This window comes from Listeria cossartiae subsp. cayugensis (genome assembly GCF_014229095.1).
Taxonomy (GTDB): Bacteria; Bacillota; Bacilli; order Lactobacillales; family Listeriaceae; genus Listeria; species Listeria cayugensis.
This window is the reverse complement of sequence record NZ_JAARZC010000002.1, coordinates 461370-519040: the sequence shown is the minus strand read 5'-3', so window position 1 is coordinate 519040 and position 57671 is coordinate 461370. Positions and strand designations below refer to the sequence as shown.

General features: G+C 41.0%; 58 protein-coding genes, 1 pseudogene and 1 other annotated feature (2 of these 60 cut by a window edge). Of the genes and pseudogenes, 7 read left to right on the top strand and 52 right to left on the bottom strand.

All coding sequences use genetic code 11. From position 1 onward, the window contains the following. Together pepT and HCB49_RS09685 are read right to left on the bottom strand one after the other, a co-directional pair. A protein-coding gene (gene pepT, locus HCB49_RS09690; RefSeq protein ID WP_185481514.1) for a peptidase T crosses the window boundary here: on the bottom strand, positions 1-822 show its 5' portion. It extends 411 nt beyond the left edge of the window; only the first 822 of its 1233 coding nucleotides appear in the window; the start codon lies at positions 820-822; the stop codon falls past the left edge of the window. 57 nt (positions 823-879) lie between these two features. Continuing rightward, on the bottom strand, positions 880-1410 hold the full coding sequence (locus HCB49_RS09685) for a DUF1697 domain-containing protein (protein WP_185604805.1): 531 nt from the start codon (positions 1408-1410) through the stop codon (positions 880-882). Positions 1411-1493: 83 nt separating this feature from the next. Between HCB49_RS09685 and HCB49_RS09680 the strand changes: the two genes are divergently transcribed. Next, positions 1494-2249, top strand: a complete 756-nt coding sequence (locus HCB49_RS09680) for an exodeoxyribonuclease III (RefSeq protein ID WP_185604804.1) — start codon at positions 1494-1496, stop codon at positions 2247-2249. Between the two features lie 40 nt (positions 2250-2289). Here HCB49_RS09680 and rplT read toward each other — a convergent pair whose 3' ends face one another. The 4 genes from rplT to rplS form a co-directional block, all read right to left on the bottom strand. Further along, positions 2290-2649: a 50S ribosomal protein L20 gene (gene rplT, locus HCB49_RS09675; protein WP_003720097.1), complete on the bottom strand. Its 360-nt coding sequence runs from the start codon at positions 2647-2649 to the stop codon at positions 2290-2292. Between the two features lie 39 nt (positions 2650-2688). Next, entirely contained in the window at positions 2689-2889 is a 201-nt protein-coding gene (gene rpmI, locus HCB49_RS09670; RefSeq protein ID WP_003720098.1) for a 50S ribosomal protein L35, read from the bottom strand. A gap of 21 nt (positions 2890-2910) precedes the next feature. Then, positions 2911-3426: a translation initiation factor IF-3 gene (gene infC / locus HCB49_RS09665; protein WP_010958948.1), complete on the bottom strand. Its 516-nt coding sequence runs from the start codon at positions 3424-3426 to the stop codon at positions 2911-2913. Between the two features lie 82 nt (positions 3427-3508). Further along, positions 3509-3647 (bottom strand) — a sequence feature (ribosomal protein L20 leader region). Positions 3648-3806: 159 nt separating this feature from the next. Next, on the bottom strand, positions 3807-4151 hold the full coding sequence (gene rplS, locus HCB49_RS09660; protein ID WP_003728425.1) for a 50S ribosomal protein L19: 345 nt from the start codon (positions 4149-4151) through the stop codon (positions 3807-3809). 207 nt (positions 4152-4358) lie between these two features. Here rplS and HCB49_RS09655 point away from each other — a divergent pair, with 207 nt between their 5' ends. Genes HCB49_RS09655 through HCB49_RS09645 form a run of 3 tightly spaced genes read left to right on the top strand, consistent with a single transcriptional unit; the run spans position 4359 to position 6117 of the window. Continuing rightward, a complete protein-coding gene (locus HCB49_RS09655; RefSeq protein WP_185604803.1) occupies positions 4359-4793 on the top strand; it encodes a MerR family transcriptional regulator in 435 nt (144 codons plus the stop codon). After that, on the top strand, positions 4793-5380 hold the full coding sequence (locus tag HCB49_RS09650; RefSeq protein ID WP_185604802.1) for an NAD(P)H-dependent oxidoreductase: 588 nt from the start codon (positions 4793-4795) through the stop codon (positions 5378-5380). Before HCB49_RS09655 ends, HCB49_RS09650 begins: the two co-directional genes overlap by 1 nt. A 20-nt stretch (positions 5381-5400) precedes the next feature. After that, the gene (locus HCB49_RS09645; RefSeq protein WP_185481541.1) at positions 5401-6117 is read left to right on the top strand and encodes an MBL fold metallo-hydrolase; all 717 of its coding nucleotides are present in this window, start codon (positions 5401-5403) and stop codon (positions 6115-6117) included. 29 nt (positions 6118-6146) lie between these two features. Here HCB49_RS09645 and HCB49_RS09640 read toward each other — a convergent pair whose 3' ends face one another. From HCB49_RS09640 to HCB49_RS09520, 25 genes are all read right to left on the bottom strand, one after another. Then, positions 6147-6536 (bottom strand): hypothetical protein, encoded by a 390-nt coding sequence (locus tag HCB49_RS09640; RefSeq protein WP_185391985.1) that lies wholly within the window; start codon positions 6534-6536, stop codon positions 6147-6149. 19 nt (positions 6537-6555) lie between these two features. Then, positions 6556-7293 (bottom strand): tRNA (guanosine(37)-N1)-methyltransferase TrmD, encoded by a 738-nt coding sequence (gene trmD / locus HCB49_RS09635; protein ID WP_003724048.1) that lies wholly within the window; start codon positions 7291-7293, stop codon positions 6556-6558. Continuing rightward, complete coding sequence (rimM, locus tag HCB49_RS09630; protein ID WP_185481523.1) at positions 7293-7811, bottom strand: ribosome maturation factor RimM; 519 nt, start codon at positions 7809-7811, stop codon at positions 7293-7295. The genes trmD and rimM overlap by 1 nt, the downstream gene beginning before the upstream one ends. 9 nt (positions 7812-7820) lie before the next feature. Continuing rightward, the gene (locus HCB49_RS09625; RefSeq protein ID WP_185391988.1) at positions 7821-8207 is read right to left on the bottom strand and encodes a YlqD family protein; all 387 of its coding nucleotides are present in this window, start codon (positions 8205-8207) and stop codon (positions 7821-7823) included. Between the two features lie 27 nt (positions 8208-8234). Next, positions 8235-8969, bottom strand: a complete 735-nt coding sequence (locus HCB49_RS09620) for a gamma-glutamyl-gamma-aminobutyrate hydrolase family protein (RefSeq protein WP_185604801.1) — start codon at positions 8967-8969, stop codon at positions 8235-8237. A 110-nt stretch (positions 8970-9079) separates the two neighbouring features. Then, positions 9080-9310 (bottom strand): KH domain-containing protein, encoded by a 231-nt coding sequence (locus HCB49_RS09615; protein WP_003728421.1) that lies wholly within the window; start codon positions 9308-9310, stop codon positions 9080-9082. Between the two features lie 16 nt (positions 9311-9326). Further along, positions 9327-9599: a 30S ribosomal protein S16 gene (rpsP, locus tag HCB49_RS09610; RefSeq protein WP_003720111.1), complete on the bottom strand. Its 273-nt coding sequence runs from the start codon at positions 9597-9599 to the stop codon at positions 9327-9329. Between the two features lie 102 nt (positions 9600-9701). Beyond that, complete coding sequence (locus HCB49_RS09605; RefSeq protein WP_185604800.1) at positions 9702-11360, bottom strand: glycoside hydrolase family protein; 1659 nt, start codon at positions 11358-11360, stop codon at positions 9702-9704. A 73-nt stretch (positions 11361-11433) separates the two neighbouring features. Next, the gene (locus HCB49_RS09600; protein ID WP_185604822.1) at positions 11434-13344 is read right to left on the bottom strand and encodes an Lmo1799 family Asp-Ala repeat surface protein; all 1911 of its coding nucleotides are present in this window, start codon (positions 13342-13344) and stop codon (positions 11434-11436) included. Positions 13345-13823: 479 nt separating this feature from the next. Next, the gene (lipA, locus tag HCB49_RS09595) at positions 13824-14723 is read right to left on the bottom strand and encodes a tyrosine/lipid phosphatase LipA (protein WP_185604799.1); all 900 of its coding nucleotides are present in this window, start codon (positions 14721-14723) and stop codon (positions 13824-13826) included. A gap of 141 nt (positions 14724-14864) precedes the next feature. Then, positions 14865-16217 carry a signal recognition particle protein gene (gene ffh / locus HCB49_RS09590; RefSeq protein WP_185391991.1) on the bottom strand — a complete coding sequence of 451 codons (1353 nt, stop codon included), beginning with the start codon at positions 16215-16217 and terminating at the stop codon, positions 14865-14867. 12 nt (positions 16218-16229) lie between these two features. Continuing rightward, positions 16230-16562, bottom strand: coding sequence for a putative DNA-binding protein (locus HCB49_RS09585; protein WP_008948146.1), 333 nt, complete (start codon positions 16560-16562; stop codon positions 16230-16232). 112 nt (positions 16563-16674) lie between these two features. Next, positions 16675-17661: a signal recognition particle-docking protein FtsY gene (ftsY, locus tag HCB49_RS09580; RefSeq protein ID WP_185396883.1), complete on the bottom strand. Its 987-nt coding sequence runs from the start codon at positions 17659-17661 to the stop codon at positions 16675-16677. Between the two features lie 14 nt (positions 17662-17675). Then, complete coding sequence (gene smc / locus HCB49_RS09575; RefSeq protein WP_185604798.1) at positions 17676-21236, bottom strand: chromosome segregation protein SMC; 3561 nt, start codon at positions 21234-21236, stop codon at positions 17676-17678. A gap of 22 nt (positions 21237-21258) precedes the next feature. Beyond that, positions 21259-21948: a ribonuclease III gene (gene rnc / locus HCB49_RS09570; protein ID WP_008948149.1), complete on the bottom strand. Its 690-nt coding sequence runs from the start codon at positions 21946-21948 to the stop codon at positions 21259-21261. 195 nt (positions 21949-22143) lie between these two features. Then, positions 22144-22377 (bottom strand): acyl carrier protein, encoded by a 234-nt coding sequence (locus tag HCB49_RS09565; protein ID WP_003723866.1) that lies wholly within the window; start codon positions 22375-22377, stop codon positions 22144-22146. 106 nt (positions 22378-22483) lie between these two features. Further along, complete coding sequence (fabG, locus tag HCB49_RS09560) at positions 22484-23227, bottom strand: 3-oxoacyl-[acyl-carrier-protein] reductase (RefSeq protein WP_185604797.1); 744 nt, start codon at positions 23225-23227, stop codon at positions 22484-22486. Positions 23228-23230: 3 nt separating this feature from the next. After that, positions 23231-24172: an ACP S-malonyltransferase gene (fabD, locus tag HCB49_RS09555; protein ID WP_185604796.1), complete on the bottom strand. Its 942-nt coding sequence runs from the start codon at positions 24170-24172 to the stop codon at positions 23231-23233. Then, positions 24165-25178, bottom strand: coding sequence for a phosphate acyltransferase PlsX (gene plsX / locus HCB49_RS09550; RefSeq protein WP_185604795.1), 1014 nt, complete (start codon positions 25176-25178; stop codon positions 24165-24167). The genes fabD and plsX overlap by 8 nt, the downstream gene beginning before the upstream one ends. A 20-nt stretch (positions 25179-25198) precedes the next feature. Further along, positions 25199-25768 (bottom strand): transcription factor FapR, encoded by a 570-nt coding sequence (gene fapR / locus HCB49_RS09545; RefSeq protein WP_003736917.1) that lies wholly within the window; start codon positions 25766-25768, stop codon positions 25199-25201. 180 nt (positions 25769-25948) lie between these two features. Further along, on the bottom strand, positions 25949-27997 hold the full coding sequence (gene recG / locus HCB49_RS09540; RefSeq protein ID WP_185604794.1) for an ATP-dependent DNA helicase RecG: 2049 nt from the start codon (positions 27995-27997) through the stop codon (positions 25949-25951). Then, the gene (gene sdaAA / locus HCB49_RS09535) at positions 27990-28880 is read right to left on the bottom strand and encodes an L-serine ammonia-lyase, iron-sulfur-dependent, subunit alpha (protein ID WP_070759300.1); all 891 of its coding nucleotides are present in this window, start codon (positions 28878-28880) and stop codon (positions 27990-27992) included. Before sdaAA ends, recG begins: the two co-directional genes overlap by 8 nt. 132 nt (positions 28881-29012) lie before the next feature. Continuing rightward, complete coding sequence (gene sdaAB, locus HCB49_RS09530; RefSeq protein ID WP_008948156.1) at positions 29013-29675, bottom strand: L-serine ammonia-lyase, iron-sulfur-dependent subunit beta; 663 nt, start codon at positions 29673-29675, stop codon at positions 29013-29015. Between the two features lie 38 nt (positions 29676-29713). Next, positions 29714-31372: a fatty acid kinase ATP-binding subunit FakA gene (gene fakA / locus HCB49_RS09525; protein ID WP_185481532.1), complete on the bottom strand. Its 1659-nt coding sequence runs from the start codon at positions 31370-31372 to the stop codon at positions 29714-29716. Positions 31373-31386: 14 nt separating this feature from the next. Then, a complete protein-coding gene (locus HCB49_RS09520; protein WP_003720130.1) occupies positions 31387-31752 on the bottom strand; it encodes an Asp23/Gls24 family envelope stress response protein in 366 nt (121 codons plus the stop codon). A gap of 297 nt (positions 31753-32049) precedes the next feature. On the opposite strand from HCB49_RS09520, the gene rpmB reads away from it, so the two are divergent. Continuing rightward, positions 32050-32238, top strand: coding sequence for a 50S ribosomal protein L28 (rpmB, locus tag HCB49_RS09515; protein ID WP_003720131.1), 189 nt, complete (start codon positions 32050-32052; stop codon positions 32236-32238). Positions 32239-32333: 95 nt separating this feature from the next. On the opposite strand, the gene HCB49_RS09510 is transcribed toward rpmB, so the two are convergent. The 12 genes from HCB49_RS09510 to HCB49_RS09455 all read right to left on the bottom strand — a co-directional run bounded on the left by HCB49_RS09510 (position 32334) and on the right by HCB49_RS09455 (position 45093). After that, on the bottom strand, positions 32334-32978 hold the full coding sequence (locus HCB49_RS09510) for a thiamine diphosphokinase (RefSeq protein ID WP_185604793.1): 645 nt from the start codon (positions 32976-32978) through the stop codon (positions 32334-32336). A 65-nt stretch (positions 32979-33043) separates the two neighbouring features. Beyond that, the gene (gene rpe, locus HCB49_RS09505) at positions 33044-33700 is read right to left on the bottom strand and encodes a ribulose-phosphate 3-epimerase (protein ID WP_185392000.1); all 657 of its coding nucleotides are present in this window, start codon (positions 33698-33700) and stop codon (positions 33044-33046) included. 2 nt (positions 33701-33702) lie between these two features. After that, a complete protein-coding gene (gene rsgA, locus HCB49_RS09500; RefSeq protein ID WP_185392001.1) occupies positions 33703-34578 on the bottom strand; it encodes a ribosome small subunit-dependent GTPase A in 876 nt (291 codons plus the stop codon). Positions 34579-34596: 18 nt separating this feature from the next. Then, entirely contained in the window at positions 34597-36564 is a 1968-nt protein-coding gene (gene pknB, locus HCB49_RS09495; RefSeq protein WP_185604792.1) for a Stk1 family PASTA domain-containing Ser/Thr kinase, read from the bottom strand. Beyond that, positions 36561-37319 carry a Stp1/IreP family PP2C-type Ser/Thr phosphatase gene (locus HCB49_RS09490; protein ID WP_008948163.1) on the bottom strand — a complete coding sequence of 253 codons (759 nt, stop codon included), beginning with the start codon at positions 37317-37319 and terminating at the stop codon, positions 36561-36563. The genes pknB and HCB49_RS09490 overlap by 4 nt, the downstream gene beginning before the upstream one ends. A 22-nt stretch (positions 37320-37341) precedes the next feature. Continuing rightward, a complete protein-coding gene (rsmB, locus tag HCB49_RS09485; protein WP_185481534.1) occupies positions 37342-38676 on the bottom strand; it encodes a 16S rRNA (cytosine(967)-C(5))-methyltransferase RsmB in 1335 nt (444 codons plus the stop codon). Continuing rightward, the gene (fmt, locus tag HCB49_RS09480) at positions 38677-39615 is read right to left on the bottom strand and encodes a methionyl-tRNA formyltransferase (protein WP_185604791.1); all 939 of its coding nucleotides are present in this window, start codon (positions 39613-39615) and stop codon (positions 38677-38679) included. Positions 39616-39628: 13 nt separating this feature from the next. Beyond that, on the bottom strand, positions 39629-42022 hold the full coding sequence (gene priA, locus HCB49_RS09475) for a primosomal protein N' (protein ID WP_185604790.1): 2394 nt from the start codon (positions 42020-42022) through the stop codon (positions 39629-39631). A gap of 4 nt (positions 42023-42026) precedes the next feature. Continuing rightward, a complete protein-coding gene (gene coaBC, locus HCB49_RS09470; protein ID WP_185604789.1) occupies positions 42027-43226 on the bottom strand; it encodes a bifunctional phosphopantothenoylcysteine decarboxylase/phosphopantothenate--cysteine ligase CoaBC in 1200 nt (399 codons plus the stop codon). A gap of 152 nt (positions 43227-43378) precedes the next feature. After that, positions 43379-43582 (bottom strand): DNA-directed RNA polymerase subunit omega, encoded by a 204-nt coding sequence (gene rpoZ, locus HCB49_RS09465; protein ID WP_003728294.1) that lies wholly within the window; start codon positions 43580-43582, stop codon positions 43379-43381. Next, complete coding sequence (gmk, locus tag HCB49_RS09460) at positions 43582-44199, bottom strand: guanylate kinase (RefSeq protein ID WP_003725659.1); 618 nt, start codon at positions 44197-44199, stop codon at positions 43582-43584. The genes rpoZ and gmk overlap by 1 nt, the downstream gene beginning before the upstream one ends. A gap of 18 nt (positions 44200-44217) precedes the next feature. Next, on the bottom strand, positions 44218-45093 hold the full coding sequence (locus tag HCB49_RS09455; protein ID WP_185604788.1) for a YicC/YloC family endoribonuclease: 876 nt from the start codon (positions 45091-45093) through the stop codon (positions 44218-44220). Between the two features lie 156 nt (positions 45094-45249). Between HCB49_RS09455 and fbpA the strand changes: the two genes are divergently transcribed. Both fbpA and HCB49_RS09445 read left to right on the top strand, forming a co-directional pair. Beyond that, positions 45250-46962 carry an Rqc2 family fibronectin-binding protein FbpA gene (gene fbpA, locus HCB49_RS09450; RefSeq protein WP_185604787.1) on the top strand — a complete coding sequence of 571 codons (1713 nt, stop codon included), beginning with the start codon at positions 45250-45252 and terminating at the stop codon, positions 46960-46962. 87 nt (positions 46963-47049) lie between these two features. Continuing rightward, entirely contained in the window at positions 47050-47649 is a 600-nt protein-coding gene (locus HCB49_RS09445; RefSeq protein ID WP_185396897.1) for a short chain dehydrogenase, read from the top strand. A 40-nt stretch (positions 47650-47689) separates the two neighbouring features. Here the strand turns inward: HCB49_RS09445 and pyrE are convergent, their stop codons facing one another. The 9 genes and pseudogenes from pyrE to HCB49_RS09400 form a co-directional block, all read right to left on the bottom strand. Further along, a complete protein-coding gene (gene pyrE, locus HCB49_RS09440) occupies positions 47690-48319 on the bottom strand; it encodes an orotate phosphoribosyltransferase (RefSeq protein WP_185604786.1) in 630 nt (209 codons plus the stop codon). Further along, positions 48316-49017, bottom strand: a complete 702-nt coding sequence (pyrF, locus tag HCB49_RS09435; RefSeq protein ID WP_185604785.1) for an orotidine-5'-phosphate decarboxylase — start codon at positions 49015-49017, stop codon at positions 48316-48318. Before pyrF ends, pyrE begins: the two co-directional genes overlap by 4 nt. After that, a complete protein-coding gene (locus HCB49_RS09430; RefSeq protein ID WP_185604784.1) occupies positions 49014-49928 on the bottom strand; it encodes a dihydroorotate dehydrogenase in 915 nt (304 codons plus the stop codon). The genes pyrF and HCB49_RS09430 overlap by 4 nt, the downstream gene beginning before the upstream one ends. Further along, positions 49925-50692: pseudogene (locus tag HCB49_RS09425) on the bottom strand (dihydroorotate dehydrogenase electron transfer subunit); the annotation flags it as partial. The gene HCB49_RS09430 and the pseudogene HCB49_RS09425, both read right to left, overlap by 4 nt. A 19-nt stretch (positions 50693-50711) precedes the next feature. Next, the gene (carB, locus tag HCB49_RS09420) at positions 50712-53924 is read right to left on the bottom strand and encodes a carbamoyl-phosphate synthase large subunit (protein WP_185604782.1); all 3213 of its coding nucleotides are present in this window, start codon (positions 53922-53924) and stop codon (positions 50712-50714) included. After that, positions 53917-55008, bottom strand: a complete 1092-nt coding sequence (locus tag HCB49_RS09415) for a carbamoyl phosphate synthase small subunit (RefSeq protein WP_185480842.1) — start codon at positions 55006-55008, stop codon at positions 53917-53919. The genes carB and HCB49_RS09415 overlap by 8 nt, the downstream gene beginning before the upstream one ends. Further along, positions 55005-56285 (bottom strand): dihydroorotase, encoded by a 1281-nt coding sequence (pyrC, locus tag HCB49_RS09410; RefSeq protein WP_185604781.1) that lies wholly within the window; start codon positions 56283-56285, stop codon positions 55005-55007. The genes HCB49_RS09415 and pyrC overlap by 4 nt, the downstream gene beginning before the upstream one ends. Beyond that, the gene (locus HCB49_RS09405; protein WP_185480844.1) at positions 56273-57184 is read right to left on the bottom strand and encodes an aspartate carbamoyltransferase catalytic subunit; all 912 of its coding nucleotides are present in this window, start codon (positions 57182-57184) and stop codon (positions 56273-56275) included. The genes pyrC and HCB49_RS09405 overlap by 13 nt, the downstream gene beginning before the upstream one ends. 83 nt (positions 57185-57267) lie before the next feature. After that, positions 57268-57671: the 3' end of a solute carrier family 23 protein gene (locus HCB49_RS09400; RefSeq protein WP_185480845.1), read on the bottom strand. 883 nt of this gene lie beyond the right edge of the window; only the last 404 of its 1287 coding nucleotides appear in the window; its start codon lies beyond the right edge, outside the window; the stop codon is at positions 57268-57270.

Here is a 57671-nt window from a genome sequence, read left to right as displayed (position 1 = left end):
TTCGACGTCACCATTTAAGGAGATTAAATGATAAAAACCTTCGTATCCTTCTGTATATTCCGGTGCTTCTTCTTTTGGAATGCGCGCATCGAATTCCATCGCCATTTTGGTTGCGTTGACCATTTTATTTTTGGCTGTTCCTGGGTGAACACTATTACCATTAAAAGTGATTTTGGCTCCAGCAGCGTTGAAACTTTCGTATTCTAATTCGCCAAGTGGGCCGCCATCCATTGTGTAAGCATATTTTGCGCCAAATGCCTCTACGTCAAAACGTTCTGGTCCTCGGCCAATTTCTTCATCCGGTGTGAACGCAACACGAATTTTGCCGTGTTTGATTTCGGGATGGTTAATTAAATAGTTCATTGCCACCATGATTTCGGTGATGCCTGCTTTATCATCTGCGCCAAGTAATGTTGTTCCATCAGTTGTGATTAGCGTTTTTCCTTTGTAATCAGCTAGTTCTGGAAATTGTTTCGGTGAAAGCACGACATTTAAATCTTTGTTTAGAATGATATCTTTACCATCGTAGTTTTCGTGCACTTGTGGTTGGACGTTTTTTCCTGTTAAGTCTGTTGCTGTATCTAGGTGGGCTAAAAATCCGATTACTGGGACTTCTTTCGTTGTGTTCGAAGGAAGAGTTGCCATTACATAACCGAATTCGTCGACCGTTACTTCTTGCATGCCGATTTCTTTTAATTCTGTAACGAGAATGTTCGCCAGCTCCATTTGACCTGGAGTTGTTGGGCAAACTGTGCTTTCTTCATTTGACTGTGTATCTACTTTTACATATTTTGTAAATCGTTTTAATAGTTCTTCTTTCATTCCGACCACTCCCTTAAATTGATTCTTTTTCATTATAAACTTGATTTTCGAAAAATTCTATTCCTGACTGTCGAGTAGTGTTTGTAATTGAAGTGTTGTTCGCCAATTTCGTGTTGTTGTCAGGGTCTTTTTATATTTGCCAAGGAAAACTGGTAATTTTAAGGTATGGATTTGGTTGGAGAAAACGTGTATATAAAGGACGCGTCCGATGGCGATGACTTCCGCTTGGTCGTTTTTTTGTCTCGGGATATCGATATTTTCATTATAGAAAGCAGCCATCCAGCGTTCTTCTTCGCCAATTGTTTCTGGTGGAAAAGGATTGTTTGCGATGATTTGGTTATAATTTTGTTCTGAAAATACGAATACATCAATAGTTAATTCAAATGTTGCTTGGATTACTTCGGTTATCTTCGCCGCTACTTCGGTTTCTGTTTGTAAAATGGAACTTAGCACGAGGTTTCCACTTTGGATATAGGTTACTACGTTTTGGAATCCCTCTTCTGCTAAGGCCGCTTTTAAGTTTTTCATGTTCACTTTATTTTTCCCAGCAACGTTTACTGCTCTTAGTAAAGCGATGTATTTCTGCATCTATTTCCCTCCCAATCGTTTAACTACATTATAGCACGCGAATTACGTTATAATAGGACTATTAGTGATGGGAGGTTTTTTAGGTGAAATTAATTTCTTGGAATGTAAATGGACTTCGAGCGGCTGTTAAAAAAGGCTTTTTGGAGTATTTTGAAGAAGTAGATGCAGATATTTTCTGCTTGCAAGAAACGAAATTACAAGAAGGCCAAATTGAACTGGATTTACCCGCATATAAAGATTACTGGAATTACGCGGTGAAAAAAGGTTATTCAGGTACTGCGATTTTTACAAAAGTGGAGCCGTTATCGGTTCAATATGGTTTAGGCATTCCAGAGCATGATACGGAAGGCCGAGTTATCACACTTGAATTTGAGGAATTCTTTATGGTAACGGTTTATACGCCGAATTCACAAGCGGAGTTGAAACGATTAGATTATCGGATGACATTTGAAGATGCGATTTTGGAATATCTGAAAAACTTGGATAAAACAAAACCGGTTGTGCTTTGTGGCGACTTGAATGTTGCGCATGAGGAAATTGATTTAAAAAATCCGAAGACAAATCGTAAAAATGCGGGATTTTCAGATGAGGAACGCGCGAAATTTTCTGCGTTTTTAGATGCTGGATTTATTGATAGTTTCCGTTATTTTTATCCAGATTTGACTGATGCTTATTCTTGGTGGTCTTACCGAATGAATGCGCGAGCTAGAAATACTGGTTGGCGGATTGACTATTTTGTTGTTTCCGAACGTTTGAAAGATAAGTTAGTGGATGCCAAAATTCATGCGGATGTGCTTGGTTCGGATCATTGTCCTGTAGAGCTAGAACTTAATTTATAACATAAAAAAATCCCCACTCCTAAGAGTGAGGATTTTTTAATTATTTAGCTAATGCTTTTTTTGCTGAATCAGCAAGTGTGTTGAATGATGCGATATCATTAACTGCTAAGTCTGCAAGCATTTTACGGTTAATATCAATACCAGCTAATTTTAAGCCGTGCATTAATTTGCTGTAAGAAAGATCTTGCATACGAGCTGCCGCATTGATACGTGCGATCCATAATCTACGGAAATCACGTTTCTTTTGACGACGATCTCTATAAGCATATTGGTAAGATTTCATTACCGCTTGGTTAGCTACTTTGAATAATAAATGTTTAGAGCCATAATACCCTTTGGCTAATTTAACTATCTTTTTACGACGTTTGCGTGTTACTGTTCCGCCTTTTACGCGTGGCATATTGTCTACCTCCTAGAATTTACAAAAATGTTGTTTCTCTTATTTCATTTTAGCGACCATTTGACGAATACGTTTGAAGTCGCCAGCTGATACCATTGCTGATTTACGCAGTTTACGTTTTTGTTTTTGGGATTTGTTAGCGAACATATGGCTAGTGAAGCCGTGTCTGCGTTTTAATTTTCCAGATCCTGTTCTCTTGAAACGTTTAGCGGAACCGCGGTGGGTTTTCATTTTTGGCATGAATATTTCCTCCTCAAAACTTTACTTTTCATGAAGTGGTGCTAGGACTAAGAACATCGAACGTCCGTCCATTTTTGGTCTTTGCTCAATTGTACAAAGGTCTTCGCACGCTTTTGCAAAACGGTCAAGCACCTTCTGACCGATTTCTTTGTGTGTAATCGCACGGCCTTTAAAACGGATAGAGCATTTTACTTTATCGCCTTTTTCAAGGAATTTACGTGCATTACGTAGCTTCGTATCGAAGTCATGTTCGTCAATCGTTGGACTTAAACGAACTTCTTTCATTACGATGACTTTTTGGTTCTTACGGGCTTCTTTATCTTTCTTCTGTTGTTCAAAACGGAATTTACCGTAGTCCATAATACGAGCTACTGGCGGTTTCGCTGTTGGAGCAACAAGCACTAGATCAAGATTAGCCTTTTCAGCAATTTGAAGCGCATCGATTTTACTCTTCACGCCTAATTGTTCACCGTCTTGGTCGATCAATCTTACTTCGCGTGCACGAATCCCATCGTTTACCAACATGTCTTTGCTAATGGTGAGCCACCTCCACTTAAATTTGTTACAACAAGATAGAAAATAGCTGTTCAAATCTGCGGCCTGCTAACTCGTTCGTTCAGAGGCCATAAAAAAACGGGCTGCTTTTCAGCAATCCCGCACATTCAAAATCGCGCATGTAACGCGATGAAAGTTTGAATTTTTTGCCTGAAAACGTTCGTGTTAACGAGGCGAGAAGCGGGTTGCTCCTTCTTTCTTGTTTAATAACCTTACTTACTATATCATATGGGGTTTTTGGTGTCAAGGTGAATTAGTTATTTTTATTTCTTACAATTTGAAAAGAATAATTTCAATCAATGTTACTACAACTGAAGAAAACAAAAACCCTTGATTTCTCAAGGGTTTCAGCCGTTAAATGATTAACGAATTTCTTTAATACGAGCCGCTTTACCACGTAGGTTACGTAGGTAGTAAAGTTTCGCACGACGTACTTTACCACGACGGATAACTTCTAATTTTGCGATACGTGGAGTATGTACTGGGAAAGTACGTTCCACGCCAACACTGTTAGAAATTTTACGAACAGTGAAAGTTTCGCTGATTCCAGCTCCGCGACGTTTGATTACAACGCCTTCGAATAATTGGATACGTTCGCGAGTACCTTCGACTACTTTCGCATGTACACGTACAGTATCACCCGGACGGAAATTTGGAACATCTGGGTTTAGTTGACTTTTTGTGATTTCATCAATCAGTTTGTTCATGTTATTCTCTCCTTCCAACAAACATTCATTCATATTAATAATGAAGCGGAATATCGTTATCAGACTGGTTTCTCCAGTCACCTTATTCAGGTTACCATAAACTAGTTTGGCTGTAAAGTTTTTTTCTTACTTTTTCTTTGATAAAAAAGCTTGACCTTGGAGTATGGTTCAATGTTACCTTTAGTATATCAAATGGAGGTGTCGGATATGGAACAATGGACGGTGAAAGAAATGGCTGCCTACGTGGGGATTTCAGCGGATACATTACGATATTATGAAAAAAACAAAATAATTGTACCTAATCGCTTGGAAAACGGGTATCGTGTTTATAACGCAGAACACTTATTAGAAATAAAGTTTATTCTGGTGATGAAATACGCTCGCTTTTCCCTTTCTGAAATAAAGCTGATGATGGAATGGTTAAGGAGTGAGCCTTCTGTTTCTTGTAATACGGCGTCGAAGGAATTGCTTGCACTTAAAGCGGCGGAAATTAAACAGATGATTGCACATTATACGAAAATCGCTGCTCTTTTAGAAGAATTGCCGCAAATTGATGAAGTTCAAGATTATTCCACTGTTCAAAATGATGTGAATACCTTTGTCGAGCATATTTTTACTGACATCAGGAAGGATGGGTTTTAATGGCTAAGGTTGTGGCAATCATTGGTGACCCGCGTGAAGAAGGAACATCTAGGGATATGTTTCAGAAATATTTAGCTTTATTTGAAGAGCATCCAACTATCGAAGTGAAAACGTATGATGTTCGCGAGTTAGCGTTCGACCCTAATTTACCTGATGGCTATCGAACAGAGCAAACGGCGGATTTGATTACTCTCAAACAAGATGTAGTTTCCGCTGACCTATTGTTGTTTTCTTATCCGGTTTGGTGGTATAACGTTCCTGCTGTGCTGAAAGGCTTGATTGATCATTTATTTTGGCGCGGTGAGAGTTATAGTTTTAAAGATAAAAAGTATTTCTTTACGGGACCTTGGCGAAAAAAACGGGCGCGGCTAATTTATACGGTTGGCGGCATGGAGTTACAACATCGGCTGTTTGCTCGCCCTGCCCTCACTGCCTTGCGTTATCCGTTATGGATGAGTGGCGTTCTTTCTGTAAAAGCGACAGCAATCGACCGACTGGACCTCTCTATTCGCAAATCCGATGACTACTATAATAATAAAATTACTCGCGCGGCTAAAAAAGATGTTCGTTTCTTATTAAAAAAGTGATTTAGAAAGAAGGTTTTTTGATGAAAATTACTGCCAAACATCAATATTGGCAAATAACTACCTTGCCGCACCTATTTCCAGTTAATTGTTATTTGGTATTGGAAAAAGATGGTTTAACATTGATTGATACGGGGATTTTAGCACATGCAAAAGGGATTATTTCACTCATCCACAAATTAAAATTACCTTTAAAACGAATTCTACTAACACACGCGCATGGTGACCATATTGGTGGTTTGGTCGCGGTGAAGGCGGCTTTTCCTGAAGCACTTGTGATGATTGGAAGTAGGGAAAAGTTGCTTGTAGAGACGAAAGAAATTTATGCTTTTGAAACGCAGAAACCGTTAAAAGGTAGTTATCCAGATGCGTTCCCTGTGAAAATTAACCATGTTTTAAAAGATGGCGATATGATTGGCTCATTGTTAATTATTGATACTCCAGGACATACCCCTGGTTCGATTTCCTTTTTTGATGAGCGCAATGGACATTTGTTTGTTGGAGATTTATTTCAAACGCGAGGTGGAGCGGCTATTTGTGGGGAGAAACGGTTGTTGTTTCCTTTTCCAGCGATGGGGTCTTGGGATCTTTCGACAAGTATTCTTTCAGCGGAAAATTTGCAGCTGTTTGATGTGACGGAAATTGCTTGTGGGCATGGACCAATTAAATCAATGGCTGATTTTGACTTAAAGAGCGTGCTTGATCGGGCAAATAAACAACTTACTAATCAAAAAAACTAGAAAACCAACTGCTGGTTTTCTAGTTTTTTCTAGAATCTCGTAATTTTAATGTTGACGGCTGTTCCGTATGCTAATTGATAAACGAGTCCATCAACGAATTGCTCAGTGAACGAACAATGAATTAAACCATTTCCACCCGCATCTAAAGCTTTCTTTTGTAATTCTTGGAGTAGATTTTCAAAGCCTACTGTTTCTAAGTATGCTTCTGGGTCGCTTTTGATTCTTGGGCGGACGCTTTTGGCGAATACAACGGTTAGGATGTCATGATTCACATTAATTGGTCCGGTAGAGACCTGAACATCTTGCCATTTTTGGCCAATTCGTTTTTGATCGTTTTCTTCTTGCACATAGGCTTCTCGTTCTTTTTGACGTTCGGATTTTTTGGATTCTTTTTCTTCTGGAGTTCCGAAAATTGCCATTTAAAATCACGTCCTTTTTTTATTTACTGTCGGACCATTCTTTGAGCCAAGTCTTTTGCTTGTCTGTTAAGGGATAGTTTTTTAGTAAATCTGGGCGGCGTTCATAGGTTCTTTTGAGCGATTCTTTGTCGCGCCATTCTTCTATCCAAGCGTGATTCCCGCTGAGTAAAATATCTGGCACTTTCATTCCACGAAAATCAGCTGGTCGCGTGTAATGCGGATGTTCAAGTAGACCCGTCGAGAATGAATCAGTTACAGCAGAGTCTTTATTACCAAGCACACCTGGCAAAAGACGGATAACGCTGTCCATCACGATCATCGCACCAATTTCGCCACCGGTTAGAATATAGTCCCCAATCGAAACTTCATCGGTCACTAAGTGTTCGCGAATTCGTTCATCGTACCCTTCGTAATGACCGCAAATGAAGACAAGATGCTCTTCTTCGGCAAATTCTTCTGCCATTTTTTGGTTGAAACGTTTGCCGGCTGGGTCCATTAAAATAACTCTTGGCTTTGTTTCTGGCTGTTTTTCTTTGACAGCTTGAACAGCATCGAATATCGGCTGGGCTTTAAGCAACATACCCGCGCCACCGCCGTAAGGATAGTCATCGACAATATGATGCTTTCCTTCTGCATATTCCCTGAAATCAGTCACTTCAACCGCGACACGCTCATTTTCGATCGCTTTTTTAATAATTGAATTCCCGGTCACTCCCGAAAACATATCTGGGAAAATGGATAGAATGTCAATTTTCATTAATCTAGCAGCCCTTCCATTACTTCGATGGTAATTTTTTTGTCATTAGTATTGATTTCTTTCACTACATCCGCAATATAAGGAATCAGTTTTTCTTTTTTGTCTGCGCCTTTTACGACCCAAACGTCATTTGCGCCTGGTGTTAGAATTTCGGTGATTTCACCAAGTTCTTCGCCGTCAGTCGTCACAACGGTGCAGCCGATGATTTCATGAAAATAAAATTCGTTTTCTTCTAAATCGGTTTGTTGCGTTTCTTTGATTTTAAGTACGCCTTCTTTCATGCGTTCCACTTGATGAATTCCTGTGAACCCTTCAAACATAAGTAAATCAAAGTTTTTATGTTTACGGTGCGAACGAATGATTAGTTTTTCTGGCTTCTTGCTATTTTTTTCGAATAAGTACACGGTATTTCCTACTTGGAACCGCTCATCTGGAAAATCGGTCGTTGCGATAACGCGAATTTCACCAATTAATCCATGGGTATTAACAATTTTTCCTACATTATACATTTTCTCCATAAGTCACCTCTAGCGTATTTCTACTATGATTCCATCTTTAACTACAATTGTTTTGTCAAAAATGGATTTATCCCACTTGTCTCCTACTTGTACATCGATAATTGTTTCCATTTCTCGTTCGCGAATTTCACTACCAAGTTCGAGGACTTCTAATTGTTCCATTTGAAACTGGATTAATTTTTTCTTTTCCCGGCGAATGTCGAGTTCATGGGTAAAGTAATCAGCCACTCGTTCTGGTTGAAATTTGCTTTTTCGTTCCATTTTCTTTTGTTCGAAATGTAATTGATCGCATTCTTGTTCAATTTGTCGTTTTTGATCGGTATAATACTCGATTAATTCTTGCTTACTTGCTTCGGTTAAAATTTGTTTGACGACAACTTTTTGGATGATTTCCACTGGACACCTCCACTAGCGATTATCTCCTTATTTTACCATAGTTTTTTTGGATTCATCTACTAATGCCTGGAATAATTGTTCACTTTCTGGATCTGTTTGGAACATTAATTCTGGATGCCACTGAACACCTAAGTACCAACTTGGCAAATTATCCCCTTCCACTGCTTCAATCATTCCATCCGCAGTGCGGGCTGTTACTTTAAAACTTGGCGCTAATTTTTTGATAAATTGGTGATGCAGCGAGTTGACTAATTTTTTATTTGGATGATGTTTGGCAAGCTCGCTCGTTGGCTCGATATCAATTGTATGGGAGCCGAGTTGTTCATCAACGCGCTGTAAATGTTGTAATGCTTTCGTTTCGACTTGGCTAATATCTTGATAAAGTGAGCCGCCTAACGCTACATTCACGAGTTGCATCCCACGGCAAATTGCGAAAATGGGTTTACCTGCGTCTAATGCTGCTCGAACTAAGGCGATTTCATAGCTGTCCCGCGGTGGGAAATAAGCCCCGATTTCTTGGGATGGTTCTTCTAAATAAAATTGTGGCGTAATGTCTTGTCCACCGGTTAAAAGCAACCCATCTACGAGAGAAATTGCTTGAACGGCAACAGACGGGTCATCTATTGGTAAAGCGATAGGAAATCCGCCAACTGTTTGAATTGCATCTACATATCGCTGTTGCGTATAGGTTACACGGTGTCCGTAAAAAACGTCGACACCTTTTACTAATCTGTTTCCTGTAATTCCAATAACTGGCTTCATCACAATTCCTCCATTTCTATTCTATTTTACAACATTTGGTGAGGTAATTGCTTCTATGATGATTATTTAAAAAAAGTTATAAAAAAACTCGCCAAATTGACGAGTTTTTGTTATTCGATAATTTCAAGACGAATCTTCTTATCGTTTTTGGAGCCAACTGCATAGACAAGAGTACGAATCGCTTTCGCAATACGACCTTGCTTACCAATCACGCGTCCCATGTCTTCTTTACTGACAGACAATTTGTAGGTTAACGATGTATCCGTTTCTTCCGGCGTAATAACAACGTCTTCCGGGTGGTCAACAAGGGGTTTCACGATTGAGAGAATGAGTTCTTCCATTCGCGCCGAGACCTCCTTATTTACCTAATTTTTGGTTATGGAATTTTTCCATGATACCTTCGCGGCTAAGAAGATTGCGAACTGTATCAGATGGTTTCGCACCATTATGCATCCATTTTAAAGTTGCTTCTTCGTCGATTTTCACTTCAACCGGATCAAGTAATGGATTATAAGTACCAATAGTTTCGATCGAACGGCCATCACGTGGGAAACGAGAATCAGCGACTACAATACGGTAGAAAGGTTTCTTTTTAGAACCAATACGTTTTAAACGAATTTTAACTGCCATAGTTTAATTACACCTCCATAAAGTCTTACACAAGTATATATATTACCAGTAAAGGATTTGTTTGTAAAGTGTTTTTTCTTTACAGAGGATATTTTTTTCTTTTTATTTTACAGTTTCGGCTTTATTGCTTAGTTTTCCTTGTTTTAGAAGGTGATAATAGCGCACATATCCGGAAATATTATGCTCTACATCATCAATTCTGACGCGGAAAGACTGGTGGCGAATGAAGAAACTCCCGTCTATTCTGGCTGGATTTTTGTAGTACATCGCAAGCTCTGGATAAAAGTAGCCATTTAATTGGTAAAGCGCGCGTTTGTTAATAGTTTTTTCTAGTTCGTCTAGCGGGTAATCCCGCAGTAACGTTCCTAGCCCTTCTGTTTCCATCCGGAGTGACATTTCTTTTGTAGCGACCGTAAGCTCTAAAAATGTTGGAAAAGTGGTTTCGCGCTCGTAAATAAACGGCAGGTTGTCAAACGCATTTTTTAATCCGAATTCGTAGTATGCCGCATCTGGAATATATTTCGTGATTTCATTAGCGCAGTAGCTCAACCAGTGATCATGATTTTGCCAGTAGTTATCGCGAATAAAATGATCAAACGATTTTGCTGCTGCGTCTAACCATTTGGAATCGCGGTCAATTTCATATAAGCGAAGTAAGCCAAATACCGCCTCTCCGTCGTAGTAAATAATCCGAAAAACGTCTTTTACTTCTAAGGAAGGATATTCCAAAACATGCGTAAACTTCCCGTCGTCTGCTTGCAAGGAAAGAATCGCATTGGCTATTTTCCGACATAGTGGTAAATAGGTTTTCGTTCCAGTAATCTTCATGTATTTCGTTAAAGCAAGCAATGTTGCCGCGGAACCACCTAATTTCACTTCACGTAATTCTGGTTCAATTAGAAAAGCTACATCGTCTTTTTCATAAATGAAGTTTTGCTCTAAATAGGTTAAAGCGCTCGTTGCTGCTTCTAAAATAGCTTGGTCCTCTGTTAACTCATAAGCTTCTAACATCGAATAAGTTGTACTTGCGTGGCGCAAACTATTGTAGTGTTTAATTTTTTTATCAAAACAAGCAAACCAGCCGTAGTTGAATTCGCCCGTTTGATTTACTTGGCTCGCTAAATAATTCCCAGCATTTCCAACTAGTTCAGAAACTGTATCCGGGGTTAATTGTTCGGTATTTCTGCGACCGTGTTCGAGCTCGCTTGTTTCTAACTCATGGATGTTCTTCCCGTCAAAAAACCATCCTACTGTATTGAAAGTGACAATGGTTGAATCCACGGTTAAGTTTAATTGCGCCTGATTTTTATTTGTTTGAATTAAATATCTATTCATATTTTCAACGTTGATAGCTAGCCCTTCATCACCTGGTAAAAGGATAGCGTTCGCATTAATTTCCTGTTCCATTAAAGCCATTTTAAAATTTTCATTTAAGGCAATGCCTCGTCTGTAATAATTTTTCTTTGTTTTTAACGCTTTTTTATTCCATTCGCCTAAATTTTCCAGTTGGTAATTTACTGCAATATCGATTTTAAAAGATATTGCTTCATCACTTTGATTTTTTATTGCGCTTTTTTTCATTTCGTTGATTAAATTGGCTAGGCAAAGATAGCTAAAATTTATGACAGTAGCTCGCTTATTTTTGTAACCGATTGTTAAAAAACCATGCCATTTCCCGTTGTAAGTGGCGTGCTCTTCGGCTTCTGTTAATTGATCGATAATTTTATTTTCAAGTTCATCTAATACACCTCTCCAAGGCATATGTACCACTCCTTTTTATAATTTCCCTGCCGCTAAAATTTACTTAGCGGCAGGGAATCGATGTTTTGTGGCTCTATTTACGGAAAAGACGTAGTAAAAACGCACCGGCTAGTGAGAAGAGTCCAAGGCCAACCCAAGGAAGACTACTGTTTGTATCTCCAGTTGATGGGAGATCACTTGCTGAAATGGAAGTTGTTCCGTCAGCGCTATAGCCAGAGGAAAGCATTGTTCCCGAACCGTTCGAATTCATACTCGAAACAGTTATGCCACTTCCTCCGTTAGAAGTTCCAGTAGTTCCGCCGCCATTGGTAGGAGGGTTTGTTCCTCCGTCAGCATCGGCATCCGCATCGGCGTCAGCATCCGCATCAGCATCCGCATCGGCGTCGGCGTCAGCATCGGCGTCGGCATCGGCGTCGGCATCGGCATCGGCGTCAGAGTCTACTAAAGGTAGAACGGTTACTGATACGTCATCACTTGTTTTTACTTCGTCGCCATATTTAGCTGTTACTTGAAGATGAATAACATCTCCTGCTTTCAAATTATAGTTAGGAATATTGATTGTATAGGTTCCATCTGCATGGATTAACACATTACCAATGACAGTTCCATCTGGTAGAGTCAAATTAATATAGAAAACTGTTCCAGCTGGGGCGTCAGATTGCAATGATTTGAGAAGGGCATTGATATTCATGTTTTTATAAATGGAAGAACCTGTGATGGTTTTAGTTCCTTCGTATATTGGATTTACAGTTGGTTTTTCAACTAGGAAATCTCTCCAGTCAATGTCTACGTCGGCATCCGCATCGGCGTCAGCATCCGCATCGGCATCCGCATCCGCATCAGCGTCAGCATCCGCGTCGGCATCGGCGTCAGCATCTGCATCGGCGTCAGCATCTGCATCAGCGTCCGCATCGGCGTCAGCGTCCGCATCCGCATCGGCGTCAGCATCTGCATCGGCGTCAGCATCTGCATCGGCATCCGCATCAGCATCAGCGTCAGCATCTGCATCCGCATCAGCATCGGCGTCAGCATCCGCATCCGCATCGGCGTCAGCATCCGCATCGGCGTCAGCATCCGCATCAGCGTCAGCATCCGCATCCGCATCGGCGTCAGCATCCGCATCAGCATCTGCATCAGCATCTGCATCTGCATCTGCATCCGCATCCGCATCAGCATCCGCATCAGCGTCGGCATCCGCATCGGCGTCAGCATCAGCATCGGCGTCAGCGTCGGCATCAGCGTCAGCGTCGGCATCTGCATCTGCATCTGCATCCGCGTCAGCATCTGCATCCGCGTCAGCATCCCCAACATCCGTAGTAATAAACCCACGAGCCGCATTACTATTCAACAAATCAATATCCAAAAGCCCGTCACCCGTTCTAGCAGCAAAATCCAATTTCCCGTCATTTGCACTAGGAAGCGCCGTAACACCAAGAGCTAATAAATCAATCGTCAAAGTGAAAGTAGATACACTACTAACCCCAACACCAAGTAAATGATTTACTTTAGCGCCAATCGCATTTCTACTAGGATCAATAAAGAAATTAGTAGAGTTACTACCATTAATAGTTCCTTGATTAAATAACCCGATATTCCCAATTCCTAGATATGCGATTTTATAATCAATTTTTGTATTTGCTCTTATATTTGGATTACTCAAAATAGAAGAAAGCTCACTTGGTAATTCAAAATATGGATAGTACGTAGATACCGCACTAGCGCTAACTAATTGATTCCCAGAAAGAGTAATCACTAATTTCCCATTAGAATACTGTGTATTCAAATTAGAGTTACCTAGCAAATCAATTGTTGCTGCGTCTGCTTGAATACCACTCAGGGCAAATTTGTGATTAAAAGAATCATAATTAACAGTGACAGGCGCTACCATCATTGTCGTTGTTGTAATAAGAGCCGCAATTAATTTTGCTTTTTGCGCTCGCTTTTGGTCTAATCTCCGTCTGTAATCTACACGCTGTTTTTTCATCATTTTTCCCCCTTAAAAATCAATTGTTCTTGATTTTGAAAAATAACTGAAAACAGAATAAAGGTATTAAATTATGTTTTATTAATAAGCTAACTATTAAGTATCCCCTGGACCTTTATCCAATATCAGATTCAAATCATCTTCGTAATATGCCCTCCTTTCTTTTTCGAACCTACCACCAGTTGTTATAACCCGTTAGATAACTTTACTATATAGTATATTTTTAAAAATTAAAGTAAAAAGTACTAGAACAAAAAAATACTTCAATTCAATTCTATTAGTCTAAAAGTTATACAAATATGCGTATTTATAGCTTATATTTAAACTTTAGCACTGTTCCACCTAGGGTATTAAGACCTATAATAGTTCACTTTACATGAATTGTCGTTCAATTGTATACAAATCTTTTCTGAATGGTTCTTCACTTCTATTCCTATTTGTACGCAAAAAAATAGCCCTTTTTCAAGGGCTTCATTTTTTTAATAAAGATATGCTTTTTTCAGTTGTTCTTTTTTATCATCTGTCAGTCCGAGTTTTTCTTTTAAGAAGTTATCCATCGAGCCATATTTAGCATCAATTTCATCGAAGGCTGCATTGATATAAGATTCACGAACTTCCATTACCGCGGTCATTCCAGCGATAACTTTTTTATTATCGGTTTTTGCTGCCACGGCTTCGATGGCTTTTTTATTTTCAGTGGCGCGATATTTATTCGATAACATATAGTCATCTATTACAGTCTCTTTGTCCAAGCCTAACGCAGATAGAACTAAAGCCGTTCCGAATCCAGCTCTGTCTTTTCCAGCTGTACAGTGCCACAGAACGGAGCCTTCTTGGTTGGCAAGTAGTATATCAAAAAATTCTTTATAGGCTTGGATGGAGGTTTCATCGGTAATAAAACTTTTATTGGCATTGATTAGAAATGTTTCTGGGTTATCCATTTTGGCTAGGCTGGCAGTTAAATCTTGCGCGCTCGTGGATGCACCGTTGTCTTTCATGACTGAATCATGGGTATAAGCAACACCTGTTAGCTTTGGATCTGGTTTGGCTGTTACTTCTGAATTCGTTCGGAAATCAACTATTTGAGCAAGATCGTATGTATTGACGAGTTTCTTCTTATCTGAATCACTTAGATTAGCGAGTTCAGCACTTCGAATGAGTTTGTGCGGTTTAATAGTTTGGCCGTCGGTTGTTTTGTAGCCACCTAAATCGCGGACGTTTACAGCACCTTCTAATTTGATTTGGCTTCCTGGTTTTATGCTTAGTTGTTCCGTTTTCACATTTGCTTCTGCTTTTTCTTCTGAGGGCGCTCCGCATCCCCCTAGTAATAATGTTGCGCTTAATACCCCTGCTCCTGTCACTTTTACCCAATTTTTCATTCTTTCTCCTCCTTTTGTAAGCTTCATTGTCATTATAGCAATGCAATTTATTGGTTGAATGAAGGGTTTGTAAAGAAATGATTTTTAGGGTGTTAAGGTATGAAAAAAGCCAAAACCGGAAATTGGTTTTGGCTTTTTGAATTAAAATGGCATTTTGAAATTGCCGAATGGATTTTTGCCTTTTTTGCCTTTGCCTCCACCAGTCATTTGCTTCATCATTTTTTTCATTTCAGCAAATTGTTTTAGGAGACGGTTAATTTCTTGTACTGGGCGTCCGCTACCACGCGCAATCCGTTTTCTTCTGCTAGCATTGATGATATCGGGATTGTCTTTTTCGTTTTTGGTCATTGATTTGATAATCGCTTCAATGTGACCTAGCTGTTTATCATCGACGTTCATGTTGTCGAGGCCTTTCATTTTGTTTGCCCCGGGCATCATTTTAAGCAGTTCGTCTAGTGGGCCCATTTGTTTTACTTGTTGTAATTGGTCCAAAAAGTCATCTAGCGTCATGCTGTTGTCTTTCATTTTTTGTTCCATAGCTTTCATTTTTTCTGCATCTACATCGGTTTGCGCTTTTTCAATCAAGGAAAGCACATCGCCCATGCCGAGAATTCTGGAAGCCATACGGTCCGGGTGGAAGGTTTCGAGAGCTTCCATTTTTTCACCGGTTGCGATAAATTTAATTGGTTTTCCAGTAACAGAACGAATCGAAAGTGCCGCCCCACCACGTGTATCGCCATCTAGTTTCGTTAAAACGACACCGGTAATTTCTAATTGTTCGTTGAAGCTTTGCGCAACATTGACGGCATCTTGCCCGGTCATCGAATCGACTACCAAGAGAATTTCCGTAGGTTTAGCAATCTCTTTAACTTGTTTTAGCTCGTCCATTAACGTTTCATCGATGTGCAAACGACCAGCTGTATCGATAATCACATAGTCTAAATGTTCTTCTTTGGCTTTTTCAATTGCTTGTTTGGCGATTTCGACCGGGCTTACTTGGTCGCCTAGCGAGAATACTGGCATATCTAATTGTTTGCCTAGTGTTTCTAATTGTTTGATTGCGGCAGGTCGATAAATATCAGCTGCGACAAGTAATGGTTTACGGTTATATTTTTTGCGTAATAAATTAGCAAGCTTGCCGGAAGTCGTTGTTTTACCAGCCCCTTGTAAACCTACCATCATAATCACGGTTGGCGGACGGTCTGCTGTTCCGATTTTGCTTTCTTCGCCGCCCATTAGGCTTGTTAATTCTTCTTGAACGATTTTGATAACTTGTTGACCGGGTGTTAAGCTTTTCATTACGTCCGCGCCAACAGCACGTTCGCTTACTGTTTTAATAAATTGTTTAACGACTTTAAAGTTAACATCGGCTTCTAGTAGAGCAAGGCGAACTTCACGCATCATTTCTTTTACGTCAGCTTCGTTTACCTTCCCTTTGCCGCGAATTTTGTTCATTGTTTCTTGGAGTCTTCCAGCTAGTCCTTCAAATGCCATGATTCTGGCCTCCTAATCGATATTTTTAAGCTGTTCGAGCGTATCTTTCACTTGCTCGTCCAGAAAATTCTTCTTGGTTAATTGTGCTTCTAATTGACTAAAGAGTTTTTCTCGTTGTTGATATTTTCTTAGCATCCCTAGTTTTTCTTCGTATTTTTCTAGGCTTTCTTCAGTCCTTTTAATATTATCATAAATGGCTTGTCTACTCACTTCAAATTCTTCGGCAATTTCGCCAAGTGAGTAATCGTCCAGGTAATAAAAAGAAACATAAGCTTTTTGTTTTGTTGTTAATAATTCTTGGTAAAAATCAAATAATAAATTCATCCGGTTTGTCTTCTCAAACAAGGCGTTTCACCTCTCTCCTTTTAAAGGATACGGGGAAATCGCGGGAATGTCAAGGAAGGTTAAACAAAAGAGAAAAAAGCCGGAATGACGAGTATCATTCGGCTTTCTCTGATTATTTTTCGTTATCAACCATATCAGCAAATAAGCCATAAACATATTCATTTGCATCAAAGGCTTGCAAGTCGTCCATTTGTTCCCCAAGACCGACGAATTTTACTGGAATATCCAGTTCGTTGCGGATTGCGATGACGATACCACCTTTGGCAGTCCCGTCTAGCTTTGTGAGGATAATACCTGTTACGTCCGTTGTTTCTTTAAATTGTTTCGCTTGAACAAAGGCGTTTTGACCAGTTGTTGCGTCAAGTACTAGTAAAACTTCGTGCGGCGCATTTGGAATTTCGCGTGTAATGACACGTTTTACTTTTTCTAATTCATTCATTAGATTGACTTTATTTTGCAAACGACCGGCTGTATCGCAAAGTAAAATATCTGCTTTACGCGCTTTTGCAGCTTGAACGGCATCAAACATAACAGCAGCAGGGTCGCTTCCCTCGGCTTGTTTAATCACATCCACACCGGTGCGCTCGCCCCAAACTTCAAGTTGATCAATCGCGCCAGCTCGGAATGTATCACCAGCAGCTAGCATGACTTTTTTGCCTTCTTGTTTAAAGCGATGGGCCATTTTTCCGATGGAGGTTGTTTTACCAACCCCATTCACACCAACAAATAGGATAACTGTTAGGCCGTTTTCTTCGATATGAAGAGCCTCATCTTCTTTTTCGTCGCCTTGATAAATCTCAACTAATTTTTCGACAATTACTTCTTGGACATCTTTTGGATCGCTGATGTTTCTAAGCTGTACTTCGCGGCGCAGCGTATCGACTAGCTCCATTACTGTTTCAAAGCCAACGTCCGCTCCGATAAGAATTTCTTCAAGTTCTTCAAAAAAATCTTCATCTACTTTACGATAGCGCGCAACCATTTCGTTAATTTTTCCGGAAAAGTTGCCACGTGTTTTAGATAAGCCGTCTTTAAATTTTCCAGAAACAGAATCCGTTTGCTGGGTAATTTTATCTTTTAATTTTTTAAAAAAGGTCATTTTGTTTACTCCTTTTATTTAATGAGTTCGGCTGTTTCTTCTAAGCGAACCGATACTAGTTTGGAGACGCCGGACTCTTGCATAGTAACACCATATAATACGTCGGCTTCTTCCATTGTTCCTTTACGGTGCGTGATTACGATAAACTGCGTGCCGGACTCGAATTGCTTCAAGTAACGGCTGAATCGCGTAACGTTCGCTTCATCTAGAGCTGCTTCTACCTCATCCAAAATACAGAATGGTACTGGACGAACGCGAATGATAGCGAAGAGTAAAGCAATAGCAGTTAATGCACGCTCTCCACCAGAACGAAGTGATAAGTTTTGCAGTTTTTTGCCTGGAGGTTGAACGACGATATCAATCCCGGTTGTTAAAAGATTTTCTGGATCAAGGAGAACCAGTTCCGCGCTTCCGCCGCCAAATAATTCTGGGAAAACAATGGCAAATTCCGTTTTTATGGCTTCAAAACTCTCACTAAAACGGATTTTCATTTCTTCGTCCATTTCATCCATAACTTTGAAGAGCGTCTCTTTTGCGGCAAGTAAATCCGCTTGTTGCCCGTTTAGGAAGTCAAAACGTTCTTGGATACGGTCGAATTCTTCGATAGCACCGATATTGACGATACCGAGTTCGTCGATCGAACGTTTTAATAAACGAACTTTCGAACGAGCTTGTTCGGTGTCTACTTCTGGCAAGATTTTTTCTTCAGCTTGCTCAGGTGTTAGTAAATAAGCTTCTTGTAGACGGTCGATTCGGTTCGTAATGTCTACTTCTAAACGGCCGATACTGATTTCCGCATTATTTTTTTGCTCCACGTAAAAACTGATTTGGTTATTTTTTTGTGTTAATTCAGCTTCTAAGAGTTCTAGTTTTTCTTGCAGTTCAGCGCGAGCTTGTCTGGTTTGCGTAAGTTTTTCGCTTGTTTCTGCTTTATCCTTGCGCAGTTCTTCGATGGATTTTCGAGCTGATTCTTCGCTTGTATGAACGCTTGTTAGATTTGTTTTTAAGGAAGCAAGTTTTTGTTCAGCTGCTTCTTTTTGTTCGTAATTTTCATGTAGTGTTGTTGTGACACGTTCGACTGCTTCTGTAGCTGATTGAAGTTGCTCTCGTTTGGCGGCGATTTGCGCTTTCAGGGATGACAGGCTTTCTAAATCAGCTGCGCGTTTACTTTCTAATGCTTTACTTGAACTTGTCATCGCTTTGATTTCTTCATCGGTTGTTTCGATTTGTTGCGCGATTTCAACTTGTTCTTTCAGTAAAGTTTCTTTTCGCTCCAGTAGTTTATTTAATTCTTCGCTACCGTCTGCTTTTTCAATATCATATAGTTGTAATTGTTTATTAAAACGCTCTAAATTCTCGGTTTCGCGGTCTAGTTTTCCAAGTAATTCTTTTTCTTGTAAACGTAAATTTTCACCAATGCCGCGTGTTTCTTCGAGTTCTTCGCGTTTTTTCGCCATGCTATCTTTCGCAAGTTGCACCGCGGATTCCATTTCACGCGTGGATTCGTTCAGCTCAGCGATTTTCTCTGCTAATTGACCTAGTTCATGTTTTCTTGTTAGGATAGAGGATTTTCCGCCTTTTGTTGCTCCACCAGTCATGGAACCGCCGGCATTAACCACATCACCTTCCAGTGTCACAATCCGATACCTGAAATTAACTAACCGAGCAAGTGTATTTGCCCCTTTTAAATCTTTTGCTAAAATCGTTGTACCTAACGCATTTAAAATTACTGGCGAAACTTTTTGATCAAAAGAAATAACTTCACTAGCAAGCGCAATAAACGCAGGTTGATTGCTTAAAGCGTTTTTCGTTGCAGCTGGTAGTTCGCGCGGTTGAATAGTCGAAAGTGGTAAGAAAGTTGCGCGGCCGCTTTTCGTTTTCTTCAAGAAACTGATAGCCTCACGAGCAACTCGGTCATCTTCTACGACAACGTTCTGCGCACTGGCTCCAAGCGCTGTTTCCATTGCTTGTTGGTACTTCGCTGGAATATCAACGAGTTCAACTAACGCGCCGAGAATGCCCGGAATTTCTTTTTTCGCTTTTAACACTTCACGGACACCTTGGAAAAAGCCAGCATAATCATCCGCCAACTCCTCTAATGTTTCCTTCCGCGATTTCATTTGTTGTACTGTTTCATAATGCTTGTATAGCGCACGTTCTTGCGTGCCGAAAATGCCTTCTTGTTTAGCCAATGTTTGCTGCACTTCACGGTAAATTTCCATTTGTTCCGTGAGCTCACTTTGGATTTTCGTTAAATGTGTTTTGGTTGTTTCGATTTGCGATAGCATATCTTTTCTATCATCGACATGGTGACTATTTTCTAAATCCAATTTGTCGATTCGACTCGTGATTTGACCGATTTGGCGCTCAATATAACCTAAGTCATTATTGATTGTCGTCTGCGTGTGGCGCAAATCAATATAATCACTTTTGCGGTTTTCGATTGCTTCTTCGGATAAGTCATCGTATTTAGCTAAAGTCGCTTCTAGCTCTTTTTTCGCTTTTATAGCAATTTCTAGTGCTGTCTCTTTTTCAAGTTTCGAGCTGCTCAGAACTTCTTTTTGCTCTTCCAAAGCAGTAATTTTTTCGGTGATTGCTGCTAAAGTTTCCGCGTACACTTGTTCATTTTCGCTACTATGTTTTTTACGTTCTAATTGAAGATTACGTTCCCCTTCTAGTTGTTCGAGTTTTTCTGTTTCCACTAAAAGACGTTCTTGTAAAGTATCTAGCGCAATATCGGTTTCATTCAGCGCTTGTTTTTCACGTGAAATAACCGCTTCTTCGGCATGTAATTCTTCGCGCAACTTAATTAAAACAGTTTGGTTTTCGCCAAATTCTTTGCGTACTTCGGCTAGTTTGGCTGTTAGAGAGCTGATTTCGCTCGCTAGTAAGGTCACTTCATATTTTTCCAGTTCTTCTTGTTGGAATAAGTAATCCTTGGCAATAGAAGCTTGCATTTCAAGTGGCTCTAGTTGCCCTTCTAACTCATACAAAATATCTTGAACGCGGTTTAAATTTTCTTCCGTTTCAAATAATTTATTTTCTGCTTGTTTTTTACGATGCTTATATTTTAATACGCCGGCTGCTTCTTCAAAAATCGAGCGACGTTCTTCTGGTTTACTATTCAGGATTTCATCAATTTTCCCTTGTGAAATAATCGAAAAAGATTCCCGTCCAAGTCCAGAATCCATAAATAAATCGACAATATCTTTCAGTCGACAATTCTCTTTATTAATTAAAAATTCACTATCACCATTACGATAAATCCGTCTAGTAACAGCTACTTCGCTATAATCAAGTGGTAAAAAATGGTCTTCATTTTCGAGAATAAGTGATACTTCGGCAAAATTAATCGGCTTACGCGTATCACTTCCAGCAAAAATAACGTCGCCCATTCGGCCACCACGGAGCGATTTAGCGGACTGCTCACCAAGTACCCAGCGGATTGCTTCTGTAATATTACTTTTCCCGCTGCCATTTGGTCCTACAACTGCAGTCATGCCGGGCACGAAATCTATCGCAACTTTGTCAGCAAAGGATTTAAAGCCATTCATTTCTAATCGTTTTAATAACATGTCCGGACACCTCCATTTTTGTTTATCTGTGTGTTAGTTGGTTTATTGCAAATTGTGCCGCACTTTGTTCTGCTTGTTTTTTTGTTCTGCCGCTACCTTTTCCAAGTACTTGTCCATTAACAATTACTTGTGCGTCGAATGCTTTATTGTGCGCAGGCCCTGTTTCGCCAAGGATATCATATTCGATCAAGACATCACGGTCCCGTTGAACAATTTCTTGCAGTTGCGTTTTATAATCGACTGTTTGTAGGTAAGCCCCTGCATCAATCTTCGGAAAAATAACGCGTTCTAAAAATGTCACGACTTTATCGATACCATTATCTAAATAAAGCGCGCCGATAAACGATTCAAATACATCCGCAAGAAGTGCTGGACGAGTTCTCCCGCCAGCTTTTTCTTCCCCTTTACCAAGTCGAACATATTTGGAAAAGTGGACTGCTTCCGCAAACTCAACTAAAGAAGGCTCGCAAACAATTGCTGCACGCATTTTTGTCATGTGTCCTTCTGCCATTTCTGGATATTTATTAAAAAGATAATCTGATACCGTTAGTTCTAGTACTGCATCACCCAAAAATTCGAGGCGTTCATTATCTTTCACATTTTCCCGGCGGTGTTCATTGACGTACGAGGAATGTGTAAATGCTTGTTTTAATAATTCTACATCTTTAAAATCGAATCCAACGCTTTCTTGTAACTCTTCCCATTGATTCATTTCACTTGCTCCTCTCTTTAATAAGCAAGTTCATTTTCTAAACAGCTACGAGCAAAAAGCTGCTTAGAAAATGAACCAACAAATCTTCCTCGACCTTGAAAAAGAGGCTACCTGTACTACTTATCTCGCGTGCGGAAGTTACCACAGCAAAGATAAGTAACACGGGCACCCTCATTTATCCGGTCACATAAAGTTTTATGCGTTTGCCTCTATGTACTTCACTGCATCACCAACTGTGTTAATGTTTTCAGCGTCGCCATCAGAGATTTCAACTCCGAACTCGTCTTCAAGTTCCATTACTAATTCAACAACATCTAGGGAATCAGCACCTAGATCTTCTTTGAAGGAAGCTTCTAAAGTTACTTTGGATTCCTCGACACCTAAACGGTCTACGATGATTTTTGTAACTTTTTCTAATACTTCTGCCATTTTTCACTTCACCTCCCTCCAAGTATTATATAGGATTATTTCTCCTACGTAAACAAAAATATTTAAAGTAATGCGACCCAAGTTAATTCGCATTCATTAACCCATTTTACATCACCATGCCGCCATCAACGGATATTGTTTGACCAGTAATATACTTCGATGCATCACTTGCTAAGAAAAGAACTGCATTTGCAATATCTTCCGTAGTTCCATAAGCACCTAGCGGAATTTGCGCTAACATTGCTTCTTTTGTTTTCTCGTCTAATTTGTCGGTCATTTCTGTTGTAATAAAACCTGGAGCGACAGCATTCACGTTAATTCCACGTGGCGCTAATTCACGAGCAGTTGTTTTTGTAAGGCCGATCACACCAGCTTTACTTGCTACATAGTTCGCTTGACCAGCGTTACCAATTAAGCCAACTACAGACGCCATATTAATAATTTTACCAGCGCGTTGTTTCATCATTGTACGTGTCACTGCTTTAGTACAAAGGAAAGTTCCTTTTAGGTTGATATTAATCACATCATCCCACTCTTCTTCTTTCATACGCATTAACAAATTATCGCGCGTAACTCCCGCATTATTTACTAAAATGTCGACACGACCAAAACGCTCAATTGCTTGTTTGAAAAACGCATCCACGTCTTCTGCAATGGCTACGTTGGCTTTCATTGCTTCTACTTCCACGCCATGTTCGGCAACCAGTTTGGCTGTTTCTTCTGCTGCTTCTGGGCTACCATTGTAATTGAAGAAAATATTCGCGCCTTCTTTGGCTAAATGGATGGCGATGTCGCGACCAATTCCACGTGAGCCGCCTGTTACTACTGCTACTTTGCCTTGTAAAGTCATTGATTATTCTCCTTTCAAAGTCGCCGCAACGCTTTTCACTGATTCCACATCACCTGCGGACAGTACGGTCACATCACGATTGATTTTTTTAATTAAACCAGCTAACACTTTTCCAGAACCAATCTCTACAAATGTGTCTACGCCGTTTTTAATTAGTTCTTCGACGATATCTTCCCATAATACCGGGGAATAAATTTGTTTGATTAGTTTATCGCTAATTTCGGCTTTATCTGTTGTTTGCTTAGCATCAACATTGTTAACAACCGGAATGTTACCATCGGAAATGGTTACTTCTGCTAAAATATCACGGAAAGCAAGTGCAGCTGGTTCCATTAAGCTAGAGTGGAAAGGTCCGCTAACTGCAAGTGGTAATACACGTTTTGCGCCACTAGCTTTGGCTTTTTCGCCAGCTTTTTCAACGCCAGCAGTTGTTCCTGAGATAACGATTTGTCCTGGGCAATTAAGGTTAGCAAGTTGTACTGCGTCGCCTTCTCTAGTTACTTCTTCAGTGATTGTTTTTAATGTCGCGCGGTCTACGCCAAGAACGGCAGCCATTGCGCCGGCACCATTTGGTACAGCTGCTTCCATTAATTCGCCACGTTTACGTACAAGATAAATCGCATCACTGGCTTCTAAAAAGCCACCTGCAACAAGTGCGCTATATTCTCCAAGGCTATGTCCTGCTACATAATCTGCTTTGACACCATATGTTTCTAATGCGCGTAAAATCGCTACACTTGTGGAAACAAGCGCTGGTTGTGCATTTTCAGATTTTGTTAATAGTTCAATTGGTCCTTCTGTAATAACGTCTGTGATGGAAAAACCTAATCTTTCGTCAGCATCATCATAGATTTTTTTTGCTTCGGGATATTCTGCTGCTACATCTTGCCCCATGCCAATTTTTTGTGCTCCTTGACCGGGAAATACGAATGCGATTTTAGTCATTTGCTTCTGTTCCTCCTACTTTTACTTTATCTACTTCTGCGATAATTGTTTCTACTACTTGTTTTTCAACCATTTCACGTACTTGACGGATTGTCGTGAAAATACCATTGGCATTGGATGAACCGTGCGCTTTTACGACAGGAGCTTGAACGCCGAACAAACAAGCGCCGCCGTATTCGCTGTAATCCATTTTTGCTTTTAATGCCATTAAATCTTTTTTCAGGAAGCTTGCTGCAACTTTATTTTTAAAGCCATTTAGTAAACTCATTTTGAGCATACTTAGGAAAGCAGCGCCTGTTCCTTCAATCGATTTCAGCACCATATTACCAGTAAAGCCATCTGTAACAACGACATCGGCTACATCCATTAATAAGTCACGCGCTTCAATATTACCGATAAATTCATAAGCATCTTGGTTTTTCATCAGCTCAAATGCTTTTTTCGTTAAGTCGTTACCTTTTGTTTCTTCTGTTCCGATATTTAAAAGGGCTACGCGTGGACGCTCGATTTTACGTACTTTTTCCGCGTAAACCGAGCCCATTAAACCAAATTGAAGTAAATGTTCTGGTTTTGCTTCGGCATTTGCTCCTAAATCAAGCATTACGAAACCTTTCCCAGTAACTGTTGGCAGTGTTGGCGCAAGTGCTGGACGGTCGATACCTTTAATACGGCCAATAACGAAAAGTCCAGTTGACATTAATGCCCCCGTGTTCCCAGCAGAAATACACGCATCCGCTTCCCCGTCTTTAACCGCTTGAGCAGCAAGAACCATAGAAGCTTTTTTCTTCCGTTTTACAGCGCGAACTGGTTCATCATCACTTTCAATTTTTTCATCAGTATGTATGATTTTTACACGCGTTTTATCTGTTAAATATTCATTGATTTTTGTTTCGTCTCCAAAAAGAAGAATTTCGATATCTTTATATTGGGCAACAGCTTGCATCACACCTATAACAATTTCTTTTGGTGCGTGATCTCCACCCATCGCATCTACAGCAATTTTCATTATACGTCAGTCCTTTATTTTCATTTTTGCGTTGCGTGATACATTTCAAACTTACCTTTAAGTACTATTTCATCTCCAACATAGCTTTTGACATCTACTATTGTGATGGCTCTGTTGTCTGTTGCCGGACGTACTTTTGCTTTTGCGATGATGCGTTCTCCTTCGTTTACAGAACGAACAAAGCGAACGGTTGCTTGTGTAGTTAAAGCTAGTTCATTTGGGATGACTGCGGTTGCTAAGGAATTAGCTTGAGCAAATAAATGATGCCCGCGAGCGATTTTATTTCGTTTAAACACATGCTCACTTCGCACATCAAAAATCGAAATAGCGCTCTTGCTAAGTTGAATATCAATAATTTCACCAATCACTTCATCGATGGGAAGGCTTTTTACTGCATCGGCATAATTGACACTCGCAACATGTTTGATTCGCTCTCTGAGTTCGGGGATAGAAAGTGCTACTCTATCTAAACGGATAGTTTGCACACTGACCCCAAATTTTTCCGCAAGCTGCTCATCTGTTATGAAAGGATTTTCTTCAATGGCTACTTGAAGTTTCATTTGACGATCCTTTTTAGAATATTTTTTCATGCACGTATCCTCATCTCTTTTTTGTGAAAGGTATTAATACCAGCTACTAAACAGTAGGTAAAAAAAGGAAGTTACCTCTGTAGGATAACATTCAGAACTTCCTTGTGTTTTGTCGGTACTTTAATATGTTATTAAAAATCAAGCCAAGTTGCAAGTTTTTTTAAAGATTGTTACATAGGTTTAATCTAGTTTTTGCTCGGTAAAGACGCCTTCTTCTTCTAGAAGTGCTACTAATTTTTCGTAGGTTTGGTTCTCTAGCATGTTTTCTTCAAAGATCATATGAACGGCATCTTGGCGCGCTATTTCTAGTACGCGGTAGTCATGAACCATGTCAGCTACTTTGAATTCTGGAACGCCACTTTGTTTTCGACCGAAGAAATCTCCCGGTCCGCGAAGTTCCAAGTCGCGTTCGCTAACAACGAAGCCGTCATTCGTTTCCGACATAATCATCATACGTTCTTTACCCACCTCGGTTTTTGGGTCAGCAATTAAAATACAGTACGACTGGTCAGCCCCTCGTCCAACTCGGCCTCTTAGTTGATGCAACTGCGCTAAACCAAAACGGTCGGCATCATAAATGACCATCATCGTAGCATTCGGCACGTTTACGCCAACTTCAACTACAGTTGTGGAGACAAGACAATCGATTTTTTTATCATTAAAGTCGCGCATGATTTGCTCTTTGTCCGCTGGTAATAGTTTACCATGCATCAGACCTGGAATATATTTCGTGCCCCATTTGTTTTGTAAAATGTTGAAAACGTCTATCGCATTTTGCACATCAAGTTTTTCGGATTCTTCAATCAAAGGACAAATGATGTAAACTTGGTGCCCTTTCTCGATTTCCTTTTCCATAAAGCCGATGACCCGATCAAGCATTTGATGTTTTACCCAGTAAGTTTCAATTTCTTTTCGACCGGCTGGAAGTTCATCGATAATCGATACGTCCATTTCCCCAAATGCTGTAATCGCAAGCGTTCTTGGGATTGGTGTAGCTGTCATGAATAAGACATCTGGAAATTCACCTTTTTCGCGAAGAACCCGGCGCTGTGCTACGCCAAAACGGTGTTGTTCATCGGTAATGACTAAACCAAGACGGTGATAAATTACTTCGTCTTGAATTAAGGCATGCGTTCCGATTAAAACATCGATGGAGCCATTTTCCAGCATAGCAAGCAGCTCTCTGCGTTGCTTTCCTTTTACGCTACTAGTAAGCAAGCCCACCGTGATGTCAAATGGTTGCAATAACTCTACTAACGAATTGGCATGTTGCTCGGCTAAAATTTCGGTCGGTACCATTAAGGCGCTTTGGAAACCACTTTTGGCAGCTGCATACATCGCGATTGAGGCAACAACTGTTTTCCCTGAGCCAACATCCCCTTGCAGCAAGCGATTCATGTGAAAATGCGATAACATATCACCGCAGATTTCATTCACCACGCGCTTTTGTGCTTTGGTTAGCGGGAATGGCAACGACTCGATATAATGACGTAAATCTTCCACATCATAATTAATCGAAATCCCGCCTGATTTTTCACGTTCAATTTTACGGAAAAACTGCATTTTCAATTGGAATAACAGGAATTCTTCGTAAACCATGCGACGTCTAGCCTGTTTTAATTCCTCGTTATTTTTAGGGAAATGGAGAATGCGCACTGCTTCCAGACGATCCATTAATTGGTATTTCTCTAGCAAATTGGCTGGGATAACTTCCTCAATATCACCACTATAGGCATCAAAAGCGAGCCGAGTGTATTTTTGCATTGTTTTATTTCGTAGCGTTCCTTTTAGACGGTAAACGCCTTCTAATTCTTCTTCATTTTCGACAGCGCCGATTTTAATTTTGCTGGCTGTAACTTGGGCGCGGCTCTTGTCCCATTTGCCCGAAATCGTTACTGTTTCGCCAACGCTAATTTTACTTTTTAAATACGGTTGGTTGAAAAAATCGATTTTGATGACTTGGCCTTCTGTCGACACACGGAAAGAGAGCTTGGATTTTTTGCGACCGTAGAAGGCAACTGTTGCTTCAGTGAGCACTTCGCCTTGGATTGTAATCCGTTCTTCATGCGCTACTTCAGATAAATCCCGCAACCGATAATCTTCGTAGCGATACGGGAAGTTCCAAAGTAAATCATGCACGGTCGATAAACCTAGCTCTTTTAATGTTTTAGCTGTTTCTTCACCAATTCCTTTGATTTCGGTTGTCGGGATTCGTTTAAGTTCACTCACGCTTGTCTTCTGGCGACAGTCCAAAAATCTTCCGCTGAATTGCACGTCCAGTCGGTGTAGCCGCCAATCCTCCTTCTGCCGTTTCTCGTAATGAGCTTGGCATTTGTAAGCCTACACGGTGCATCGCTTCAATGACTTCATCACACGGGATGCGGCTCTTAATACCCGCTAACGCCATATCGGCTGAAATAATTGCTTGCGAGGAACCAAGTGCATTACGTTTGACGCATGGTACTTCTACAAGTCCCGCTACAGGATCACACACAAGTCCAAGCATGTTTTTCATCGTCATTGCCATTGCGTGTGCTGATTGTTCAGGAGTTCCACCAGCTGCTGCTACAATCGCCGCTGAAGCCATCGCACTTGCTGAGCCGATTTCTGCCTGACAACCACCCGCTGCCCCGCTTATAAAAGCATTATTCGCAACAACATACCCAAAGGCACCTGCAGTGAATAAAAAGTTAACCATATCTTCACGTGTCATTTCCAAACGATCTTTTAAAGAAAAAAGTACGCCTGGTACAACGCCCGCGCTTCCTGCAGTTGGTGTTGCACAAATGACACCCATCGAAGCATTGACTTCATTTGTCGCGATTGCTTTTGCGACAGAATCAAGTAAAACTTCGCCTGATAGGAAGTTTCCTTTTTTGATATAGTCTTGCATTAAGACGGCATCTCCGCCTGTTAAACCAGTTGTAGAAGTAACACCAGCCTCGCCTTCGCGAATAGCTTCTTCCATAATATCTAAATTCCGTTCCATCGCGGCAGTTATTTCCTCCCGCGGTAAACCAGAAATATTCATTTCACGCTTAATCATAATTTCAGCAATAGTTAGGTTGTCGCGTTCAGCGATATCTACTAATTCTGCTACAGTTCTAAACATTGTTCCACACTCACTTTCTATACTCTTTACCAACATACCTGATTTACAACTCAAAATAAAGCCAAATGCACGTTTTATTTACGCACATTTGGCTTTACACAAATCGAGCGAAAGCCACTGATTTACTAGCGATTAAATCATGACACTTGCTACTTGATAAATCCCTGGTAATTCAGCAATTTTGCTAATTAAAGCTTGTTCGACTTGTTGGTCTACTTCAATGACCATTAACGCTTCGTCGCCTTTTACTTTGCGGGATACTTTCATTTGACCGATATTAATTTTATGGTCGGCAATCACAGAAGATACTGCAGCAATCGCGCCAAATTTGTCTTGATGTAAAATAAGGATAGCTGGAGCAGTTCCAGTGAATTCTAGTTCGAATTCGTTCAAGCGAATAATTTCTACTTTTCCGCCACCAATCGATGCGCCAATTAAGGTCATTTGTTGCATACCATGTTTGAGCACTAATTTTACCGTGTTCGGATGAGGCGGCTCTTCCACTTCTTCAATAAACTGGATGCGCATGCCCCATTCTTCGGCCAGTTGCGGGGATTCTTTCATGCGTGGATCATCTGGCTCAAAACCGAGCAATCCGCCAATCAGCGCCACATCTGTCCCGTGACCTTTATACGTTTTAGCAAAAGAACCATATAAATGAATATCTACTTGGGATGGTTGTTCATTAAAAACAGCTCGCGCAATGGCACCAATTCGACTAGCACCGGCAGTATGAGAACTTGATGGACCAATCATCACTGGGCCAATAATATCAAACACGCTATTAAATTTCACTAAAATCATCCTTTCTTCTATTCATTTACAACGAGGCTTTACTCTACTGCAAAAATATACGGATAAACGGGTTGGTCACCTTCGTGAATTTCTACTTCGACATCGGGGAATGCTTCGGTTACTTTATCAGCAAGTTCTTCTGCTTTTGCAACATCTGAATCTTCACCGACAATAATTGTAACGATTTCGCTATCGTCGTCTAGTAGTTTTTCTAATGTTTCATAAGCTGCTTCTTCTAATGTTGCACAGCTGACTTTGATTTTACCTTCGACCATACCGATGAAGCTGTCTTTTTTAATTTCGACACCTTCCACCGTTGTATCACGTACGGCTGTAGTTACTTGACCGCTTGCCACGTCTTCAATCGCCGCTCTCATTGCTTCTGCATTAGCTAAGAAATCTTGATCTGCTTGGAATGAAAGAACGGCAGTAAGTCCTTGTGGAATCGTTTTTGTAGGAATGATTTGTACTTTATCATCGCCTAAAAGTTGCGCTGCTTGTTCCGCAGCCATTTGGATATTTTTATTATTTGGAAGAACAAAAACTTGTTCTGCGTTTGCTGATTCAATCGCTTTTACAATATCTTCTGTGCTTGGATTCATTGTTTGACCACCAGAAAGAACAACAGATACACCCATGCTTTCAAATAGTTTCTTCAATCCTTCTCCTGCTGAAACAGTAACGATACCATAAGGCGCTTTTTCTTTCGCTGGTGCTTTATCATCACCAACAATTTCATTATGCTGTTCACGCATATTTTCTACTTTCATTTTAAGGAGGCTACCATATTGTTGACCGTAATTCAGTACTTCACCCGGATGTTCAACGTGAACGTGTACTTTAACTACTTCGTCATCAGCTGCTACAAGTAAAGAATCACCAAGTTTGCTTAAATCTTGACGGAACTGTTCTTCGTCAAAAGGTTTTAGCCCTGGTTTATTTTCGTTGATTTTAACGATAATTTCGGTACAGTAACCAAAATGAATATCTTCTGTCGACATAAAGTCTTGCACATGGCGATGGTGTTCTGCATTGATTAATTCACCCATAGAGGCCATATAATCAGGTGCTTCTGCCATTTTGCCAGTTAGTACGCCATAAAATCCTTCGTAAATAATGATAAGACCTTGACCACCACTATCCACTACGCCAACTTCTTTTAAAACTGGAAGTAAATCAGGTGTTTTTTCTAATGCTACTTTTCCTTGTTTCAAAATGGCTTCCATGACTAATTCGATTTCTTTGTGTTCGCTTGCTGCTGCTACACCAGCCTTTGCCGCTTCACGAGCTACAGTAAGGATTGTTCCTTCAACTGGTTTCATAACTGCTTTATAAGCCGTTTCAACGCCTTTTACAAAAGCTGCGGCAAATTCTTCGGCATTTAATGTTTCTTTGTTTTCAATTGATTTCGAAAATCCGCGGAAAAGTTGGGATAAAATAACGCCAGAATTCCCACGAGCACCCATTAGTAAGCCTTTCGCTAAGTTTGCTCCAACGGCACTAATTGTTTCTTTATCGTTTTTCGCAACTTCTTCTGCGCCACTTGTCATCGATAGGTTCATATTCGTTCCCGTGTCACCATCTGGAACCGGGAAGACATTTAATGAATCTACAAAATCAGCATTTTTTGCTAAATTTTCTGCTCCAAGTGCTATCATTGCTGCAAATTTCTCTGAGTCTAACTGATATATACTCACTTACATAATCCTCCTTAAGATTCCTTGATTACTCGGACACCTTGAACATAAATATTCACTGACTCCACTGTAATACCAAGTGTTTTTTCTAGTGTGTATTTTACGCGCTCTTGTACGTTATGCGCTACTTCGGAGATTTTTGTTCCAAAGCTAACAATGATATACATGTCGATATGTATACCTTCTTCTTCTTGTCTCACGATAACACCTTTTGTATAATTTTCTCTTCTAAGAATATCTGTTAAACCATCACGAATTTGATGTCTGCTTGCCATTCCAACGATACCAAAGTTCTCTTCGGCAGCTCCGCCAGCGATTGTTGCAATTACATCACTAGTAATATCGATTTTGCCAAGCTTTGTGTCGATTTCAATTGCCATTCTATATTCCTCCTTGTGGATTATATTCTCGTTCGATTATTTTTTATTATTGATTTTATTTGATTATAAAGTCGTCCTTACCTATTTTACTATAATCACGGCCCTTTGGAAAGCATATCCTCCATTTGCTTGATTAAAGCTACTTTTATGCTGTCAAGTAAAAATTCTTTGCACTATTTTCGCTTATCCTCTTGCAAAGTATACTTGTTTATGATAAATTATTCTAGTGTATGAAAAACAAATGGATAGGTTATTTTAAATAAGTTATCCGAAGAGCTCTGTAAGGAGGGGTAAACTATGGCTAAAGAATGTGTTATTACAGGCCGCAAATCACGTTCCGGTAACAAACGTTCCCACGCAATGAACTCCAGCAAACGTACTTGGAAAGCTAACTTGCAAAAAGTACGGATTCTGGTTAACGGCAAACCTAAAAAAGTTTGGGTATCTGCTCGTGCGCTTAAATCTGGTAAAGTGGAACGCGTTTAATTGAAGGAGAAATCAAGTGCAGCGACAATTATGTCGGTGCATTTTTTCTTTGTCAAAAATAAAAAAACACAGGCCACGTGCGCCTGCATTTCTTATTAATCGTTACTTTGCGTTAATAAAATCATTCCAGTTGTAAAAGAAAATTTTCCTACTTGCTCGACAAATTCATTGCTAGAAAGCGCCGAACCGACTGGATACGTAGCGTTTTCAAGTGGATAGGCAAACCCTTTTAATGTAAGGCCTGTCACATCTTTCATCGTTGTAAAGGCGACGTATTTTTTGTCGGGCAATTTTTCAATTGTGTAGCTTCCTGGTGTGTACATTTTGATGTAGTTATAGCGGTCAATCAATTCTACGACTGGTACAGCTGCTAGAAAACGTGGTTTGGTTAACATCATTAGGTTCGCGAGTAAATGGTCCAAGCGTCCTCCTGTAGCGCCAAAAATGCGTATTTTATCTGGGTGTTGTTCCATTGCCCAACTTAAGCCGATTTCCGTATCAGTTTCATCTTTTTCAGCGGGGAATTCGAGTACCTCGTCTACTTTTGTTTTTAAATCTGCTAATTCTTCGGCTGTAAGTGAATCAAAATCACCCATCGCAATCGTTGGGACAATTCCTCTATCTAATAACCGTTTGGCTCCGCGGTCCACGCCAACCCAACTAATATCTGCATTCGTATATTGCTTTAAATCTGGAAGTTCTGATGCAGGTCCACCAACCATGATATGAATTATCTTCATCTTTGTGTCCCCTTCTTTCCTAACAAATAGGACTGGAACGGTTGATGGTCCCAGCCCAAGTCGACTTACTCTCCTACAATGGCACGTAATTTATCAATCGGTGTTTGACGATTTTTATTGCCGTAAATGTAACTGCCCGCTACAAATACATTGGCACCAGCGTCACGGCATAATTTTGCAGTGTCGTGATCTACGCCGCCATCCACTTCAATCTCAATATCTAAACCTTTTTCATCCACGATTTTTTTGAAGGCGCTAATTTTCTCCAATACTTCTGGAATAAACTTTTGTCCGCCAAAACCAGGATTTACGGTCATAAATAAAACCATGTCTAGTTCATTTAATACATGTTGTAAAACGTCAATTGGTGTTGCTGGATTAAGTACTGCTCCGGCTTTGACACCGTAAGAACGAATTAATTGTAAAGTACGGTGAAGATGCGTACAAGCTTCGACATGCACGGTAATGTAGTCAGCACCCGCTTTTGCAAATTCTGGAATATACGTATCCGGGTTTTCAATCATTAAATGAACATCAAGTGGTAGTTTCGTTTCCGGACGAATTGCTTGAACAACAGCGGGACCAAAAGTAATATTTGGAACGAAATGTCCGTCCATAACGTCAATATGGATGTAGTCTGCGCCGCAATTTTCTACTTCTTTAATATCTCTCGCAAGATTTGCAAAGTCTGCACTTAAAATCGAAGGAGCTATTTTTCCCATTCTTAATACCTCGGCTTTCTGTTTTTTAATTCTTGTAAAATTTGGATATAGTGTTTATAACGAAATTCTGCTATTTCATTTGCTTCAACAGCTGTTTTCACTGCACAGTTTGGTTCGTTTTCGTGCATACAGCCGCGGAATTTACAACCACTACGACGGTCTTCTATTTCTGGAAAACAAAATTGTAGTGTTTCCGGTTGTAAGTCATCCCATTCAATCGAACTAAAACCAGGTGTATCGGCGACAAAACCATCCCCAATTGGCATCAGTTCCACATGTCTCGTTGTATGCTTTCCGCGACCAAGCGAGTTCGAGATCTCGGCTGTTTTTAAAGTTAAATCGCTATTTAAACTGTTTAACAAAGTAGATTTCCCAACACCTGATTGTCCGGCGATTACTGCGATTTTGCCGCTGATGTAATCTTTAATCGCTTCTTTATCTGGCTCATCATTTGTAACGAACACATCATAGCCGATATTTTCATAAATATCTTTATAGACCGCAATCTGCTCTTTTTCCGCTTCTGATGCTAAGTCCATTTTGCTAATACAAATAACGGGTTTGATGTCTTCTTTTTCAATCGCCACTAAAAAACGGTCTGCTAGGTTCGTGGAAAAATCGGGTTCTACTGCTGAAAATACTAAAATTGCAATATCGATGTTTGCCACAGGAGGACGCACAAGGGCATTCTCCCGAGACATCACATCTAAAATATAACCGTCCGTTTTATTTTCGATTTGAAATTCTACATCGTCGCCAACAAGCGGGGAAATATTTCGCTTTCTAAAGTTCCCCCGTGCGCGACATTGATAAACATTTCCTTCTGAAAATACATAGTAAAATCCGCTCAACGCTTTGATAATTTGTCCTTCCAGCACATTTCCTCCGTTCTATTTTTATTTTGGATAAGGGACTGTGCCTTCATCGATTACTTTACCATCACTCATGATTTTATAACCTGCACTAGTACCTTCTTCAATTTGGAAAGTGATTTCTACCGAAGTGTTTTGTGTAATCGTCAATTCTCGGTAAGAACTTGTCATGCTGTGGTTTTTATCTTGAATGTAAATTTGAATTTTCTGTGGTTGTGGATTTTCTTCATCACTTGGGGTATAAGCGATGTTAAATGTTTTCGTTACTTCTTTGACTTGTTTTTCTTTCGGTCCAGCAGAAATGACGATTTCGATCGTATCTCCCGCTGAAACATTTGATCCGGCTGATGGGGACTGCGAAATTACTTGTCCTTTTTCAACAGAATCAGAATTTTCTTCTTTACTGGAAACTTTTAGGCCAAGGGATGATGCGTAATCTTCTACAGCAGTTTTCGTATAACCTCGTAAGTCTTTCAGCGTGATTGGTTCTGCACCTTTACTTACAACGAACTTCACGTTAGTCGATTTGGCTACTACTTCGGTTCCTTGTGCTGGCGTTTGGCTAATAATCATGCCTTTGCCAACTTCGGAGCTATATGCTTCCTCGGACGAAATATTTTTAAAACCTTGTTGCTCAAGTAACGCTTTTGTATCGGTGTAGCTTCTTCCGGTGTAGTTTTCCATCGTTATTTTTTTGGAGCCTATGCTTACAAATAAATTGATTTTTGTTCCTTTTTCTTTCATATCGCCTGCTGCTGGGTCGGTATTAATGACTTTTCCTTCCGCCACTTCATCGCTATTTTTCTCGGCGGTTTTCCCGATGACAAAGCCTTCTTTTTGAAGGAGCGCTACTGCTTGGTCTTCTGTTTTACCAGAAACATCCGGTACAGCTACTTCATCTGGACTTTTACCAAGAAGCCAAAGTAGTAAAATCGCAATGGCAAAAATGGCGATAACCGACGAAACGATGATAGCAATTTTCTTTTTCTTGCTCATTTTTTTCTTTTTCTTGCCTTTTTTCTCATCTGGTGTCGTTTCAGCTGCGGCTACTTTTCCTTCTGGGACAATGGTTTTATCGAGATTCTTCATCGTTTCTTTCGTCGCGATGATTGGAATAGCTTTCGTATCACCATCATCTGTTGGGAAAACGTATTTCGGCTCGTTTAGTCTGTCTGGGTTCAAGCAGGTTTGCAAGTCTTTTTCCATTTCTTCTGCGTTTTGGTAACGTAAAAATGGATCTTTTGCAGTTGCTTTAATAATAATATTTTCTAGGCTTTGTGGTATTTCTGGATTTTGCGCTCTTGCGGACGGGATGTCTGCTTGCAAATGCTTAATCGCAATTGAAACTGCTGATTCACCGTCAAAAGGTACTTTTCCAGTTAATAGTTCGTATAACACGATTCCTAGCGAATAAATGTCTGATTTTTGAGTTGCCATTCCGCCACGTGCTTGTTCTGGAGATAAATAATGAACAGAGCCAAGTAAGGAATTGGTTTGTGTAATCGACGTTTCTGAAAGTGCCATCGCAATTCCAAAATCGGTAATTTTTACCACGCCATCATGATCAATCAAAATGTTTTGCGGTTTTAAATCGCGGTGAATAATATGATGTTGATGGGCAATGGCTACGGCAGAAACGATTTGTAACATAATATCGACTGCTTTGTCGTAGCTGATTGGGTGATTTTCGTGAATGTACTGTTTTAAGTCCATTCCATCCACATGCTCCATTACAATATAATGCAAATCATTTTCTTCACCAACGTCATACACACTAACAATATTAGGGTGAACTAAACTCGTTGCCGATTGAGCTTCTCGTTGGAATCGACGAATAAGGTTGCTCTCATCTGCTAAATCAATGCGTAAAATTTTCACTGCAACGTCTCTATCAAGAATAATATCATGCGCCAAGTACACATTGGCCATTCCGCCGCCGCCTATTGCATGTAAAATCTTATATCGATCACTTAATCGTTTACCAATCATCATGAAGCGTCCCTCCCTTTCTGCGTCAGATCTCGTTCGACTAACAGCACAGTAATATTATCTTCTCCCCCATACGAATTCGCTTTTGTAATAAATACATCTGCTTTTTCGGAAAGAGTCCGTTTACTTTTTAAAATTTCTTCCATTTCTACTTCAGGAACCATATTCGTTAAGCCATCGGAACAAAGCAGTAACGTATCACTCGTTTGAAAAGGTACGACAAACGTATCGACTTCTACTTTCCCTTCTACTCCAAGTGCGCGTAAAAGGATATTTTTCCGTGGGTGATTCATGGCATCTTCTTTGCTAATTTCACCTGTTCTAAGAAGTTCATGTACGAGCGAATGATCTTCGGTAAGTTGGCGTAGAACGTTATTTTGAAGTAAATAACCACGACTATCCCCAACATTAGCGATAACGACTTGTGACTGTGCCATAATTGCAGCTACAAGTGTTGTCCCCATGCCATTGAGGTCCATTTCACTTTCCGCATAAAGAACAATTTGTTTGTTAACTTCTTGAATTGTTTTTTGAAGCCACGTTTCAATTTCTTCCGCGGTCAAAAGTGCGGTCGTTTCTTTCCATGCGTCGCTTAGTAAACGAACAGCCATTTCGCTCGCCACGTCTCCTGCGCGGTGACCACCCATGCCGTCTGCAACAATGACAATTGGCTGGTTGTCTTTATTTTCAAAGACGCCACCATTGTCTTCATTATGATGTCTTATTCTGCCTCTATCTGTTCTAAATTCTGCATGCATTTAAAAGCACCTCACTAATTTTTCAGGACTTCACTTTTCTAAGGCTAGAAACGAAGAAACCATCGCTTCCAATATCTGTCGGTAAAAGTTGAATATAATCGTCCTTCTTGATTTGCGCCAATTTTTCAGGAAGCACAACAGGTTCTATGTTAAATTCCGGATGCTTTTCTAGGAAAGCACGGAGAACTGTTTCATTTTCTTCCTTATCAATGGTACATGTACTATAAACTAATATACCATTTTCTTTTACCAATTGGCTAACATCATCTAAGATTGCTAATTGAATTTCTGCTAATTTGTGAATATCTTTTTCCGTTTTTGCGTATTTAATGTCTGGTTTTCTGCGTAAAACACCAAAGCCAGAGCACGGCGCATCGACTAAAATCCGGTCAAAAGTTGCTGGTTCAAACATCGTGCTCGCAGTTCTTGCATCTAAATGGGCGGTACGAATATTGAGTAGTTGCAATCGTTTTGCAGCTTGATCAATTAATTTGGTTTTCTTTTCATGGATATCAAGCGCATGAACCATTCCTGTACCGTGCATTTTCTCTGCGATATGGGTCGTTTTCCCGCCTGGTGCAGCACAAGCATCTAATACGGTTAAATTGTCTTCCAGTTGAAGTGCGTAAGCTGCGAGCATCGAGCTTTCGTCTTGAATGCTACATTTGCCGTCTTTATATGCTTTTGTTTCTGCGACGGAACCTTTTTCAACGAGTAACGCTTCGTCGATAAATTCATTGCGCGTCACGCTGATTCCTTGATCGTTTAGTTCTTTGATTAGCTGTTCAGTTGGAATTTCCGTTTGGTTGACACGAATACTTTGATGCGGCGCCACTAGGAATGCTAGGCCGATTTCACGTAGTTTTTCGAGACCATATTGCTCCGCCCATCTTTTCGCTAACCATTCTGGCAAGCTTGTTTCAACAGCAATTTTTTGCACGGGATCTTTGATTGCATCGATACTTGGAACGCCTTTACGAATAACATTCCGCAGCACCCCATTGACGAATTTCGTTACGCCTTGGTGCCCTAAGTCTTTCGCGATATCACCAGCTTCATTTAAAATCGCGTGTTCAGGAATTTTATCTAAGAAAGTTAATTGGTAAACGGACATTCTTAGTAAATTTTTCACCCAGTTATCTGGTTCTTTATTTAAAAATGGGGCTAAATAGTAATCAAGCGTAATTTTGCGCTGGGTTGTTCCGTATACTAGTTCTGTAAGTAAACCTTTATCAAGTGGGTTTAACTTTTGTTTTTTCAGTGCATCATTAATTAATAAATGGCTGTATGATTGATTGTTTTCGATTTTAATGATAAGTTCGAGTGCAATTGCACGAACTGTTTTTTGTTTTTTCATTTATTCACCAAACCTTGTCGTCTTGCTTAAATTTCTGCCAGCACCGGACATGAAAGCATGAATATCCATCTTCGGTTTTCCTGCTGGTTGGATTACTGTTGGTACGATGAGTGTTCCGTCACCAGTGATGATTTTAAGTGTGGATTTGTCGGTTAAAATCGTACCTGGTTCGCCGCTAGCTTTAGTATCTTCATAGGTTGCTTCCCAAATTTTAAACGGTTTTTCTTCAAGTGTTGTATAGGCAACTGGCCAAGGAGACAGTCCACGAATTTGGTTGAAAATAGTACGTCCCGGTTTTGTCCAGTCGATTTTTTCTTGTTCTCTAGAAATGTTACGCGCGAACGTTACTTTTTCTTGGTCTTGCGGGATGGCGGTAATTTTTCCTGCTAAAAAGTCTGGTAATGTGTCCATCAATAATTCCGCACCTAGTTCGCTTAATTTATCAAACATCGTGCCGGTATTATCTTCCTCTGTAATTGGAATTTTGCGCTGGCTAATCATATCGCCAGCATCCAATTTTTCTACCATATACATGATAGTCACGCCTGTTTCCGTTTTCCCGTCAAGCAATGCATAATGAACCGGAGCACCACCACGATATTCTGGTAAGAGTGACGCGTGGACATTGATGGCGCCGTGTTTAGGTGATTCAAGTAAACTATTTGGCAAAATTTGGCCATATGCGGCTGTTACAAGCAAGTCCGCTTCAAGCGCAATAAGTTCCTCTAGTTCACTTGATGTGCGTAATTTTTCTGGTTGATAAACTGGAATATTTAATTCTAAAGCTGCTTTTTTGACAGGTGGCGGTGTTAGTACTCGTTTGCGTCCCACTGGTCGATCTGGTTGGGTAACAACTGCAATAACATCATACGCGCCGGCTAATTGCTCTAAAACTGGGACGGAAAATGCCGGTGTTCCCATAAAAATAATTTTTGTCATTGGTTTGCTCCTTCTACATTAATACGTAAGGTTGCACGTCAATCGTGATTGTTAAACCTTTTTGTTGGTCTTTTTGATAATGGGTGATTAATGTTTTTAGTTCTTTTTTTAAGTTTGGTTCGATTTTATATTTTATAATGCACTGGTAGCGATATTTGTTTTTGATTCGGGTGATGGTGCTTGGTACAGGGCCAAGAATGACGGCATCTGGACCTAACTTCCCGCGTAAAAATTGGGCCATTTCTTGAATGGTGCGAATGGCTTTCATTTCATTTTCATCGCTAACATTAATCATCGTTAAGTAATAAAATGGCGGATAAGAGCCCATTTTTCGCAGTTGCATTTCGTGATTATAAAAGCCGATAAAATCATGCTTCTTGGCGAATTCGATGCTGTAATGTTCTGGATTGTAGCTTTGCACGACTACTTCACCGGTTCGTTCGTGGCGCCCTGCCCGTCCGCTTACTTGTGTGAGTAATTGGAAAGTTCGTTCTGAGGCGCGGAAGTCTGGTAAATGGAGCATCGTGTCGGCGTTCAATACCCCTACTAACGTAATATCTGGAAAGTCTAGCCCTTTAGCAATCATTTGTGTTCCGAGCAAAATATCGGCTTCGTGATTACGAAAGCTGTTGAGTAGCTTTTCATGGGCGCCTTTTGTTCGAGTTGTATCAACATCCATTCGAATAACGCGGGCTTCTGGAATTAATTTTGTTAAGCTTTCTTCTACTTTTTGGGTACCTGTTCCAAAATAGCGAATATGCTCGCCTTCACAGCTTGGGCATTTTTGCGGTACGCGTTCTTCATGGCCGCAGTAATGGCATTTCATTTGGTTGCTTGATTGATGATAAGTGAGTGAAATATCGCAATTCGGGCATTCCACGACATAACCGCAATCCCGGCACATCACAAAGGAAGAATAACCGCGGCGATTCAGCATTAAAACCGTTTGTTCTTTTTTGGCGATTCGGTCTTTGATTTTTTCTAATAGTTCGGTCGAAAATTCAGTGCGGTTTTCTTTGCGTAGTTCTTCGCGCATATCCACGACATTCACTTCCGGCATTGCGCGATCATTGACCCGGCTCGGCAATTCAATTAACGTATAAACACCCTTTTTCGCCCTTGCAAAAGATTCAAGTGACGGGGTGGCGCTGCCGAGAACGACCGGACATTGGTATTTTGTTGCGCGCCAAATCGCTACATCTCTTGCATGATACCGCGGATTATCTTCTTGCTTATAACTAGCTTCGTGTTCTTCGTCGATAATAATAATGCCGAGATTCTCAAATGGAGCAAATACGGCGGAACGAGCTCCAACGACCACGCGAGCTTCTTTTCGTTCAATTTTGCGCCATTCATCGTATTTTTCTCCTGAAGAAAGCGCACTGTGTAACACCGCCACTTCACTTCCAAAACGGCTTTTGAAACGTTCAACCATTTGTGGTGTTAAAGAGATTTCTGGTACTAAAACGATTGCTTCTTTGCCTTCTTTAAGTTTGGCTTCGATTGTTTGTAAGTATATTTCAGTTTTCCCGCTTCCGGTAACCCCATGAATTAAGAAAGTTTCTTGTTCTGATGCTGCGCTTATTTTCTCGCAAGCCGTTTGTTGGTCTGGTAGTAACTCAAGTGATTCGCTTTTTTCAAATTGGTGGTTTTCGTATGGGTCGCGCGAAATGATTTTTTCTTGGATAGTGAGCAAACCTAGGTCTACTAATTTTTTGATGGTTGCATCCGTTGTTTCGGCTTGCTTTTTCAGTTCGACTGCGGTAATTTCTGGACCTTCGAAAGCTTGAAAAAAGGCAAGTACGCGTGACTGTGCTTTGGCATTTTTGGGCATATCTTCTATTATTTCAGCTAATTGATGCGGCGCTTTTAGGCAACTCACAACGCGAACTTTTTTGTTGGTGATTTTATTTTTCACTTGGTAGACAACTTCCACGCTACCTTCTTGCACCCATTTGCCAATTTGTTTGAGCAAACCGCGTGCTTCAGCTACTTTCCAATCAAGCGTTTCATAGCCTTCAAATAGCTGTTCTAGTTCTTCGTTTTCTTCGTCTAATCGCAAAAAATATTTTTCATATTTCGCTCGTAGTGCAGCTGGTAACATGGCTTGATAAGCTGAAACGCGAAAACTAAGCGTATCTTCCGCCAACCAGTCGCCTAGTTCCATCAGTTCCTCATTCAAAACTGGTGCTAAATCCATCACGCCATCAATACCTTTTAATTTCGGATTTTCTTCTGTTTCACCAAGGGCGACAACAAAACCTTGTATTTTACGATTTCCAAACGGGACACTCACTCGCATGCCAGGGCGAATAAGTTCTTCTAAATCTTCTGGAATAAAATAATCAAATGGACGGTCCACTTGCATGGCGGGCACGTCCACAATTACTTTCGCAATCTTAATCATTCGTTCACTTCCTTAAAAAGTTAGCAGCTTCTTCGATGATATGTTCAGCAACTTCTTTTTTGTCTAGTATCGGTAACGCCTCGCTGGAACCATCTTTACGATAAAATGTCACGATATTCGTATCTCCAGAAAAACCTGCGCCAGCTTCGCTAATATTATTTGCGACAATCATATCAGCATTTTTGGACGTTAGTTTTTTTAGTGCATTGGCTTCTAAGTTTTCGGTTTCTGCGGCAAAACCAATCACGACTTGCTCGGCTGTTTTATGTTGACCGATTTCGAGTAAAATGTCTTTTGTTCGTTTCATTTCAATCGTAAAATCGCCTGGTTGTTTTTTGATTTTTTGGTCTGAAACTTGTGCTGGCGTGTAATCCGCTACGGCAGCCGTCATCACAAAAACATCTTGCGCGACTTTTCGCTCATTCACAGCTTGGTACATTTCTTCTGCAGATTCAACGTAAATTGCTTCTACACCAGGCGGTACGGGAAGTGCCTTGCTTGTCGTAACGAGTGTAACGTTTGCGCCATGACGAGCGGCGGATTCGGCAATACTAAAGCCCATTTTGCCTGTAGAATGGTTGGTGAAATAGCGTACTGGATCTAGTTTTTCGCGAGTCGCGCCGGCTGTTACTAGGACGTTTTTATCGCGTAATAAATCATTATCTTCTTGAAAAAATTCAGCAATACGGAGAACAATTTTTTCTGGTTCTTCGAGGCGACCGCGGCCAACATAGCCACATGCCAAGTAACCTTCTTCTGGCTCGATAAAACGGACTCCATCTGCGTATAGTTGATTAATATTTCGAATGACTGCTGGATGCTGAATCATATGGACATTCATTGCTGGTGCTACCCAAACTGGCGCTTCAGTTGCAAGAATCGTTGTTGTTACCATATCGTCCGCGATGCCATTTGCCATTTTGCCAATCACATTTGCGGTTGCTGGTGCGACAATAACTAAATCAGCCCAGTCTGCTAAATCGATATGCGCGACTACGCTAGATTTTTTTTCGTCAAATGTATCAGTATAAACGTCATTTTTAGATAATACTTGAAACGAAAGCGGTGGGACAAATTCCTGTGCGTGCTCGGTCATCATGACTTTGACGTTTGCTCCGGCTTGCGTTAATTTACTTGTAAGTGCGACTGCTTTATAAACAGCAATGCCACCAGACACTGCGAGTAAGATATTTTTTCCTTGCATCGATAAGTCACCTCATTTTAATATAAAAATCATTACTTCCATTATACCTTAAATTAAGGCAGGACAAAACCATGAAGAAACGACATTTCCGCTTATTTTTATGATGCGTCTAACTAACAAAAAAGCCCCGCAAGAAAGCGGAGCAGTTAAGCTTATTTATCGTCGTTTTGTAAAACTAATTTTCCAGCGTGAATTTCTTCTAACGCTTTACCAACAAATTTGTCTGATTGGTAGCTTGGCAATACGCCTTTATCATTTTCCAGTTGCATGTAGCGCGCACGTTTAGCGGCCACTGTAACTAGCGAATATTTTGAGTCGATTTTTAACAATAAATTATCAATTGATGGATATAACATCATTGTAATCCCTCCAACATTTTTTTGTAGCGATGAATTACTCGCTCAGTTTTTAAGTGTTCTGTTTCGACGATGCCTTTGATTTTTTGTACGGCGTTTGCTACAACATCATTCACCACAGCATAATCATAAGACGCCATCATTTCGATTTCTTTTTTCGCTGTTTCCATGCGTTCCTCAACAACTTCCATCGACTCTGTGCCGCGACCGATAATCCGGTTTTTTAGTTCGGATAAATCTGGTGGCGTTAAGAAAATGAAAATTCCTTCTGGCATCGCTTTTCGAACTTGCATTGCTCCCTGTACTTCAATTTCGAGAAAAATATCCACTCCTGCGGCAAGTTTTTCCTCGACATATTCAAGCGGAGTGCCGTAATAGTTACCGACGTACTCTGCATATTCTAACATTTTTCCGTCTTTGATAGCTTGTTCAAAAACTTCTCTTGAACGAAAATAATAATCGACCCCGTCTTGTTCGCCTTCACGCGGAAGACGCGTTGTCATAGAAATAGAATAATCAAAACTTGTTTCCGGATCTTTAAAAACAGCTTCCCGAACAGTTCCTTTACCTACTCCAGATGGACCTGAAAGTACAATTAACAGTCCTCTTTCTGTCATCATTTCCCCTCCTGCATATCATTCCACATTTTGCACTTGCTCTCGAATTTTTTCTAGCGTCGTTTTCATTTCCACCACTTGTTCGGTGATTTTCAGAGAACTGGCTTTGGATCCAATCGTGTTGACTTCGCGGTTCATCTCTTGAATAAGAAAATCCAGCTTCCGACCAATTGGTTCTTCGAGTAAAATAATACCATAAAATTGCTTTAAATGGCTCTTTGTTCGTTCGACTTCTTCGTTAATGTCTGCCTTTTCAAGTAGCATTGCGACTTCGGTAAGAACGATACTAGGATCAAATTGTTCGCCTACAACATTTTGTAAACGTGTTTCGATTTTTTCTTGATAATGTTTTTCTGTGTTTGGAATTTCGGCTTGAATGATTTCCAAGCTGTTCTCGAGTGCGGTAAGATGTTGTTTGAAATAAAGCAGTAATTCTGTGCCTTCCATCCTTCTCATCTCATCCAAACGCTCGGTTGCGCGGGCAAGTGTGTCTAAAACTAGTTGTTCTAATTCGCTACTTGCTTCTACTTCTTCCTCAATAGAAAGATACGCTTGTTCTTGAAGTAAATCGGTCATCGTTGGTAATGCTTGTAATTCATATCTAGCGCTTGCTTGTTTAATAAAACGGTAATAGCTGTCTGCGAGGTCCCAATCAATATGTAGTGCACGTTTTGAAATTTGCTCTCCTGTGATGGAAAAGAAACATTCAATTCTACCACGTTTGATTTGCTTACTTACGGTCTTTTTTAATTTCCCTTCTAAATAAGCGAGCTGCTTTGGCATCCGAAAAAGAAATTCGGAATAGCGGTGGTTGACTGCTTTTAATTCAATGGTTACTTTGAACGCTTCCAATTCTTTCGTTGCACGCCCAAATCCCGTCATGCTTTTCACCATTCGGCAAGACACCTTTCATAACTTAAAGTTCCCTCTAAGATTACTTGAAATTTGTTCTGACTTCTTATTATACCAAAGCTACTCCTTGCATACAATACATTTTCAGAATGTATGTTAAAATAGAAAGTAACTAACTCACAAAGGAATGAATAACTAATGGCGTTTGATGCAATGTTTTTAAAATCCATGACCGAAGAACTTGCCGAACACGGAGAAAGTGGCCGCATTATGAAAATCCACCAACCGTTTTCGCATGAACTTGTTTTATATATCCGTAAAAACCGTGAAAATAAACGTCTACTTATCTCCTCGCACCCTAGCTATGCGCGCATTCAGTGGACCGATGATATCCCTGAAAACCCAGCAACCCCGCCGATGTTTTGTATGTTACTCCGGAAATATTTAGAAGGCGCAATTATTGAGTCAATTACACAGCTTCCAAATGAACGGATTTTACAATTTAGTATTCGCGGCAAAGATGATATTGGCGAAAATCGCTTTTGTGATTTATTCGTGGAAATTATGGGACGGCATAGTAATATCACACTTGTCGATCGTGCAAAAAACGTGATTGTCGATTGTATTAAACACGTTTCCCCAGCGCAAAATAGTTACCGAACACTTTTGCCGGGAGCAACATATGTTTTACCACCAGCAACAGACAAATTGAATCCATTCGAGGTTACCGCGGAGCAAATTCTGGATAGACTTGATTTTCCAGCGGGTCGAATTGATAAACAGCTCGTCCAAAACTTTGCGGGATTCAGCCCTTTGCTTGCTCGGGAAATTGTGTTTCGCGCTGGAAACTTAACGGCAGATTCGCTTGTCGCTGCCTTTTTTGAAGTAATGGGACTTGTGAACGACCATCTAGGAAGTGCAGCTGTTCCAAACGAGTGGCGCATCCAAAATAAAGAAGATTACTATTTCTTCCCGCTCCGTCATGTCGATGCAGAAGCAACAGAATTCGCTAATCTGAGCACACTTTTAGACCATTTTTACATTGGCAAAGCACGTCGTGATCGCGTCCACCAATTCGCGCATGATTTGGAAAAACTATTATCCAATGAACTGGCTCGCAGTAGACTGAAAATCGAAAAACTCGAAAACACGTTACTCGAAACAGAAAAAGCAGATATTTACCGTATCCAAGGCGAAATGCTTACTGCCAACTTACATTTAATGGAGCGCGGCATGGCTGAAATCACTGTAGAAAATTTTTACGATGATATGAAAAAAATGACGATTCCGCTTGATACTCGAAAAACACCGTCTGCCAATGCGCAAAGTTATTTTAGCCGTTACCAAAAACTGCGTAATGCGGTCGAAGTGGTAAAAGAGCAAATCGCACTGACAAAAGAAGAAATTACTTATTTAGAGTCAGTTGAGTCACAACTAGAAACGTCCGGTCCAGAAGATGTGGAAGAAATCCGCCAAGAACTCGCTGAACAAGGTTACCTGCGTTACAAACAGAAAAAAGGTAGCCGCAAAAAAGCTACTTTACCAGCACCCGAAAAATACACTTCTTCGACAGGCCTAACGATTTTAGTCGGGAAAAACAATAAGCAAAATGATTATTTAACGAATAAATTAGCTCGGAATAATGAATATTGGTTCCACGTGAAAGATTTGCCCGGTTCGCATGTAGTGATTCAATCAAGCAGTCCCGATGACACGTCGATTACAGAAGCTGCGATGATTGCCGCCTACTACTCAAAAGCGCGCCTATCCGCCACCGTTCCAGTCGATGGTACGCTCGTAAAATACGTTAAAAAACCAAATGGCGCCAAGCCCGGCTATGTGATTTACGATAACCAAACGACTTATTTTGTTACACCAGATGAAAAGCTTGTATTAGCCTTAAAAAATTAACGGTTCCTTCTCGGAGCCGTTTTTTCTTTCTATTTTTAGGGTAGATGTTAACTGACTTTACTTTTTAATTGGAAGGATGATAAACGAATGAAAATTTTATTAATCGGTGCTTCTGGTACGCTTGGTTCTGCGGTGAAAGACCGTTTGGAGAAAAAGGCGGATGTGATAACAGCGGGCAGACATAGTGGCGATGTGACGGTAGATATTACGAGTATCGATAGTATTAAAAAAATGTATGCCCAAGTTGGCAAAGTCGATGCGATAGTTTCAGCAACAGGCAGTGCCACTTTTTCACCTTTAACGGAATTAACGCCTGAGAAAAATGCGGTGACAATTAGCAGTAAATTAGGCGGTCAGATTAATCTCGTTTTACTTGGTATTGATTCATTGAATGATCATGGCAGTTTCACGCTTACTACTGGAATTATGATGGAAGATCCAATTGTTCAAGGGGCTTCTGCCGCAATGGCAAATGGCGCGGTGACTGCTTTTGCTAAATCTGCTGCGATTGAAATGCCGCGCGGAATTCGGATTAATACAGTGAGTCCGAATGTATTAGAAGAATCTTGGGATAAATTAGAACCTTTTTTCCAAGGGTTCCTACCAGTTCCAGCTGCAAAAGTCGCTCGTGCGTTTGAAAAAAGTGTTTTTGGCGCCCAAACTGGCCAAAGTTATCAAGTATATTAATAGAAAAAGAAGCTCACCTTTAGAATAGGTGAGCTTCTTTTTATTTACCCCAAATTTCAGGGTTCTTCTTCCATTCTTTTAACGTTGCCATATCTTCAGGTGTCACGTATTTCTCGTTTAAAGCTACTTCAATTAGCTCGTCGTAGTTTGTTAAGGTCACTAGTTTTGTATCAGCTTCTTCAAGTAACTTTTTCCCTTTGTCTAATCCATATGTAAAAATGGCCGCGATACCAACGACTTCTGCTCCCGCTTCCTCTAAAGCTTCCACTGCTTTCAGTGAGCTTCCACCTGTTGAAATCAAATCTTCAATTACGACTACTTTTTGACCTTTAGCGATTGGTCCTTCGATTTGGTTTCCTTTGCCATGTTCTTTTGCTTTTGAACGAACGTAGACCATTGGTAAATCTAGTAAATCGCTCACCCATGCGGCATGTGGTATTCCAGCTGTTGCGGTGCCTGCAACGACATCCACTTCGCCAAACGTTTGCTTAATTTTTTCCGCTAGTGATTGAGCGATAAACTGGCGAACTTTTGGAAAACCTAATGTTAGGCGATTGTCACAGTAAATGGGTGATTTAATTCCTGATGCCCACGTAAATGGCTCATTTGGTTTTAAAAATACGGCTTTGATTGCTAACAATTGTTCGGCTACTTGTTTTTCGATACTCATGCATTCCACTCCTTTAAAACTTGATTATAAGCTGCTACTGGGTCATTTGCGCGGGTGATGGAGCGACCGACGACGATGTTCGACGAGCCTATCAAATGTGCTTTTTCTGGCGTTACAACGCGGATTTGATCATCTGCTGCGTCACTCGCCAGTCGAATGCCTGGTGTTACACGTAAAAAGTCAGCGCCATTTTGTTGTTTAATGGCTTCTGCTTCAAGTGCGGAACAAACCACGCCATCTAGCCCGGCTTGTTTCGTTAAATCGCTATAGTGTAGCACGGACTCTAGCAGACTCGTTTTGATTAATTGATCCGTTTGCATATCTGTTTCACTTGTACTTGTCAGTTGTGTCACAGCGATAATTTTTGGACGTTTACCGCTCACTGAACCTATTTCAAGACCTTCCAGAGCTCTTTCCATCATATTTTTCCCGCCAGCTGCATGCACATTGATCATATCAACGCCTAATTTTGCTAAGCCAATCATCGCGCTTTTGACTGTATTCGGGATATCGTGAAGTTTTAAATCCAGAAAAATTTGGTGATTTTGTTGTTTTATCTTTTCAACAATGACTGGACCGTTGCTATAAAAAAGTTCCATGCCAACTTTGACGGATAATGTCTCTCCAGAAAATTTGGCTAAAAAGCTCTCTACTTCTTCATACGTTTGGAAATCTAGCGCGATAATGGGTTTATTCATTGAGTTGCTCGCTCCTTTTTTAGTTCTTGTAGGGAAGAAATGCCGAGTTCGTCCATTCGTTTTGGCAGTTCAGTAATTAATTTCGGGCAAATAAATGGATCGGTGAAATTCATTGTGCCTACTGCTACTGCATCTGCTCCAGCGATTAAGAATTCTAGCACGTCGTCCACTGTTTGCACGCCACCCATACCAATAATTGGGATATTACTTACGGCACGGACTTGGTGAATCATTCGGATTGCGACTGGTTTAATCGCGGGACCAGAAAGTCCACCTGTTCCATTGGCGATAACTGGTTTTCTTGTTTTTAAATCAATGCGCATCCCGAGTAAGGTGTTAATCATCGTCAGCCCATCTGCTCCGGCTGCTTCGATTGCTTGGGCGATGGAAACTATATCCGCTACATTGGGTGATAATTTAACGTAAACTGGTACACTGGCGACACTTTTCACAGCTTTGGTTAAACGGTGCGCTACTTCCGGATCTGTTCCGAATGCGATACCACCGTGCTTCACATTCGGGCAGGAAATATTGAGTTCGATGGCTTTTACTGCTTTGGATTCACCGATTCGGGCGCAGACTTGGACATAGTCATCCTCTGTTGCACCTGCCACATTGGCGATGATTGGTGTTTCGAATTGTTCTAAAAATGGAAGTTCGTGAGCTAAAACATGTTCCAATCCCGGATTTTGTAAACCGATAGCATTGAGCATCCCGCTCGCTGTTTCTGCTACTCGCGGGGTGGGATTTCCAAGTCTAGGTTCTGGTGTGACAGCTTTAGCCATAATCGCGCCAAGTTCATTTAAATCGTAGTATTTGCTATATTCTTGTCCGAAGCCAAAACATCCTGATGCTGGCATAATCGGATTTTTAAGTGCTAATCCGGGAATTTCTACAGCTAATCGGTTCATAACTTCACCTCATCCGCACGAAAAACTGGGCCATCTTCGCACACTTTAAATTGCTTATTCGCATCCTCTGCTTTTGGACAAACGCAGGCGTAACAAGCCCCGATACCGCAAGCCATTCGTTCTTCTAAAGAAAGATATGTCTTCGTTTCTGGAAAACTAGCTTTCACTGCTTGGAGCATCGCTTTTGGTCCGCAACTGTAGATAACATCTGGTTCTTCTGGAAAACTTTTTGTTATATCTGTGACGAAACCTTGTGTGCCAAGCGAGCCATCCACTGTCGCAATATGCACCGTGCCGTACTCCGCCATTTCTGTTGCATAAAAACTATCTTTCGCAGATTGAAACCCATTTACAAACGTGACTTCTACGCCTTTTTCAGCTAACTCTTTGCCTAGTTGATACATAGGAGGGACGCCGATTCCACCGCCGATTAAAAGAGCGGTTTTGGGCGCGGGAGTTGCAGTGATATCAAACCCTTTTCCAAGCGGACCTAACACATCGATCGTATCCCCTTCCACAAGCGCGCTAAAATCTTTCGTCCCATCTCCTTCTACCCGGTAGAGCAAAATGCATGTCTGCGCCGTTTTATCATAAGAACATATACTGATTGGTCGTCTCATGAGTAAATCAGAACGACTCGGTTTCAGCATTAAAAACTGCCCCGGTGACATATCAGCCACACATTCCCCTGCTAAAATTAGTTCGTATACTTTATCGGCAATTTCGGTTTGCTGAATGACTTTCATTTCCGTCTGTAACACGGTTCCACCCCGTTTCTTCTATTTATACACGTGCTTTCGGTTGTTTTACTTCACTAGTATTCATTGATTCGAGTTCAAAAGAGCGTGATTCCAGTACTCGCAAAATGGCTTCTGCCGTATCAAGCGAAGTACAAACCGGAATGCCATTTTCGACAGATTCGCGGCGAATTTGGAAGCCGTCACGTTCTGGACGTTTGCCAGTTGTTAAGGTATTTACTACGAGCGTTACTTGGCCATTTCGGATGTAGTCAATTAGCGTTTCTTGATTTTCCCCGATTTTTTTCACTTGCGAAACTGGAATTCCGGCTTCTTCTAGCGTGCTCGCTGTTCCTTTTGTCGCCATGATAGTGAAGCCGATGCGGTTGAATCTTGCAGCTAGCTCAACAGCCTCTTCTTTATCGCGGTCAGCTACTGTTAGAAGTACTGTTCCGTAATCATGCATCGTTGTTCCGCTTGCTACAAAACCTTTGTAGAGTGCTTTTTCTAAAGTAACATCTTTCCCCATAACTTCTCCGGTTGATTTCATTTCAGGTCCAAGCGAAGTATCAACACTACGCAATTTCGCGAAAGAGAACACCGGCACTTTAACAAAAATTTCTTGTTTTTCTGGCGCAAGTCCTGGCGTGTAACCAAGGTCAATCAAGTTCTCACCTAGAATCACTCTAGTTGCCACATTTGCCATCGGAATTTCGGTAATTTTACTTAAAAATGGCGCTGTCCGGCTGGAACGCGGATTTACTTCGATAACGAAAACTTCTTCGCCGTCCACGACATACTGAATGTTTAGCATACCGATGATGTTTAAGCCAGTTGCCAGTCTAGTCGTATAATCAACAATCGTGTTTTTCACTTGTTCACTTAGACGTTGGGCTGGGTATACGGCGATCGAGTCACCGGAATGGACACCGGCACGTTCGATGTGTTCCATGATTCCCGGAATTAAGACGTTTTCGCCGTCACTGATTGCGTCCACTTCTACTTCCTGACCGCTCACATAACGGTCTACTAAAACTGGGTGTTTCGGATTTACTTTTACCGCGTTCGTCATATAATGTTTTAGCGCTTCTTCTGATTCCACAATTTCCATTGCCCGGCCGCCAAGCACGTAAGATGGACGGACAAGGACAGGATAGCCGATAGCAGTCGCTACCTTGATTGCTTCATCTACCGAAGTGGCTGTTTTCCCAGCTGGTTGCGGGATTTCTAAGATTTCTAATGCTTTTTCAAAGGCATCACGGTTTTCCGCGCGGTCGGTATCTTCTAGACTTGTACCGAGAATTTTCACGCCACGTTTTGCTAAACCGTCTGCTAAGTTAATCGCTGTTTGTCCTCCGAATTGTACGACAACCCCAAGTGGCTGCTCGATTTCAATCACATGCATGACATCTTCCAGCGTTAAAGGTTCAAAGTACAGTTTGTCTGAAATACTAAAGTCGGTCGAAACGGTTTCTGGGTTATTATTGATGATAATCGCTTCGTAACCTGCCTGCTGAATAGCCCACACCGAGTGCACTGTCGCATAATCGAATTCTACCCCTTGTCCAATCCGAATCGGACCAGATCCAAGCACAATCACGCTTTCTTTCGCTGACCGAGTTGACTCATTTTCCTCTTCATAAGTGCTATAGAAATATGGCGTTGTCGATTCGAATTCAGCTGCACAAGTATCAACCATTTTGTACACTGGGAAAAGATTTTGTGCTTTTCGTAAGTCGTAAATCGCTTGTTCGTCGATATTCCAGCAAGTCGCAAGGAAAGCGTCGGAAAAACCAGCCCGTTTCGCTTCTGCCAAAATATCTTGATTTTGCGGATTTTCTTTGATGCGGTTTTCTAGTTCGATCGTTTTGCTTAATTTATATAAGAAGAATAAATCTATTTTAGTTTTCGCATGTAGTTGTTCGATTGTTTGGCCACGGCGTAAGGCTGCTGCTAAGAAGAATAAGCGATCATCTTCTGGGAAGCAAATTTTGCGTTCTAATGTTTCTTCGTCGGCGTTTTCTGCTTCTTCTAGTAAAAGATGGTCCGCGCCGATTTCTAGTGAGCGCACTGCTTTTAGAAGTGCTTCTTCCCATGAACGGCCGATTGCCATGACTTCTCCAGTTGCTTTCATTTGCGTTCCAAGGCGACGATCTGCTTGTTCAAACTTGTCGAAAGCAAAGCGCGGAATTTTAGCAACCACATAATCTAGCGTTGGTTCAAAGTGGGCGTATGTTGTTCCAGTTACTGGATTTCTAACTTCATCCAGCGTTAAGCCAACTGCGATTTTCGCTGCTAGTTTGGCAATCGGATAGCCAGTTGCTTTAGAAGCTAGCGCAGAAGAACGGCTGACACGCGGGTTTACTTCGATAACATAGTAGTTGTAGCTATCCGGATCAAGTGCCAGCTGAACGTTACAGCCACCTTCGATTTCAAGCGCGCGGATAATTTTGAGCGACACATCGCGCAATAGTTGATATTCGCGGTCGGATAACGTTTGGCTCGGCGCAACAACAATCGAATCACCCGTATGTATGCCAACTGGGTCAATATTTTCCATGTTACAAACGACCATCGCATTATTATTCGCGTCACGCATTACTTCATATTCGACTTCCTTAAAACCAGCGATACTTTTTTCCAGTAAACATTGTGTTACTGGACTCAGTTTTAAACCACTCGTTACCGTTTCAATTAATTCTTGTTCATTGTGGCAAATCCCGCCACCAGAGCCACCAAGCGTATAAGCCGGGCGAACGATAACTGGATAGCCGATACGTTCCACAAACGTGTACGCTTCGTCCAAATTATGGATAATGTCGCTTTCTGGCACAGGCTCGCCTAATTCATTCATCAAATCCCGGAAAGCTTCGCGATCTTCCGCTTTTTTAATCGCCGTTAAATCCGTCCCAAGCACTTCCACGTTACATTCATCCAAAATTCCTGCCGCAGATAGTTCCATCGCCATATTCAACCCCGTTTGTCCCCCAAGCGTTGGTAAAATGGCATCCGGGCGCTCTTTGCGAATGATGCGCGATACAAAATCAAGCGTAATTGGCTCAATGTAAACTTTATCCGCCATTTCCGCATCTGTCATAATTGTCGCTGGATTCGAGTTCACTAAAACAACCCGATATCCTTCTTCTTTCAAACTAAGACAGGCTTGCGTTCCAGCATAATCAAACTCTGCTGCTTGCCCAATAACAATCGGGCCAGAGCCGATTACAAGAATTGTTTTTATATCGTCACGTTTAGGCATGTAATTCACCCTCCTCTTTCCCATTCATCATTTCCATAAATTCATCAAATAAGTAGTTCACATCACTCGGTCCCGGATTTGCTTCTGGATGATATTGTACCGTATATGCTTGGAATTCTTTATGAGCCAGCCCTTCCACCGTTTCATCATTTAATTCAATATGTGTTACTTTTAAATCTGTACCAATAAGCGATTCTTTTTCTACCGCATAACCATGGTTTTGCGCGGTGAAATCGACGCGCCCTGTTGCCAGCTCTTTCACAGGATGATTCGCACCACGATGGCCAAATTTTAGTTTGAACGTATCCGCCCCATTCGCAAGCGCAAACAGTTGGTGCCCCAAGCAAATTCCGAATAGTGGCAATTTGCCTTGAATCCCGCGAATCATTTCTAACGCCTCTGGAACATCTTTCGGATCCCCAGGCCCATTTGATAACATTACGCCGTCCGGATGCATCGCTATAATTTCTTCCGCAGTCGTATTATAAGGAACAACCGTCACATAGCAGTTCCGTTTATTTAGTTCTCGCAAAATCGAGCTTTTCACGCCGTAATCCACTAGCACCACTCGTTTCCCGTCGCCCGGGCTTGCAAATGCTTTAGCCGAGGAAACTTCATGCACTTGGTCAACCGGCAAGCGAACCGAGCGCAAATGATGTAGTAATTCTTCTTTATCTGCCGTTTCTGCTGCCAAAATCCCTTTTAAAGTGCCTTCTTTACGGATTAATTTTGTTAATTTCCGTGTATCAATTCCCGCAATTCCCGGAATCCCTTTTTCTTTTAAAAATTCATTCAATGTCATTTGGTTGCGCCAGTTGGAAGGATATTCTGCCGCTTCACGCACGACAACCCCTTTGACAGCTGGGTTAATCGATTCAAAATCGTCGCGGTTCACGCCGTAATTGCCAACAAGTGGATACGTAAAAGTGATAATCTGACCGTAGTAAGAAGGGTCTGTAATCGTTTCTTGGTAGCCCGTCATTCCCGTATTGAACACTACTTCGCCGATAGTTTCTTTTTCACTACCAATTGCATCACCGATAAAATAATTACCGTCTTCTAGCATTAAAATTCGCTTTGTCATTTGATTTCCCCCTCATTGTATACAAGCGTTCCTTCTGCAAACGTGGCTACCGGCCAACCGATACACGTTTCTCCAACAAATGGTGTATTTTTTCCTTTTGAGTAAAAAGTAGCTGAGTCGATATTCGCTTCTTTTTCTAAATCAAGTACGACGATATCCGCCACCGCGCCTACTTCTAGTTTGCCGTACGGTAGTTTAAAGCATTCCGCTGGCTTCACCGTCATCCAGTCAATCAGTTGTTTTAAAGTCCATTCGTTCGTTTTGACAAAATGTGTATATAGTAGTGGGAAAGCTGTTTCTAAACCAACGATGCCAAAAGCCGCTTGCTCCATCGGCACATTTTTTTCTTCAGCTGCGTGTGGTGCATGGTCTGTCGCGATAAAATCAATCGTTCCATCCAGTAACCCTTCTAAAAGTGCCGCCCGATCTTCTTTGCTGCGAAGTGGTGGATTCATTTTCCAGTTACCGTCATTTCCCGGAATATCTTCTTCATCTAAAATTAAGTGATGTGGCGAAACTTCGGCAGTCACACGAATTCCCGCCCGTTTCGCATCACGCACAACCCGAACCGATTCTTTGGTCGAAATGTGGCAAACATGATAGTGACAGCCCGCCGCTTCCGCTAACAGAACATCCCGTGCAATTTGGACAGACTCGGCAATATTTGGAATTCCTTTGAGTCCTTCTTTTTCTGCAAAAATCCCGTCATGGACCACACCGCCGTAGATAAGCGAATTATCTTCACAGTGCGCCACAATCGCCATATCCAGCGCCGCCGCCCGTTTCATCGCTTCATACATCGTTCCAGCTAGCTGCACGCCCACCCCGTCATCCGTGAAAGCAAATGCGCCCGCTTCTTTTAACGCTTCAAAATCTACCAACTCGTCCGTACCGAGACTTGTCGTAATTGACGCATATGGCAACACGCGCACCTCAGCCGTTTCTTTGATTTTCGCTTGCAAACGTTCCATTACTGCTTTGGAATCTGGAACAGGCTTCGTATTCGGCATCGAGCAAATCGTCGTATAACCACCGCGTGCAGCTGCTTGCGTTCCTGTCAAAATGGTTTCTTTATGTTCGCCGCCTGGCTCGCGAAGGTGTACATGGACATCGATAAATCCGGGAGCAATCAGTTTTCCAGTTGCATCAAATTCTTTGCCGCTTGTTACTTCAATCGAATCAGCAATCAAGTTAACCTTGCCATTTTGAATGAGTACATCTTTCTTCTCAAGCTCGCCTGCTTCGTTTAACACTTGCCCATTTTTTAATACGTACATAATTTCGCCCTCTTTTCCTGTTCTTTTAAAATAGCTTCCAAAATTGCCATCCGTATAAAAACGCCATTTGTCATTTGCGTCACAATGCGTGATTTTTCGCTTTCGACTAAGCTATCAGCAATTTCCACGTCGCGATTCACTGGGCTTGGATGCATAATAATCGCATCTGCTTTCAATTTTGCCGCCCGTTCCACCGTTAACCCAAATTGTTCATGATAGCTTTCTTTAGTAAATTGTTCTGTTCCACTGTGGCGCTCATGTTGTACTCGTAAAAGCATCATCACATCCACCTTTTCAACCATCTCATCGACCGGTAAATACGTGCCATATGCTAAGTAACTTTCATCAAACCATTCGCTCGGTCCAGAGAAAAACAATTCCGCCCCAAGCCTTTTTAACACTTTCATATTGGAATTCGCTACCCGACTATGCCGAATATCGCCAGCAATTGCTACTTTCAACCCTTGAAAAGTACCAAATTGTTCTTTTATCGTGAATAAGTCGAGCAGTGATTGACTCGGGTGCTCCCCGCAGCCGTCCCCGCCGTTTACAATCGCAATATCTAAGTTTTCAAGCCCTGCGTAGTAGTTTTCTTCTGAATGCCTGATCACCGCAACATTCACTCCGACCGCTTGCATCGTGAGTAGTGTGTCGTAAAGTGTTTCGCCTTTAGTCATGCTAGAGCTCGCTGCATCAAAGGAAACTACCTCGACACCTAACTTTTTCTCCGCTACTTCAAAACTCGTATGCGTTCTCGTACTCGGTTCAAAAAACATATTGACCGCAAAAGCCTGTTCGTTAAAAGTGGCTTTTTTGCCGCGTTTAAATTGTGCCGCTTGCTCTAATAAATGCTCGATTTCATGGACGGTTAATGCTTCCATTGACAACAAATTTTTCATTTAAAGCGCCACCTTTTCTGTTTCATTTTATAGAAAAACCTCTGGAGTATTATATCTGCAGAGGTTTTTTGTCATGTAGTATGTCAGGCTGATCTATGCTCGGCTGGTAAGACTAAGTTTAAAATAATCCCAATAACTGCTGCGAGCGCCATGCCAGACAGTTGGAATGATCCTGCTTGAATGAACAAGCCACCAATTCCGACTACTAGTACAACGGAAGCAATAATCATATTACGATTAACACTTAGGTCAATTTTGTTTTCAATCATCATTCGAAGTCCGCTTGTCGCAATAACCCCAAAGAGTAGCAGGGAAATTCCGCCTAGAACTGCTGTTGGAACCGAGGTGATAACTGCATTAATGTAACCGATAAATCCGAAGAGAATGGCGAAAACTGCCGCCCCTCCGATAACAAACACGCTATATACTTTTGTAATTGCTAGAACGCCAATGTTTTCACCGTAAGTTGTTACAGGTGGTCCGCCGA

Coding starts and splice junctions, on each gene's coding strand:
- HCB49_RS09685 (WP_185604805.1), bottom strand. CDS start 1,410: ATGCAGAAATACATCGCTTTACTAAGAGCAGTAAACGTTGCTGGGAAA.
- rplT (WP_003720097.1), bottom strand. CDS start 2,649: ATGCCACGCGTAAAAGGCGGAACAGTAACACGCAAACGTCGTAAAAAG.
- rpmI (WP_003720098.1), bottom strand. CDS start 2,889: ATGCCAAAAATGAAAACCCACCGCGGTTCCGCTAAACGTTTCAAGAGA.
- rplS (WP_003728425.1), bottom strand. CDS start 4,151: ATGAACAAACTGATTGATGAAATCACAAAAAGTCAACTAAACCCAGAT.
- HCB49_RS09655 (WP_185604803.1), top strand. CDS start 4,359: ATGGAACAATGGACGGTGAAAGAAATGGCTGCCTACGTGGGGATTTCA.
- HCB49_RS09650 (WP_185604802.1), top strand. CDS start 4,793: ATGGCTAAGGTTGTGGCAATCATTGGTGACCCGCGTGAAGAAGGAACA.
- HCB49_RS09645 (WP_185481541.1), top strand. CDS start 5,401: ATGAAAATTACTGCCAAACATCAATATTGGCAAATAACTACCTTGCCG.
- HCB49_RS09640 (WP_185391985.1), bottom strand. CDS start 6,536: ATGGCAATTTTCGGAACTCCAGAAGAAAAAGAATCCAAAAAATCCGAA.
- trmD (WP_003724048.1), bottom strand. CDS start 7,293: ATGAAAATTGACATTCTATCCATTTTCCCAGATATGTTTTCGGGAGTG.
- rimM (WP_185481523.1), bottom strand. CDS start 7,811: ATGGAGAAAATGTATAATGTAGGAAAAATTGTTAATACCCATGGATTA.
- HCB49_RS09620 (WP_185604801.1), bottom strand. CDS start 8,969: ATGAAGCCAGTTATTGGAATTACAGGAAACAGATTAGTAAAAGGTGTC.
- HCB49_RS09615 (WP_003728421.1), bottom strand. CDS start 9,310: ATGGAAGAACTCATTCTCTCAATCGTGAAACCCCTTGTTGACCACCCG.
- rpsP (WP_003720111.1), bottom strand. CDS start 9,599: ATGGCAGTTAAAATTCGTTTAAAACGTATTGGTTCTAAAAAGAAACCT.
- HCB49_RS09605 (WP_185604800.1), bottom strand. CDS start 11,360: ATGCCTTGGAGAGGTGTATTAGATGAACTTGAAAATAAAATTATCGAT.
- HCB49_RS09600 (WP_185604822.1), bottom strand. CDS start 13,344: ATGAAAAAACAGCGTGTAGATTACAGACGGAGATTAGACCAAAAGCGA.
- lipA (WP_185604799.1), bottom strand. CDS start 14,723: ATGAAAAATTGGGTAAAAGTGACAGGAGCAGGGGTATTAAGCGCAACA.
- ffh (WP_185391991.1), bottom strand. CDS start 16,217: ATGGCATTTGAAGGACTAGCTGGAAGACTCCAAGAAACAATGAACAAA.
- ftsY (WP_185396883.1), bottom strand. CDS start 17,661: ATGACCTTTTTTAAAAAATTAAAAGATAAAATTACCCAGCAAACGGAT.
- smc (WP_185604798.1), bottom strand. CDS start 21,236: ATGTTATTAAAACGATTAGAAATGAATGGCTTTAAATCCTTTGCTGAC.
- rnc (WP_008948149.1), bottom strand. CDS start 21,948: ATGAATCAATGGGAAGAGTTACAAGAAAGCGTTGGATTCGATTTTAAA.
- HCB49_RS09565 (WP_003723866.1), bottom strand. CDS start 22,377: ATGGCAGAAGTATTAGAAAAAGTTACAAAAATCATCGTAGACCGTTTA.
- fabG (WP_185604797.1), bottom strand. CDS start 23,227: ATGACTTTACAAGGCAAAGTAGCAGTAGTAACAGGCGGCTCACGTGGA.
- fabD (WP_185604796.1), bottom strand. CDS start 24,172: ATGACTAAAATCGCATTCGTATTTCCCGGTCAAGGAGCACAAAAAATT.
- plsX (WP_185604795.1), bottom strand. CDS start 25,178: ATGAAAATTGCTGTAGATGCGATGGGTGGAGATCACGCACCAAAAGAA.
- fapR (WP_003736917.1), bottom strand. CDS start 25,768: ATGAAAAAATATTCTAAAAAGGATCGTCAAATGAAACTTCAAGTAGCC.
- sdaAA (WP_070759300.1), bottom strand. CDS start 28,880: ATGTTTAGAACTGTAGCAGAATTAGTAGATATCGCTGAACGCGACAAC.
- HCB49_RS09520 (WP_003720130.1), bottom strand. CDS start 31,752: ATGGCAATTGAAATCGACACAAAGCTTGGCAAAATCGATATTACTAGT.
- rpmB (WP_003720131.1), top strand. CDS start 32,050: ATGGCTAAAGAATGTGTTATTACAGGCCGCAAATCACGTTCCGGTAAC.
- HCB49_RS09510 (WP_185604793.1), bottom strand. CDS start 32,978: ATGAAGATAATTCATATCATGGTTGGTGGACCTGCATCAGAACTTCCA.
- rpe (WP_185392000.1), bottom strand. CDS start 33,700: ATGGGAAAAATAGCTCCTTCGATTTTAAGTGCAGACTTTGCAAATCTT.
- pknB (WP_185604792.1), bottom strand. CDS start 36,564: ATGATGATTGGTAAACGATTAAGTGATCGATATAAGATTTTACATGCA.
- HCB49_RS09490 (WP_008948163.1), bottom strand. CDS start 37,319: ATGCATGCAGAATTTAGAACAGATAGAGGCAGAATAAGACATCATAAT.
- rsmB (WP_185481534.1), bottom strand. CDS start 38,676: ATGAAAAAACAAAAAACAGTTCGTGCAATTGCACTCGAACTTATCATT.
- fmt (WP_185604791.1), bottom strand. CDS start 39,615: ATGACAAAAATTATTTTTATGGGAACACCGGCATTTTCCGTCCCAGTT.
- priA (WP_185604790.1), bottom strand. CDS start 42,022: ATGATTAAGATTGCGAAAGTAATTGTGGACGTGCCCGCCATGCAAGTG.
- coaBC (WP_185604789.1), bottom strand. CDS start 43,226: ATGCAAGGAAAAAATATCTTACTCGCAGTGTCTGGTGGCATTGCTGTT.
- rpoZ (WP_003728294.1), bottom strand. CDS start 43,582: ATGTTATATCCATCAATTGATAATTTATTGTTAAAAATCGACTCAAAA.
- gmk (WP_003725659.1), bottom strand. CDS start 44,199: ATGACAGAAAGAGGACTGTTAATTGTACTTTCAGGTCCATCTGGAGTA.
- HCB49_RS09455 (WP_185604788.1), bottom strand. CDS start 45,093: ATGGTGAAAAGCATGACGGGATTTGGGCGTGCAACGAAAGAATTGGAA.
- fbpA (WP_185604787.1), top strand. CDS start 45,250: ATGGCGTTTGATGCAATGTTTTTAAAATCCATGACCGAAGAACTTGCC.
- HCB49_RS09445 (WP_185396897.1), top strand. CDS start 47,050: ATGAAAATTTTATTAATCGGTGCTTCTGGTACGCTTGGTTCTGCGGTG.
- pyrE (WP_185604786.1), bottom strand. CDS start 48,319: ATGAGTATCGAAAAACAAGTAGCCGAACAATTGTTAGCAATCAAAGCC.
- pyrF (WP_185604785.1), bottom strand. CDS start 49,017: ATGAATAAACCCATTATCGCGCTAGATTTCCAAACGTATGAAGAAGTA.
- HCB49_RS09430 (WP_185604784.1), bottom strand. CDS start 49,928: ATGAACCGATTAGCTGTAGAAATTCCCGGATTAGCACTTAAAAATCCG.
- carB (WP_185604782.1), bottom strand. CDS start 53,924: ATGCCTAAACGTGACGATATAAAAACAATTCTTGTAATCGGCTCTGGC.
- HCB49_RS09415 (WP_185480842.1), bottom strand. CDS start 55,008: ATGACAAAGCGAATTTTAATGCTAGAAGACGGTAATTATTTTATCGGT.
- pyrC (WP_185604781.1), bottom strand. CDS start 56,285: ATGTACGTATTAAAAAATGGGCAAGTGTTAAACGAAGCAGGCGAGCTT.
- HCB49_RS09405 (WP_185480844.1), bottom strand. CDS start 57,184: ATGAAAAATTTGTTGTCAATGGAAGCATTAACCGTCCATGAAATCGAG.